At 70.7% G+C, this 56031-nt stretch carries 49 protein-coding genes, 7 pseudogenes and 4 riboswitches (1 of these 60 only partly in view); of the genes and pseudogenes, 30 read left to right on the forward strand and 26 right to left on the reverse strand.

The annotated features are described in order from the left end of the window. Positions 1 to 387 precede the first annotated feature (387 nt). Both ABZ883_RS38215 and ABZ883_RS38220 read left to right on the forward strand, forming a co-directional pair. Positions 388 to 711 (forward strand): annotated as a pseudogene (locus ABZ883_RS38215) (plasmid stabilization protein). 68 nt (positions 712 to 779) lie between these two features. Next, complete coding sequence (locus tag ABZ883_RS38220) at positions 780 to 935, forward strand: DUF6131 family protein (protein ID WP_360915145.1); 156 nt, start codon at positions 780 to 782, stop codon at positions 933 to 935. A 518-nt stretch (positions 936 to 1453) separates the two neighbouring features. Here ABZ883_RS38220 and ABZ883_RS38225 read toward each other — a convergent pair. From ABZ883_RS38225 to ABZ883_RS38235, 3 genes are all read right to left on the reverse strand, one after another. Next, positions 1454 to 2365, reverse strand: a complete 912-nt coding sequence (locus ABZ883_RS38225) for a cobalamin-binding protein (RefSeq protein WP_360915148.1) — start codon at positions 2363 to 2365, stop codon at positions 1454 to 1456. A 140-nt stretch (positions 2366 to 2505) separates the two neighbouring features. Then, positions 2506 to 4824, reverse strand: coding sequence for a 5-methyltetrahydropteroyltriglutamate--homocysteine S-methyltransferase (gene metE / locus ABZ883_RS38230; RefSeq protein WP_360915151.1), 2319 nt, complete (start codon positions 4822 to 4824; stop codon positions 2506 to 2508). Positions 4825 to 4994: 170 nt separating this feature from the next. Then, a riboswitch (cobalamin riboswitch) is annotated at positions 4995 to 5235 on the reverse strand. A 114-nt stretch (positions 5236 to 5349) separates the two neighbouring features. Further along, the gene (locus tag ABZ883_RS38235; protein ID WP_360915154.1) at positions 5350 to 6762 is read right to left on the reverse strand and encodes a hypothetical protein; all 1413 of its coding nucleotides are present in this window, start codon (positions 6760 to 6762) and stop codon (positions 5350 to 5352) included. Positions 6763 to 6891: 129 nt separating this feature from the next. Then, positions 6892 to 6967, reverse strand: a riboswitch (cobalamin riboswitch). 91 nt (positions 6968 to 7058) lie between these two features. Continuing rightward, positions 7059 to 7203, forward strand: a riboswitch (cobalamin riboswitch). Between the two features lie 219 nt (positions 7204 to 7422). On the opposite strand from ABZ883_RS38235, the gene ABZ883_RS38240 reads away from it, so the two are divergent. The 7 genes from ABZ883_RS38240 (at position 7423) to ABZ883_RS38270 (ending at position 16829) form a co-directional block, all read left to right on the forward strand. Continuing rightward, a complete protein-coding gene (locus ABZ883_RS38240) occupies positions 7423 to 10089 on the forward strand; it encodes a prenyltransferase/squalene oxidase repeat-containing protein (protein ID WP_360915157.1) in 2667 nt (888 codons plus the stop codon). Then, positions 10086 to 11060 (forward strand): hypothetical protein, encoded by a 975-nt coding sequence (locus tag ABZ883_RS38245; protein ID WP_360915160.1) that lies wholly within the window; start codon positions 10086 to 10088, stop codon positions 11058 to 11060. Before ABZ883_RS38240 ends, ABZ883_RS38245 begins: the two co-directional genes overlap by 4 nt. 5 nt (positions 11061 to 11065) lie before the next feature. Next, the gene (locus ABZ883_RS38250; protein WP_360915162.1) at positions 11066 to 12250 is read left to right on the forward strand and encodes a CbiQ family ECF transporter T component; all 1185 of its coding nucleotides are present in this window, start codon (positions 11066 to 11068) and stop codon (positions 12248 to 12250) included. Next, the gene (locus ABZ883_RS38255; protein ID WP_360915165.1) at positions 12247 to 13893 is read left to right on the forward strand and encodes an ATP-binding cassette domain-containing protein; all 1647 of its coding nucleotides are present in this window, start codon (positions 12247 to 12249) and stop codon (positions 13891 to 13893) included. The genes ABZ883_RS38250 and ABZ883_RS38255 overlap by 4 nt, the downstream gene beginning before the upstream one ends. After that, entirely contained in the window at positions 13890 to 14729 is an 840-nt protein-coding gene (locus ABZ883_RS38260; protein WP_360915168.1) for an ECF transporter S component, read from the forward strand. The genes ABZ883_RS38255 and ABZ883_RS38260 overlap by 4 nt, the downstream gene beginning before the upstream one ends. 433 nt (positions 14730 to 15162) lie before the next feature. Continuing rightward, on the forward strand, positions 15163 to 15903 hold the full coding sequence (locus ABZ883_RS38265; RefSeq protein ID WP_360915171.1) for a hypothetical protein: 741 nt from the start codon (positions 15163 to 15165) through the stop codon (positions 15901 to 15903). After that, positions 15900 to 16829, forward strand: coding sequence for a hypothetical protein (locus ABZ883_RS38270; RefSeq protein WP_360915174.1), 930 nt, complete (start codon positions 15900 to 15902; stop codon positions 16827 to 16829). Before ABZ883_RS38265 ends, ABZ883_RS38270 begins: the two co-directional genes overlap by 4 nt. Positions 16830 to 16987: 158 nt before the next feature. Here the strand turns inward: ABZ883_RS38270 and ABZ883_RS38275 are convergent, their stop codons facing one another. The 3 genes from ABZ883_RS38275 to ABZ883_RS38285 form a co-directional block, all read right to left on the reverse strand. Next, on the reverse strand, positions 16988 to 17560 hold the full coding sequence (locus ABZ883_RS38275) for a GNAT family N-acetyltransferase (protein ID WP_360915177.1): 573 nt from the start codon (positions 17558 to 17560) through the stop codon (positions 16988 to 16990). Further along, positions 17557 to 18585, reverse strand: a complete 1029-nt coding sequence (tsaD, locus tag ABZ883_RS38280; RefSeq protein ID WP_360915180.1) for a tRNA (adenosine(37)-N6)-threonylcarbamoyltransferase complex transferase subunit TsaD — start codon at positions 18583 to 18585, stop codon at positions 17557 to 17559. The genes ABZ883_RS38275 and tsaD overlap by 4 nt, the downstream gene beginning before the upstream one ends. Positions 18586 to 18718: 133 nt before the next feature. After that, positions 18719 to 19759, reverse strand: coding sequence for a HoxN/HupN/NixA family nickel/cobalt transporter (locus ABZ883_RS38285; protein WP_360915291.1), 1041 nt, complete (start codon positions 19757 to 19759; stop codon positions 18719 to 18721). Between the two features lie 340 nt (positions 19760 to 20099). Between ABZ883_RS38285 and ABZ883_RS38290 the strand changes: the two genes are divergently transcribed. Then, positions 20100 to 20585: a transcriptional repressor gene (locus ABZ883_RS38290; protein WP_360915183.1), complete on the forward strand. Its 486-nt coding sequence runs from the start codon at positions 20100 to 20102 to the stop codon at positions 20583 to 20585. Between the two features lie 80 nt (positions 20586 to 20665). After that, positions 20666 to 21283: a superoxide dismutase gene (locus tag ABZ883_RS38295; protein ID WP_360915186.1), complete on the forward strand. Its 618-nt coding sequence runs from the start codon at positions 20666 to 20668 to the stop codon at positions 21281 to 21283. A gap of 24 nt (positions 21284 to 21307) precedes the next feature. Here the strand turns inward: ABZ883_RS38295 and ABZ883_RS38300 are convergent, their stop codons facing one another. Beyond that, positions 21308 to 21475, reverse strand: a complete 168-nt coding sequence (locus ABZ883_RS38300) for a hypothetical protein (RefSeq protein WP_360915189.1) — start codon at positions 21473 to 21475, stop codon at positions 21308 to 21310. Between the two features lie 416 nt (positions 21476 to 21891). Here ABZ883_RS38300 and ABZ883_RS38305 point away from each other — a divergent pair, with 416 nt between their 5' ends. The 6 genes from ABZ883_RS38305 to ABZ883_RS38330 all read left to right on the forward strand — a co-directional run bounded on the left by ABZ883_RS38305 (position 21892) and on the right by ABZ883_RS38330 (position 27820). Then, a complete protein-coding gene (locus tag ABZ883_RS38305; protein WP_360915192.1) occupies positions 21892 to 23349 on the forward strand; it encodes a PepSY-associated TM helix domain-containing protein in 1458 nt (485 codons plus the stop codon). Continuing rightward, entirely contained in the window at positions 23346 to 23999 is a 654-nt protein-coding gene (locus ABZ883_RS38310; RefSeq protein ID WP_360915194.1) for a DUF5134 domain-containing protein, read from the forward strand. Before ABZ883_RS38305 ends, ABZ883_RS38310 begins: the two co-directional genes overlap by 4 nt. Positions 24000 to 24161: 162 nt before the next feature. Next, complete coding sequence (locus ABZ883_RS38315) at positions 24162 to 24488, forward strand: hypothetical protein (protein WP_360915197.1); 327 nt, start codon at positions 24162 to 24164, stop codon at positions 24486 to 24488. Between the two features lie 289 nt (positions 24489 to 24777). After that, positions 24778 to 25041, forward strand: coding sequence for a hypothetical protein (locus tag ABZ883_RS38320; RefSeq protein ID WP_360915200.1), 264 nt, complete (start codon positions 24778 to 24780; stop codon positions 25039 to 25041). Continuing rightward, positions 25038 to 27311, forward strand: a complete 2274-nt coding sequence (locus tag ABZ883_RS38325; protein WP_360915203.1) for a cation-translocating P-type ATPase — start codon at positions 25038 to 25040, stop codon at positions 27309 to 27311. Before ABZ883_RS38320 ends, ABZ883_RS38325 begins: the two co-directional genes overlap by 4 nt. 14 nt (positions 27312 to 27325) lie before the next feature. Continuing rightward, positions 27326 to 27820 carry a copper chaperone PCu(A)C gene (locus ABZ883_RS38330; protein WP_360915206.1) on the forward strand — a complete coding sequence of 165 codons (495 nt, stop codon included), beginning with the start codon at positions 27326 to 27328 and terminating at the stop codon, positions 27818 to 27820. 24 nt (positions 27821 to 27844) lie between these two features. On the opposite strand, the gene ABZ883_RS38335 is transcribed toward ABZ883_RS38330, so the two are convergent. The 3 genes from ABZ883_RS38335 to ABZ883_RS38345 form a co-directional block, all read right to left on the reverse strand. Beyond that, the gene (locus tag ABZ883_RS38335) at positions 27845 to 28063 is read right to left on the reverse strand and encodes a hypothetical protein (RefSeq protein WP_360915209.1); all 219 of its coding nucleotides are present in this window, start codon (positions 28061 to 28063) and stop codon (positions 27845 to 27847) included. A gap of 224 nt (positions 28064 to 28287) precedes the next feature. Continuing rightward, positions 28288 to 28887: a sigma-70 family RNA polymerase sigma factor gene (locus ABZ883_RS38340; RefSeq protein ID WP_360915212.1), complete on the reverse strand. Its 600-nt coding sequence runs from the start codon at positions 28885 to 28887 to the stop codon at positions 28288 to 28290. A gap of 114 nt (positions 28888 to 29001) precedes the next feature. Then, entirely contained in the window at positions 29002 to 29637 is a 636-nt protein-coding gene (locus ABZ883_RS38345) for a hypothetical protein (RefSeq protein WP_360915215.1), read from the reverse strand. A gap of 185 nt (positions 29638 to 29822) precedes the next feature. On the opposite strand from ABZ883_RS38345, the gene ABZ883_RS38350 reads away from it, so the two are divergent. Continuing rightward, complete coding sequence (locus tag ABZ883_RS38350) at positions 29823 to 30038, forward strand: heavy metal-associated domain-containing protein (RefSeq protein WP_360915218.1); 216 nt, start codon at positions 29823 to 29825, stop codon at positions 30036 to 30038. A gap of 116 nt (positions 30039 to 30154) precedes the next feature. Here ABZ883_RS38350 and ABZ883_RS38355 read toward each other — a convergent pair whose 3' ends face one another. Further along, a complete protein-coding gene (locus ABZ883_RS38355) occupies positions 30155 to 30532 on the reverse strand; it encodes a metalloregulator ArsR/SmtB family transcription factor (RefSeq protein ID WP_360915222.1) in 378 nt (125 codons plus the stop codon). Positions 30533 to 30628: 96 nt separating this feature from the next. Beyond that, positions 30629 to 30831: riboswitch (cobalamin riboswitch) on the forward strand. A 27-nt stretch (positions 30832 to 30858) separates the two neighbouring features. On the opposite strand from ABZ883_RS38355, the gene ABZ883_RS38360 reads away from it, so the two are divergent. Beyond that, complete coding sequence (locus tag ABZ883_RS38360; protein WP_360915225.1) at positions 30859 to 31959, forward strand: HoxN/HupN/NixA family nickel/cobalt transporter; 1101 nt, start codon at positions 30859 to 30861, stop codon at positions 31957 to 31959. 127 nt (positions 31960 to 32086) lie between these two features. Here the strand turns inward: ABZ883_RS38360 and ABZ883_RS38365 are convergent. Next, positions 32087 to 32647: pseudogene (locus tag ABZ883_RS38365) on the reverse strand (PepSY domain-containing protein); the annotation flags it as partial. Between the two features lie 335 nt (positions 32648 to 32982). Between ABZ883_RS38365 and ABZ883_RS38370 the strand changes: the two are divergent. After that, positions 32983 to 33998 (forward strand): annotated as a pseudogene (locus tag ABZ883_RS38370) (energy-coupling factor ABC transporter permease). Between the two features lie 51 nt (positions 33999 to 34049). After that, a pseudogene (locus tag ABZ883_RS38375) lies at positions 34050 to 34154 on the forward strand (cobalt ECF transporter T component CbiQ); the annotation flags it as partial. 25 nt (positions 34155 to 34179) lie between these two features. Here the strand turns inward: ABZ883_RS38375 and ABZ883_RS38380 are convergent. Next, complete coding sequence (locus tag ABZ883_RS38380) at positions 34180 to 34470, reverse strand: hypothetical protein (RefSeq protein WP_360915228.1); 291 nt, start codon at positions 34468 to 34470, stop codon at positions 34180 to 34182. A 5-nt stretch (positions 34471 to 34475) separates the two neighbouring features. Further along, positions 34476 to 34997: a hypothetical protein gene (locus tag ABZ883_RS38385; protein ID WP_360915298.1), complete on the reverse strand. Its 522-nt coding sequence runs from the start codon at positions 34995 to 34997 to the stop codon at positions 34476 to 34478. Between the two features lie 19 nt (positions 34998 to 35016). Between ABZ883_RS38385 and ABZ883_RS38390 the strand changes: the two are divergent. After that, positions 35017 to 35542 (forward strand): annotated as a pseudogene (locus ABZ883_RS38390) (ATP-binding cassette domain-containing protein); the annotation flags it as partial. 113 nt (positions 35543 to 35655) lie between these two features. Here the strand turns inward: ABZ883_RS38390 and ABZ883_RS38395 are convergent. The 4 genes and pseudogenes from ABZ883_RS38395 to phoU (ABZ883_RS38410) form a co-directional block, all read right to left on the reverse strand. Next, positions 35656 to 37142 (reverse strand): annotated as a pseudogene (locus ABZ883_RS38395) (PepSY domain-containing protein). A 187-nt stretch (positions 37143 to 37329) separates the two neighbouring features. Next, positions 37330 to 37593, reverse strand: a complete 264-nt coding sequence (locus ABZ883_RS38400) for a hypothetical protein (RefSeq protein WP_360915231.1) — start codon at positions 37591 to 37593, stop codon at positions 37330 to 37332. Positions 37594 to 38931: 1338 nt separating this feature from the next. Then, a complete protein-coding gene (locus ABZ883_RS38405; RefSeq protein ID WP_360915234.1) occupies positions 38932 to 39099 on the reverse strand; it encodes a hydrophobic protein in 168 nt (55 codons plus the stop codon). A 122-nt stretch (positions 39100 to 39221) separates the two neighbouring features. Then, positions 39222 to 39882 (reverse strand): annotated as a pseudogene (gene phoU, locus ABZ883_RS38410) (phosphate signaling complex protein PhoU). 301 nt (positions 39883 to 40183) lie between these two features. On the opposite strand from phoU (ABZ883_RS38410), the gene ABZ883_RS38415 reads away from it, so the two are divergent. Then, the gene (locus ABZ883_RS38415; RefSeq protein WP_360915237.1) at positions 40184 to 40411 is read left to right on the forward strand and encodes a hypothetical protein; all 228 of its coding nucleotides are present in this window, start codon (positions 40184 to 40186) and stop codon (positions 40409 to 40411) included. Positions 40412 to 40735: 324 nt separating this feature from the next. Here the strand turns inward: ABZ883_RS38415 and ABZ883_RS38420 are convergent, their stop codons facing one another. Continuing rightward, a complete protein-coding gene (locus ABZ883_RS38420) occupies positions 40736 to 40864 on the reverse strand; it encodes a hypothetical protein (RefSeq protein ID WP_360915240.1) in 129 nt (42 codons plus the stop codon). A 184-nt stretch (positions 40865 to 41048) separates the two neighbouring features. Between ABZ883_RS38420 and ABZ883_RS38425 the strand changes: the two genes are divergently transcribed. Then, positions 41049 to 41438 (forward strand): hypothetical protein, encoded by a 390-nt coding sequence (locus ABZ883_RS38425; protein ID WP_360915243.1) that lies wholly within the window; start codon positions 41049 to 41051, stop codon positions 41436 to 41438. 144 nt (positions 41439 to 41582) lie between these two features. Here the strand turns inward: ABZ883_RS38425 and ABZ883_RS38430 are convergent, their stop codons facing one another. Beyond that, entirely contained in the window at positions 41583 to 41816 is a 234-nt protein-coding gene (locus ABZ883_RS38430) for a hypothetical protein (protein ID WP_360915246.1), read from the reverse strand. 142 nt (positions 41817 to 41958) lie between these two features. After that, positions 41959 to 42645, reverse strand: coding sequence for a phosphate signaling complex protein PhoU (gene phoU, locus ABZ883_RS38435; protein WP_360915249.1), 687 nt, complete (start codon positions 42643 to 42645; stop codon positions 41959 to 41961). 245 nt (positions 42646 to 42890) lie between these two features. Here phoU (ABZ883_RS38435) and ABZ883_RS38440 point away from each other — a divergent pair, with 245 nt between their 5' ends. Further along, positions 42891 to 43676: an MgtC/SapB family protein gene (locus tag ABZ883_RS38440; RefSeq protein ID WP_360915250.1), complete on the forward strand. Its 786-nt coding sequence runs from the start codon at positions 42891 to 42893 to the stop codon at positions 43674 to 43676. A gap of 140 nt (positions 43677 to 43816) precedes the next feature. Here the strand turns inward: ABZ883_RS38440 and ABZ883_RS38445 are convergent, their stop codons facing one another. Continuing rightward, positions 43817 to 44635: a siderophore-interacting protein gene (locus ABZ883_RS38445; protein ID WP_360915253.1), complete on the reverse strand. Its 819-nt coding sequence runs from the start codon at positions 44633 to 44635 to the stop codon at positions 43817 to 43819. 98 nt (positions 44636 to 44733) lie between these two features. Here ABZ883_RS38445 and ABZ883_RS38450 point away from each other — a divergent pair, with 98 nt between their 5' ends. The 4 genes from ABZ883_RS38450 to ABZ883_RS38465 all read left to right on the forward strand — a co-directional run bounded on the left by ABZ883_RS38450 (position 44734) and on the right by ABZ883_RS38465 (position 49450). Further along, positions 44734 to 45525, forward strand: a complete 792-nt coding sequence (locus ABZ883_RS38450) for an AraC family transcriptional regulator (protein WP_360915256.1) — start codon at positions 44734 to 44736, stop codon at positions 45523 to 45525. 224 nt (positions 45526 to 45749) lie between these two features. Beyond that, a complete protein-coding gene (locus tag ABZ883_RS38455) occupies positions 45750 to 46928 on the forward strand; it encodes a 4-hydroxybenzoate 3-monooxygenase (protein ID WP_360915259.1) in 1179 nt (392 codons plus the stop codon). 797 nt (positions 46929 to 47725) lie between these two features. Next, entirely contained in the window at positions 47726 to 49015 is a 1290-nt protein-coding gene (gene nhaA, locus ABZ883_RS38460) for a Na+/H+ antiporter NhaA (protein WP_360915262.1), read from the forward strand. Between the two features lie 138 nt (positions 49016 to 49153). Continuing rightward, positions 49154 to 49450 (forward strand): hypothetical protein, encoded by a 297-nt coding sequence (locus ABZ883_RS38465; protein ID WP_360915265.1) that lies wholly within the window; start codon positions 49154 to 49156, stop codon positions 49448 to 49450. Positions 49451 to 49657: 207 nt separating this feature from the next. On the opposite strand, the gene ABZ883_RS38470 is transcribed toward ABZ883_RS38465, so the two are convergent. The 3 genes from ABZ883_RS38470 to ABZ883_RS38480 all read right to left on the reverse strand — a co-directional run bounded on the left by ABZ883_RS38470 (position 49658) and on the right by ABZ883_RS38480 (position 53018). Next, positions 49658 to 50755 (reverse strand): PP2C family protein-serine/threonine phosphatase, encoded by a 1098-nt coding sequence (locus ABZ883_RS38470; protein WP_360915268.1) that lies wholly within the window; start codon positions 50753 to 50755, stop codon positions 49658 to 49660. Positions 50756 to 51879: 1124 nt separating this feature from the next. Next, positions 51880 to 52338, reverse strand: a complete 459-nt coding sequence (locus ABZ883_RS38475; protein WP_360915271.1) for a hypothetical protein — start codon at positions 52336 to 52338, stop codon at positions 51880 to 51882. Between the two features lie 377 nt (positions 52339 to 52715). Next, positions 52716 to 53018, reverse strand: a complete 303-nt coding sequence (locus ABZ883_RS38480) for an EF-hand domain-containing protein (protein ID WP_360915274.1) — start codon at positions 53016 to 53018, stop codon at positions 52716 to 52718. 474 nt (positions 53019 to 53492) lie between these two features. Here ABZ883_RS38480 and ABZ883_RS38485 point away from each other — a divergent pair, with 474 nt between their 5' ends. Then, the gene (locus tag ABZ883_RS38485) at positions 53493 to 54896 is read left to right on the forward strand and encodes a hypothetical protein (RefSeq protein ID WP_360915277.1); all 1404 of its coding nucleotides are present in this window, start codon (positions 53493 to 53495) and stop codon (positions 54894 to 54896) included. A 29-nt stretch (positions 54897 to 54925) separates the two neighbouring features. Here the strand turns inward: ABZ883_RS38485 and ABZ883_RS38490 are convergent, their stop codons facing one another. Beyond that, positions 54926 to 56031, reverse strand: the 3' portion of a protein-coding gene (locus tag ABZ883_RS38490; RefSeq protein ID WP_360915280.1) for a hypothetical protein. Its footprint extends 85 nt past the window's final position; only the last 1106 of its 1191 coding nucleotides appear in the window; the start codon falls outside the window, past its right edge — the gene reads right to left on this strand; the stop codon is at positions 54926 to 54928.

Consider the following 56031-nt stretch of genomic DNA (forward strand, 5'->3'; position numbering starts at 1 on the left):
CGCCCCGGCCCACGAATCCCTCGCCCGGCTCATGAAGACCGGGACGGGAGCGCATATCCAGCGGGAACTGCTGGCAGAAGCAGGGGACCTTCGGAAAATGGTCGCCGCATGTACTCGCCGCACCCAGGACGGGTGACTACCGTTCCCTGCCTTCACTGCGCTGGACTCTCCTGAGCTGGCTGGAGGCGGCGCCGAAGCTCGTGGTCTCGTCGTCGCGGACGCCGCCTGGGTTGCGGTGGCCGCTCGTGGGGCGTGCATCCGTGAAACGCCGGGCTGAAGCCGAGGATGACCCAACGCTGGGCCGGCTGCCGGACGGAATGCGGGTGAGGATGCACCGCAGGGGTAGTCGCCCCTCGACGGACACACCCGACCAAGTGGAGTGAAGAGATGCCGGCAGGGTCGAACCGCAAACGCGAACGGCAATACGAGCACATCAAGGAGAGCGCGAAGGAGCGCGGTGAGAGCGAGAAGCGTGCCGAGGAGATCGCCGCGCGCACGGTCAACAAGGAACGTGCCCGCGCCGGCGAGTCCTCGACCGCCAGCCGCAGTTCCACCGAAGACGTGTCCTCAGGACGCCGTGGCGGGCAACGGTCGGGCAAGGGATCCCAGGGGCCGACCCGAGACTAGTTGTATGCGGAGGCCAAGCGCCGGAACATCGACGACCGGTCCCACATGAACAAGGCCGAACTTGAGCGTGCTCTCGACAAGTAGCCAATACGCCGGTCTAGCGGCTCCACAGGTGCACCATTGCCGCTGCATAGCAAGGTACGGAGGGCACCATGCTCACTCTGGGCATCCTTTTGCTGATCATAGGTTTCCTCGCCGGGATCTCGATTTTGTGGACCGTCGGGATCATCCTGGTGGTTATCGGCCTCGTGCTGTGGGTCATGGGAGCCCTGGGCCACGCCAGTGGCGGACGGCGCCATTACTGGTAGATATCCGAGTCCCCCGCGCGTCGCACGCCGTCGCCGCGGTGCTGGAAGAGTCAGGGGACCCGGCGGCCGCGAGCCGCTGACGCTCCGCCAACTGTGCGTGGTCTAACAGGTCGGCGTGATGGTCTCACTCGCATCGTCATCCAATGAGCGGGGGCGGTAATCAGAGCGCCCCGATCAGCACCCGCTACGCGGCGAGCAGGCCCAGGACGATCCGCCTCCAGGCGCGGCGCATCAAGGGGACCGGCGCTTCCACGGTGGCGGGCCTGGACGGCAACGGGCGGACCACGATCAGGGATGCGCGGGTCGCAGGATCACCTGCGCGCGGGTGGAGCGCGCCACCCAAAGAAGGTGCTGGGCTGGGCATGTGACAGGGTGCCGCTTCAGGTGCCGGGTGTGATGCGACGGGTTCGCCGTTGCCCAGGCAATTTGACGGCTGTGCGTCAGCCCGTCCCGACCCCGCTGCGGGCGCCGATTCGAGCTGAAGACCGGGGACAGGGCCGCCGGCGCCTGGACCACGTTCAGAACAGCCGCGCTTCCTCCGACGTCACCGCCTCCCCAGCCTCTACGCCGTGCAGGACGTGGGCGAGTACTTCCGCTCCGCGTACCACGCGGGGGCCGGGGCGGTTGAAGTAGGCCGGGCCGTCCAGGACCCACACCTGGCCCGCCTGGACGGCGGGCAGATCGGCCCAGCCCGGCAGCGCTGTCAGGACCTGTCGTTCGCGCAGCGTCCGCTCGGGCGGGAAGCCGCACGGCAGAACGAGGACGACATCGGGGCGTGCCGCGACGACCGCTTCCCAGGTCATGGGCTTGGTGTGCTCACCGGGCGCGGCCAGCAGGGCCTCGCCTCCGGCGTGGCTGATCTGCTCCGGTACCCAGTGGCCGGCCGGCCACAAGGGATCGAGCCATTCGATCGCCACGACACGGGGACGAGGCCGGCCGGCTGTCAGGCGGGACACCCGGTCCAGACGGTGGCGAAGTTCGGCGCGCCGTCGTTCGGCCCGGTCGCGGACGCCGAGCACGTCGCCGACCGTGACCATGCAGTCCAGCACGTCGTCCAGGGTCCGCGGTTCCAGGCTCAGAACCCGGGTGCCGGTGTCCATGACGCGTACGGCCCGACTCACCCGCTGGTAGGAGACGGCGCACACCTCGCAGAGGTCCTGGGTGAGCACGATGTCGGGATCGGCGGCCGCCAACGCCTCGGTGTCCAGGGTGTAGAGGGAGGAACCGGAGTGAGCGGCGCCTCCGACGGCGTCCGAGATCTCCCTGCTGCTCATGTCGTCCGGCGCGATGGAGGCACCGGTGACCACGGGTACGGAGGCAACTGCCCCGGCCGGCCAGTCGCACTCATGGGTACGCCCGGCCAGCTGTGCGGCCAGGCCGAGTTCGGCCACGATGTCGCTCGCGGCCGGGAGCAGAGAGACGATGCGCATCCTCAGACTGTAGGCGGCCCACGCGGTGGCGGGCGCCTCGCGGACTTGTCAGCAGGGGCCCTGCTCATCACATGGAGTCCCCACAGGAGCCGACGTGGCACGGCCGGGAGGGATGGCGGGTCCCTCCCGGCCCGGGTCGGTCAGGACGCGGAGAGTTCGGAACGGACCGTACGGGCCGCCGCGACCAGGTTCTCCAGGGAGGCCCGGGTCTCCGCCCAGCCGCGGGTCTTCAGCCCGCAGTCGGGGTTGACCCACAACCGCTCGGCGGGGATGGCCTCAAGGCCCTTCCTCAGCAGGGCGGCCGCCTCGTCCACGCCCGGCACGCGCGGCGAGTGGATGTCGTAGACGCCGGGCCCGGCCTCGCGCGGATACCCGTGCGCGGCGAGTTCGCGGGCTACCTGCATGTGGGAGCGGGCGGCCTCCAGGCTGATGACGTCGGCGTCGAGGTCGTCGATCGCCGCCACGATGTCACCGAACTCGGCGTAGCACATGTGGGTGTGGATCTGCGTGTCAGGACGTACGCCGCTGCTGGTCAGCCGGAACGCCTCGGTGGCCCAGGCGAGGTAGGCCGGGCGGTCGGCGGAGCGCAGCGGCAGGGTCTCCCGGAGTGCGGGTTCGTCGACCTGGATGACCGACGTCCCGGCCGCCTCCAGGTCGCCCACTTCGTCGCGCAGGGCGAGGGCGACCTGGCGGGCGGTGTCGCCGAGGGGCTGGTCGTCGCGGACGAAGGACCAGGCGAGCATGGTGACCGGGCCGGTGAGCATGCCCTTGACCGGACGGTCGCTCAGCGACTGGGCGTAGGCCGTCCACCGCACCGTCATCGGCTCGGCACGGGAGATGTCCCCAGCGAGGATCGGCGGCCGGACGTAGCGGGTGCCGTACGACTGCACCCAGCCGTGCTGCGTGGCCAGATAACCGGTCAGCTGCTCGGCGAAGTACTGCACCATGTCGTTGCGCTCGGCCTCGCCGTGTACCAGGACGTCCAGCCCGGTCTTCTCCTGGAAGAAGATGACTTCCTGGATCTCCGCTTTGATGCGTTCCTCGTATCCAGCCACGCCGATGCGGCCAGCCCTCAGATCGGCGCGTGCGGTGCGCAGTTCGGTGGTCTGCGGGAACGAGCCGACGGTCGTCGTGGGCAGCAGCGGCAGGCCGAGGTGAGCGCGCTGGGCGACCGCCCGTTCGGCGTACGGCTGGGAACGGCGGCCATCGGCGTCCGTCACGGCCCCGGAACGGGCTCGGACGGCAGGGTCATGAGTGATCGGTGAGCCGGCACGGGAGGCGAGGTCGGCGCGGTTGGCGGCGAGTTCGCCGGCGATGGCGCCGGTGCCCTGGGAGAGACCCTTGGCGAGGGCTACGATCTCGGCAGACTTCTGACGGGCGAAGGCCAGCCAGCGCAGGATCTGCGGCTCGATGTCCCGCTCGGCAGCGGCGTCCAGCGGCACGTGCAGCAGGGAGCAGGAGGCGGATACGTCGACGCGGTCGGCGAGCCCGAGAAGGGTGCCTAGCGTGGCCAGCGACTTCTGCAGATCGTTGATCCAGATGTTGCGGCCGTTGACGACACCTGCGACCAGGCGCTTGCCGGGCAGTCCGCCGACAGCGGCCAGGGCGTCCAGGTTGGCCGCGGCTGCCTCGGTGAAATCCAGCGCGAGGCCCTCGACCGGTGCCTTGGCCAGGACCGGGAGAGCGCCGCCGAGCCGGTCGAAGTAGGAGGCGACGAGCAGCTTGGGCCGGTCGGTGAGGGCGCCGAGGTCGCGGTAAGCGCGCTCGGCGGCATTGAGCTCGGCCGGGGTGCGGTCCTGTACGAGCGCGGGCTCGTCGAGCTGGACCCACTCGGCGCCGGCCGCACGCAGGTCGGCGAGGACTGACGCGTACACGGGCAGCAGCCGGTCCAGCAGCGTGAGAGGCTCGAAGTTGGCGGACACGCCTGGTGCGGGCTTCGCCAGCAGAAGGTAGGTGACCGGGCCGACCAGCACGGGCCGGGCGGCCAGGCCCTGGGCGAGGGCCTCCTTCAGCTCGGCGACCTGCTTGCCGGAATCAGCCGTGAAGACGGTGTCGGGGCCCAATTCCGGTACAAGGTAGTGATAGTTGGTGTCGAACCACTTGGTCATCTCCAGCGGAGCGACCTCCTGCGTGCCACGGGCCATCGCGAAGTAGCCGTCGGTGGCATCGGCTTCGACAGCGCGGCGGTGGCGCTCGGGGATCGCGCCCACCATCACGGTCGTGTCCAGGACGTGGTCGTAGTACGAGAAGTCACCGGTGGGCACCTCATGGATGCCCGCGTCGGCGAGCTGCCGCCAGTTGCTCCGTCGGAGCTGGGCTGCGGTCGCCTGGAAGGCGTCGGCGGTGACGCGACCCTTCCAGTAGCCCTCGACGGCCTTCTTCAGTTCCCGGTTCTGACCCTGGCGGGGGTAGCCATACACGGTGGCCCGTGCTGCCGCGGCTGCGGTCTTCGCTGTCACGGAGATCTCCTTCGCGAGATGGATCCCTGAGATCCCGGAGACGGGACGAGAGCGCGAAGGGAGTGACGGAACCGGACGGCCACGACCTCGCGCGGCAAAAGCGCGGTCGTTCCGTCCGGTATGTACGCCGACCCGCCCTCGAGGTCACCGGGATGTCCGCGCACGGAATGGTCCGCACGCGGGCAGTTGGCAGGTCTTCGGACTCGCGGGCACGCCCTCCTTCTCGCGGGCACGCCCTCCTTGCCGGAGGACACCTACTGGCCGTCGCTTCCCAGGCCCGGTCGGGCCCAGTGCGTATGACGGCGGTCGTTCCCACTCACCGCTGCGGGGCAGTCCCGGATTCCCACCGGGTTCCCTCTTACGACGCATCCCGCCTGGCGGACGGGGCGAACCAGCTGCGTCTCCCACCCTAGAGGGCCGCGACGGCGGAAGGGCGACGCAGCCCACATTCCGGACCGCGGGTCGTGGCTTTCGGGCGATGGACGGCGCCCGCGGACGCACGGTCCGCGGGCACCGCTTCGGATGTCAGACACCCCAGCGCAGGGCAATCGTGTCGCCGACGTTGATCACCTTGCCGCGGGTGGCGGCGGCGAAGGAGGACCCGTCGACGCTGACCTTCCACGTGCTGGAGCCGCTGTTGGCCTTGCCGTTGAGTGCGGTGATCGTGCCCGTGCCGGAGGCCGGGGTGACGGAGGTGACGCATCCGGACGGGGTGCCCGCGGTGCCCGCCGCGTCCAGGAGCGCGCCGAGCGTCGTGGTGGCGCCGGTCGGGGTGAGCGTCACGGAGCAGACCTTCAGGTTGCCCGCGCCGTCGTCGACAGTCAGCGCCAGCTTGGCGGCGGTGCCCGAGGCGAAGGAGGTCTGGCTCACCCACTGCGGCGCGCCGACCGTGGTCGGCACGGGCGGGGCCGAGGTGAAGCCGCCGCCCGCCACTGCGCGCAGTCCGTCGATTGACGCGTACGCCTGCGGGGTGGTGTCGCTGGGGAGGTACTTGAAGCCGCCGCCGGGGTTGAACTGCTGGGCGATGAGGAAGTCGACGGGGGTCTTGCCCATGGAGGTGAGGAAGTCGCCGGTCTGCGAGTTGATGCCGCAGGCGTTGAGGCCGGAGACGGCCCAGCCGTTGGAGTCGGTGTTGACGCCGAACATGGAGTTGAAGGCGCCCGAGCTGGCGACGAGCTTGCCCTTGAGGAACGCCTTGGCCTGCACGACGTCCATATCGGTGGCGGGCACGCCGGAGACGCACAGGGCGGCCATGGCCGCGCCGGTCATGTCGATGTCGCTGGTCGCGGCGAGCTGGCTGGCGTTGCCCTCGGCCTTGCTGTAGTTCCAGCCGCCGTCGTTGTGCTGGTTGGCGCGGAGGCGGGTGATGATCGAGTCCCGTAGGGCCTGGGGTATGCGCTGCGTGCCGGACTGGGTCTTGGCACCGTTCAGGGCGAGGGCGGCGAAGACGGTGCCGTTGAAGTTGGCGGACGGGCCGAAGTAGCCGGCTTCCGCGGTCTGCCAGTAGCCGTAGATGTCGGCGACCAGGTTGCGTGACGCGCTGACGCGGGCCGGGTCGATGCCGGCGGCGTAGGCGTTGAGCGTGGCGCGTTCGTAGTCGGTGACGACCGGGGACGTCGACGGCCAGGACGTGGTGGAGAGCAGGTTGCGGTAGACGGTTCTGGCGTTCTTGCTGGTGTCGCCGCCGGGGGTGACGTCGACGACGGCGGTGCCCGCGGCCGCGAACGCGCTGAACGCCCACTCGTTGGACAGCCCGGCGCCGGCGTACGAGCCGTCGGCGGCTTGCAGGGACTTGAGGTAGGCGACGCCGTTGGTCTTCGAGGTGGCGATCTGTGCCGGGGTGGACGTCGCCAGTGCCGGCTGCGCGGTGAGGACGAACGCGCCGAGCACGGCCGCCGCGGCGAGCGCCGGGCGACGGAGGGACGTGGCGAGGGACATGGCCTGCTCCTGGGGTGAGGGACGCCGGCCGGTCGCCGTGCCGGACCCTCGCGAGCTGCGCGTGGGGAGCGGCGGGCATGGCCGCCGTCCGGGACGCGTGGATCGGCTTCCGAGGGTGCATCGCCGTTTGGGCATTCGGGCTCGGGACGGCTCCTCGCCGTCCCACACCGCTGCGCGTCAGCCCCGGATTCTCACCGGATTCCCCCACTCGGCAGCCAGGGACGCTACCCGAACCCCCGTCCCTGCCGCCAGACCTGCCCAGGGCGTCCACCGCGGTCCCGGGAAGGCGGTCTTGACGCTGGATTCGGCGACGTGCTGCAATCCGGCTGATACGCAATGCTGTTCCAGGGGAAGCCGGTCGAATCCCGGCGCTGACCCGCAACCGTAGGCCCGGCATCGTCCGGGCGAGCCGGAATGCCTGGAGCGTGTTCAACAGCGACAGACGCCGTCGTGGACTGCGGCGTGGTTCGACCGGTCTCACCCGGCGGCGGCCTGTCCGCCGCGCGGTGGGGGCCCCTCAACCACACCCGGTTCGTGCCGGAACGATGACGAGGGGCCGTGGTGGGGACTGACAGGCGAAGAGATGGACGGACGGGGCTGCGGAGGACGCGGCGCCTGCCGGCGCTGATATCCACGCTGTTCCTGCTGGTTGGTGCGGGCGTGACGTTTCTCACCGTCCCCTCGGCGGCGGCCGGTCCGGTGGGCGAGTGCACCGCGGACAAGGGCGCGATCGTGGCCGTCGACTTCGCACCGTTCGGCGGCACCGTGGAGCGCGGCTGCGACACCACCCCGACCACCGGCTACGACCTCCTGCACGACGCCGGGTTCACCACCGAGGGCACCGAACACGACGGTCCGGCGTTCATCTGCCGGATCGGCCTCGGCTCGTTCAACTCCGGGACGCAGTACCCGACTCCCACTCAGGACACCTGCGTGCTGACGCCGCCCGCCACGGCGTACTGGTCGTACTGGGTCGCCTCGCCCGGTCAGGACGACTGGAGCTACAGCCAGTTCGGCGCCATGGACCGCAGGCTCCACGACGGCGACGTCGACGCCTGGGTCTACGGCGGAACCGACATCGGGGGCACCACCGGCAAGCCCTCCTTCAGCCCCGACGACGTCCGCGCGGGCGGCGGCGGAGGGCCGAGCGACCCGACGGGCGAGCCCACCGGCGACCCCGGCGACGTCGACCTGGACACCGCCGCAGCCTGGCTCAAGGGCAAGCTCACCGACGGTGAACGCATCGTCGACGACGGCGCCGAGACCCCCAACTACCTGCTGACCACCGAGACCGCCTACGCGCTGGCCGCCGCTGAAGGCAAGAGCCCGGCCGTCGACAAGATCACGGCGTTCCTTGTCACGCACACCGACGACTACGCCTACGCCGCGGGCAAGGAAGAGGCCCCCGACGCCACCGCCGCCGCCCGCCTGGCCCTGCTCGCCGAGATCACCGGCGCCGACCCGGGCGACTTCGGCGGCCACGACCTGACCGGCGACCTCGTCGGCAATGTCTGCCCGGCGGGCCCCGAGTCCGGCGAGCCCACCCCCGGCTGCACGGCCAAGGGCGACTTCCGGAACGCCACTTACACCGACGGTCAGGCGCTGTCGGTGCTGGCCCTGCTGCGCGCGGGCGTCACGCCGCCGGCCGGCACCCTGGACCGGCTGACCCAGGTCCAGTGCGAGGACGGCGGTGCCACCAGCATCCTGATCCGGCCGGGCGAATTCTGCGATGGCGACCCGGCCACCACCGGACTCGTCGCCCTGGTTCTGGAGAACGCCGGCGGCCACGATGAAGCCGTGGCCAAGGCCCACGCCTACCTGAAGAAGGCTCAGCGCGAGGACGGCTCGTTCCCCGGCTGGACCGGCGCGACCACCGGCAGCGTCTCCGCGACCGCCTGGGCGTCGCAGGCCCTGCGCGCACTGGACGACACGGGTCTTGCCGACACGGCGGTCGCCTGGCTGTCCCGGCAGCAGCTCACGGACGGCGGGTTCGGCTTCGAGGAGGGGGCCACCGACTCGTCGCTGTATCCGACGCCGCCCGCGGTCGTCGCCGGAGCCCGGACCAGTCTGGTCGACCTCACCGCGAAGCGCGACGAGCCCACGGACCCGCCGACCTCGCCCACGCCGACCGGCGACCCCAGCAGTCCCGCCGGTGACGGGCCCGATCTGGCCAAGGGCGTCGCGTACCTCACCAGCGCCGACAACCTGAAGCAGGGTCAGTACTACACCGCCGGACCCGGCACCGCGCGGGCCGACTTCGGGCTGACCATCGACGGCGCGTACGCGCTGGCGGCCACCGGCCTCAACGACGCCAAGCTGCGCGGCATCGTGGACTTCCTCGACCACGGTGGCGAGGACGGCGAGAACCGCACCCTCCAGGACTGGACCGGCGTCGGAACCCCGTACGCAGGGGGCGGATCGATCGGGAAGGCCGCGCTGCTGGCCGAGTCCGTCGGCCGTGACCCGCGCGACTTCGGCGGCCAGGACCTCATCGCCGCCCTGGGCAAGGCGGTCTGCACCAAGGCGAGCACCGCGCCCGACGTGTCCTGCCCCGCCAAGGGCGCCTACACCTACGCCCCCTCGGTGTTCTCGCAGACCCTCGCGATCATGGCGCAGCTTCGCGCGGGTGAGAAGACCGCGGCCGCGGCGCCGATCGCGTACCTGGAGAGCCTCCAGCTGGACAACGGTGCCTGGCCGAGCCTGATCCCTTCGACCGGTGACTCCGACGTGGACTCCACCGCGATCGCCGCGATGGCCCTGGACCTGGTCGGCGGCGAGGGCGCGGACCGGGCCGTCGACAAGGCCCTGGCCTGGATCGCCTCCAAGCAGTTGGACGACGGCGGTTTCCCGGGCGCCGCCGGGAACTCCGTCAACTCGGCCGCACTCGCGGTGCAGGGACTGTCCCTGAACGCGTCCGCCTATACCGACGAGATCGCGAAAGCACGGCGCTTCCTGGCCTCGCAGCAGAACGACGACGGCGGCTTCAACGTCGCCAAGGACGGCCAGCGCGGCTCCGATCTGCGGGCCTCCACCCAGGCCGTGGGCGGCGCGACCGGTATCTCCTTCGGTGTGCTGAACCGCGACCTCACGGACACCACACCGCAGCCCACCCCCAGCGGGAGCCCGAGCGCGCCCGTCATCATCACGCCCGACGGCAGCGGCGGTTCCGTCGGAACGGGCGGAGCCAACGGCGGCCAGGAAGGCGCCCTGGCGTCCACCGGCATGCAAGCAGGGGCACTGGCCGCTGCCGCGGCCGCACTGATCCTCGTCGGGTGGCGCGCCGTCGTCATCGCCCGCCGCCGCGCCGACGCCGGAGGCCGGCGATGACCCTCTCCACTGTCGCTCGCGCGCTCGTGCGCGGCACGGCAGCCCTCGGCCTTGCGGCCGCCGCGTTCGGGGCGACCACCGCACCGGCCGCGGCCGACCCGCAGGCGATGGGCCGCTGCACCACCACCTCGGGCGCTGTCCTGGCCGTCGACTTCAGCCACTGGGGCGGTCCGATCCTGCGTTCCTGCGGTACGACGCCGACCACCGGTTACGTGCTGCTCAACCAGGGCGGCTGGCGCACCACCGGCACCGGCCACGACGGCCCCGCCTTCATCTGCCGCATCGGATACAGCGGTTACAAGAACGGCGCCCAGTACCCGACCGCTCGGGAGGACTCCTGCGTCCTCACCCCGCCCGCGTCGGCGTACTGGTCGTACTGGCACGCCAACCCCGGGCAGAACGACTGGGAGTACAGCCAGCTCGGCGCCATGCTCTACAAGCCGAAGCCCGGAAGCGTCGACCTGTGGATCTTCGGCGGCACGAACATCCAGGGCACCGAGGGCCGCCCCACGATCAGCCCCGACCAGCTGCGCGCCCACAACACCAAGCCGCAGGGCGACGTGGGCAAGCCCGCCTCCACATCCAAGGCGCCCCAGCTGCCACCCGGAACCGACACCGGGCCCGCGCCGGAGAAAACGACGGCAGCACCGCCGAAGTCCACCTCCGCCGCACCGAAACCGAAGGCGAAGCCGACGCCCACGCGCTCGCCCAAGCCCTCCGCCTCCAGCAGCTCACCGACTGCGACGCCCTCGTCGTCGCCGTCCCCGTCGCTCTCAGCGTCTTCCAGCGCTACCTCGGCCGCTGGCCCGGCGAGCCCGAGCCCGAGCAAGCGTGTTGTCGACGCCGCGCCTGCGGCTGACGCCGGGTACGACGCGGGTTCGGTCGTGCCGCTGCTCGCGGGCGGCGCGCTGGCCGCGGTCATCGTCGGTGCCGCCGTGGTTTCCGGGCGACGCCGCCGCCGTTCCGAGTGACCGTCATGGCCCGCACCACCACCGCGGCCGCCCCGCTCGTGCCCGGCACCCGGCCGGACACGGGCGGCCGTCGCCTGCCCCGCATCCTGCACCCCGTCGCCTGGTGGATCTGGGCACTCGCCCTGGCCACCGCCGTCAGCCGCACCAACAATCCGCTGCTGCTCGTCCTCGTCCTCGCCGTCCTCGGCTACGTCGTCACCGCGCGGCGCACCGAAGCCCCCTGGGCGCGCGGCTTCGTCTACTACCTCTACCTGGCCCTGACCGTCGTCACGATCCGTGTCGTGTTCCGGGCCGTCTTCGCCACCGGCATCACCCCGCACGACCACTTCCTCTTCTCGCTGCCGCACATCCCCACCCCCGACTGGTACGCGGGCATCCAGATCGGCGGCCCGGTGTCGCTGGAGGCGGTGCTGTCCGCCGCGACCGACGGGCTGCGGCTGGCGTGCATGCTGTGCTGCATCGGCGCCGCGAACACCCTGGCCAACCCCAAACGCGCATTGCGTGTCCTGCCGGGCGCTCTCCACGAACTGGGTGTCGCCGTCACCGTTGCGATCAGCGTGGCCCCGCAGCTCGTGCAGAGTGTGCAGCGCGTCGCGCGCGCTCGCCGCCTGCGGGCCGGCCGCGGCAAGGGTCTGCGGGCCCTGCGGGGCATCGTCGTCCCTGTGCTGGAGGACGCGCTCGAACGCTCCCTGCGTTTGGCCGCTGCCATGGACTCCCGCGGCTACGGCCGGGTCGGTACGGCCACCGCGCGCTCGCGCCGCCTGACCGGGGCGCTGATGCTGCTCGGCATGTGCGGCCTGTGTGCCGGCGCCTACGGGCTCCTCGATGCGACGGCGCCCCGTCTCCTCGGCCTGCCTGCGATGGTGGCCGGGGCCGTGTTGTGTGTCGCGGGGCTGCGGCTGGGCGGCCGGCGGGTCACCCGCACCACGTACCGGCCCGACCCGTGGAGGTCGGCGGAATGGGCGGTCGCCGGCAGCGGCGTGCTGTCCGCGGTGCTGCTGTTCGCGGGCCTGGGCTACGACCCTGCACAGCTCAACCCCACGTTCTACCCGCTGACCTGGCCCACTCTGCCGCTGGTGCCGACCGCCGCGATCCTGCTCGCCGGCACCGCCGGGTTCCTCGCCCCGCCCCCGAGCCCGCCCCCGCACGCGTCCGTCGCTCCCCGCACCGAGAAGGCCCCCGCCACGTGATCATCTTCGACCAGGTCACCGTCCAGTACGACGACGCGGCCGGACCCGCCCTGCGCGACGTCGACCTGACTGTGGAAGAGGGCGAGCTGTGCCTCGTCGTCGGCCACACCGGCGTCGGCAAGTCCACCCTCCTCGGCGCCGTCAACGGACTCGTGCCCCACTTCACCGGCGGCACCCTCCAGGGCCGCGTCACCGTCGACGGCCGCGACACCGCACACCACCCGCCCCGCGAACTCGCCGACGTCGTCGGCGTCGTCGGCCAGGACCCCCTGGACGGCTTCGTCACCGACACCGTCGAGGAAGAACTCGCCTACGCCATGGAACAGCTGGCGATCCCGCCCGCGACCATGCGCAAACGCGTCGAGGAGACCCTGGACCTGCTCGGCCTCGCCGACCTGCGCCACCGCGCCCTGTACGAACTCTCCGGAGGCCAGCAGCAGCGCGTCGCGATCGGCTCGGTCCTCACCGCCCATCCGCGGGTGCTCGTGCTGGACGAACCCACCTCCGCGCTCGACCCCACAGCAGCGGAGGAGGTTCTGGCCGCGGTCACCCGTCTCGTCCACGACCTCGGCGTGACCGTCCTGATGGCCGAGCACCGCCTGGAACGGGTCGTGCAGTACGCCGACCGCGTCATCCACCTGCCCGGCGACGGACGCGCGGTGATCGGCGAACCCGCCGCCGTCCTCCGCGACGCCGGCATCGCGCCCCCGATCGTGGAACTCGGGCGCGCCGGCGGCTGGGATCCGTTGCCGCTGTCCGTACGCGACGCCCGGCGCCGCGCGGCGCCGCTGCGCACCAGCCTGGCCGGGCACGACCCGGGCCCCGTCCGCCCCGCCCCCGCCGCCGTCCCGCCGAAGCTGCTCACCGCCCGGGGCGTCACCGTCAGCTACCGCGGCGTGCCCGCCGTCCGCGAGGTCGGCCTCGACCTGCACGAAGGCGAGATCACGGCCCTCATGGGCCGCAACGGCTCCGGCAAGTCGTCCCTGCTCTGGGCCCTCCAGGGCTCCGGAGCACGCAGGGCCGGAACCGTCGAGGTGACGGGGGAGCACGGACCGGCACGCGATCCCCACACGATGTCCGCCGCCGACGCACGGCGCCTTGTCGGCCTGGTCCCGCAGACCCCCGCCGACCTCCTCTACCTCGAAAGCGTCAAGCAGGAACTCGACCAGGCCGACCACGAGTCCGGCCCCGGCGAAGGCGCCCGTGCGATCCTCGACCGCCTGGCACCCGGCATCGACGACGCCACCCACCCGCGCGACCTGTCCGAAGGCCAGAAACTCGCCCTCGTCCTCGCCGTCCAACTGGCTGCCGCACCCCGCGTCCTGCTCCTGGACGAGCCGACCCGCGGCCTGGACTACCGGGCCAAGACCGCACTCATCGGCATCGTCGACGCCCTCGCCGCGGAGGGCCGGGCCGTCGTCATCTCCACCCACGACGTCGAGTTCGCCGCCCGCGCCGCCGACCGCGTCGTGGTGATGGCCGAGGGCGACATCGTCGCCGACGGACCCACCGCGGACGTCATCGTCGCCTCACCCGTCTTCGCCCCGCAGACTGCCAAGATCCTCGCCCCGCTGCCGTTCCTCACCGTGGAGCAGGTCACGTCGGCACTCGGCATCCACGCGGACGGCGAGGCCCGCCCATGACACGGCTCTCCGCACCGGCCATCCGGCTCACCCCCCGGGCCGGCATCGTCATCGCCCTGGCCGCGTTCCTCGGACTGGTCGCCTTCTTCTGGCCGTTCGTCGTCGCACCCGGCACATTCGGCGCCTCCTACACCCCGCCGCTGATCTTCGGCGTCCTGCTCGTCCTCGTCCTCAGCGTCGTCCTCTCCGAGATCGCCGAAGGCGGCATCAACTCCAAAGCACTCGCCATGCTCGGCGTCCTGTCCGCCGTCAACGCCGCCCTGCGCCCGCTCGGCGCCGGCACCGCCGGCATCGAGACCGTCTTCTTCGTCCTCGTCCTCGCCGGACGCGTCTACGGCCCCGGCTTCGGCTTCACCCTCGGCTGCACCTCCCTGTTCGCCTCCGCCCTCATCACCGGCGGCGTCGGCCCCTGGATGCCCTACCAGATGTTCGGCTGCGCCTTCGTCGGCATGCTCGCCGGATTCCTGCCCCGCGCCACCGGCCGCCGCGAAGTGCTGATGCTGGCCGTCTACGGATCATTGTCCGGCTACCTCTTCGGCTTCCTCCTCAACCTGTCCTTCTGGCCCTTCTCCCTCGACCCCAACAGCTCCATCGCCTACCTGCCCGGCCTGCCCTTCACCGAGCAGTGGCACCGCTACGTCGCCTTCGACCTCGCCACCTCACTCGGCTGGGACACCGGCCGCGCCGTCACCAACTTCGTCTGCATCCTCCTGGCCGGCCCCGCCGTCCTCACCACCTTCCGCCGCGCCGCACGCCGCGCCCGCTTCCAGGCACCCGTCCGCTTCGCCCCGCACCGAAGCGAGGGGGCTCGTCTCCACAAGCCGCACGAAGGCTGAGGGCGGTCTGGAGCCACCCACCGGGACTTTGGCCAATGTGGAGCGCGCCGTGTGGTGAAGGCGGATCCGCTGATCGACAGGGGCGAGGCCCGACTCGGGGGAACGAGTGCGGGCGTCACAGGTGAAGTCGTTCTCCCGGGCAAGAACAAGCAGCCCTGCACGAGCGGTAGGCCGCAGGGTGGCGCCGTACGGGTGTGCCTTGCGACGCTCGTGTGCGGGCCGGTGAGTTCATCCGTTCTCCATGTGATCGTCGGGAAATGGTCCGACTGGTTGTACAGAGTGCGGTTTCGGCACGTGTCATCGCGCCGTTGATGTCCGCTCCCACAGGCCGCACGAAAGATCCGCGCTCTTGTCCCTTCAGTTCCCAGCCCGTTTGAGGCGTTCGGTACGGCCGGCGCCGGGCACTGCACTGGCGGGGGCCGCGCTGGCGATCGTGACCGCCCTGGCCGGTCCCGCCCCTTCCGCCTCGGCCCACCCGTTCGGCCCGCCGTCCACCGCCGGGGCCGGCGTCCAGGGCTCCCGCCTGCTGATCGCGTGGAACACCGACAAGCTCGACTGGGTGGCACTCGGCCAGTCGCTCGGGGTGTTCGGCGGCCAGGGCGGCGGAGCGAACTCCTCGAACCTGTCGTTCACGCAGCGTTTGCAGGAGTCGCCGACCATCCGCAGCTACCTGCTCAAACACATCACCGTCGCGCAGGGCGGACACCCCTGCCACGGCGCTGTGGTGGGGGAGATGCGGGACTTCCTGGCGCGCGGAGCCCAAGTGGCCTTCGACTGCCCGGCTCCGGTGACCGCGGTGGACGTCACGATCACCTCGCTCACCGACCTCCACCCGGCGTATCGGACCATGCTCACCTCCACTGGTCCCGCTCAGACGCAGCCGACGCTCTTCACCTCCGCTCAGCCGACTGCGCACGTCACGTTCACGGCCTCCGGGGGCAGCGTCCGCAGGACGGTCGTGGTCTTCGCCGGCGGGACCGTGGCCGCCGCCCTGGCCATCGGCGGGTTCGTCCTCTGGCGGTCGCGCCGCCGCAAGGCCGCCCAAGCGGTGGGCCCTTCCGCTGTGGCGGCACACGCCCCGACCGGATCCCCGCTCCCGCCGGGTTCGGACTCCACCGCGCACGACACAGCACCCGCCGAAGCCGGCACCGCCGGTACCAGGAGCAACGCATGACAGGGATAGGCAGTCTCGACAACCACCTGATCGCCCTCTTCGACGGGCGATCCCTGTTCTGGGTGGTCCTGGTCGTCGCACTCGGCGTCGGCGCCGCTCACGCGGTTGCCCCGGGCCACGGAAAGAGCATCACGGCCGCTTACCTGGTGGGAACGCGCGGTCGCGCCAAGGACGCGGTGCGCCTCGGCGTCATCGTGGCGACGATGCACACGTTCTCGGTCCTCGTCCTCGCTCTGCTGTGGGTGGGGGTCAGCAGCACCGCGGTCAGCACCAGGACCGCCACCGCTTGGATGCAGGCCGCGGCAGGAGCAGTCGTCGCGATCGTGGGTGTGGGCCTGGTGTACCGGCACTTCCGCGACCGCCGCCGTTCCCATGGGCACGGACACGAACACGGTCACGCGCACGGACACGGTCACTCGCACGGGCCTGACCACGGCCACTCGCACGGTCACGCGCACGGCCATGACCACACGCACGACCACCACAGCCACGACACGGCAGTGCAGGACGAGACCGCTCACGCGCACCACCACGTCGAGCAGTTGACCAACCCGTGGTCCCGCCAGGGCCTGACGGCGCTGGCCCTCTCCGGTGGTCTACTGCCGTCGCCGTCGGCGTTCCTGATCTTCGTCAGCGGGCTGCTGACAGGCCGCGCACTCGGTGCCCTGGCCATCGTGATCACCTTCGGCGTCGGGATGGCGGTGACTCTCACGGGCGTCGGTGTCGCCACCATCCGGGGATTCTCGTTCGTGGAAGGACACTTTCGCGGCCGGTCGGCCACTGCCAAGCTGAGGTCGTGGACTCCCGTTCTGGCCGGTGTGGCGGTGGTGACGGCGGGGTGCTTCTACATCTTCAGCGCGGTCTCCACCTTGCAGGACGAAGGGGACGACCTGGTCCCGACGTCCAGCACGGCGAGGCTTCCGTAGCACGCGGCAACTCCTTCTCATGCGCGCGTGAGGACATCACGGAGCGGGCTCAGGACCGCAGGGAGCTGCTCTGCGGCGATCCCTTCGGTCGAGGAAGCGGCGGCGGATCTCGGCGGTGCGCAAGGCGAGCTCCGGGGCGGGGAACGGGTTCGGGGAATTCACAGGGGCCGCGCGGCGGCAGCGCGGTCGGGATGGCGCGGGCCGAGGAGGACGGTGATCCCGGTGCTGTCGTCGGCCGGGTGGGTGGCCTGGGTCCAGCCACGGCGGCGATAGAAGCGCAGGGCCTGGGTGGCCTGGACGGAGGTGAGGAGCCATGCCCGATTGCCCGGGGCACCTGAGGTGACGGCGTCCAGCAGGCCCGTCGCGACGCCGGTGCCCTGCGCGGTGGGCCGGACGGCCAACTCGTCGACCTCGCGGGCACCGCACAGCCAGGCGTCCGTGCGGCCGGGGCCGAGGGCGGCTTGGACCAGGCCGTAACAGCGGCCCGAGGGGAACGGGGCGGGAGTCGTCCAGGCCGTGGCGAAGCCGAGGACTTCCCTGCCGTCATGAGCGAGTGCGGCGGTGAAGCCCGGCCGCGCGATGTCCCGGGCGAGGCGGTCGAGGAAGCCGTCCGCCTCCTCCTCGCCCTCGTTCCACGGCGGTGAGGAGAACGCCTCCCGGTAGGCGGTACGCAGCGCCGGCGCGTGACCCAGGAGCTCGTCGGCGGAGACCACGCGGACGTTGGTGCTCATGCTGCGGGGGCCAGGATGGCACGTTCGAGCGGCGCGGAGGGGTCGATCGACACGTCCAGTGGTGCGGGCCGGGCGCCAGCACGGACCAGGAGGTCGCCGACGGCGGCGATCATGGCGCCGTTGTCGGTGCACAGGCGCAGTGGCGGTACGCGCAGCCGGATTCCGGCGGCCGCGCACCGTTCCTCGGCCAGCGCCCGTACCCGGGAGTTGGCGGCGACGCCGCCGACCACGACCAGGTCGCGCACGCCGTGCTCGCGGCAGGCCGCCAGTGCCTTGCGGGTCAGGACGTCGGCGATGGCTTCCTGGAGCGAGGCCGCGGCGTCCGGGACGTGGCCGCCGGGGTGGTGTTCGGCCCAGCGGGCGGCCGCGGTCTTCAGTCCGGAGAAGGAGAAGGCGTACGGGTCGTCGCGCGGCCCGGTCATCGGGCGGGGGAAGGGAATGGCGCGGGGGTCGCCGTCGCGGGCGGCGCGGTCGATGGCGGGTCCGCCGGGGTAGGGCAGGCCGAGTACGCGGGCTGCCTTGTCGAAGCACTCGCCCGCGGCGTCGTCGAGCGTGTCACCCAGATGGATGATCGGGTCCCGGGCCAGGTCGCGGACGAGGAGCAGCGAGGTGTGGCCGCCGGAGACGATCAGCACCACGCACGGGTTGGGCAGCGGGCCGTGTTCCAGGGTGTCGGCCGCGACGTGTCCGGCCAGGTGGTGCACGCCGTAGAGCGGCACGCCAAGGCTGTACGCATAGCTCTTCGCGGCCGCCACGCCGACGTGCAGTGCCCCCGACAGTCCCGGGCCGGTGGTCACGGCGACGGCGCTGACGTCGCGCAGGCCGAGCCCCGCGTCGGACAGGGCGGCACGCACCACCGGGCCAACGGCGTGGACATGGGCGCGGGCGGCGATCTCGGGCACGACACCGCCGAAGCGGGCGTGCTCGTCCATGCTCGACGCCACGGCGTGGCCGAGCAGTCGGCCGTTCTCCACCAGCCCCGCACCGGTCTCGTCGCAGGACGACTCGATGCCCAGGACCACCATGTTCGCCTCCCGGAACCCCTTATTGCGTAGTTATTGCAATTGCATAGTAAGGGCATCTGTGGGCACGCGAACGCCCCGGACCGGTCGGCGTGGTTCAGGGGCGTTCGGAGCGGGTGGAACCCGAGGCGGTGGCTCAGTCGGCGGGCTGGTCCGCCGGGCGCAGGTTCGCCGTCCACTTCTCCTCGATGCGGCCGAACTTCCACACCAGCAGGGCCACGAGCCAGGTGGCGAAGAAGAGCCCGACGATGACGAACCCGATGATGTTGAGGTCGAGGCCGGAGACCCAGTCCCAGAACGCGCCGTGCAGGCCCGCCTTGTCGGCGATCAGGCCCAGCAGTTCGACGGTGCCGATGATGAGCGCGACGGCGACCGACAGGCCCGTGATGGTGAGGTTGTAGTAGACCTTCCGGACCGGCTTGGAGAAGGCCCACTCGTAGGCGAAGTTCATGAACGAGCCGTCGATGGTGTCCAGCAGCGACATGCCGGCCGCGAACAGCACGGGCAGGCACAGGATCGCGTACCACGGCAGTCCGGAGGCGGCGCCGGAACCGGCGAGGACGAGCAGGGCGATCTCGGTGGCGGTGTCGAAGCCGAGTCCGAAGAGCAGGCCGAGCGGGTACATCTGCCAGGGCTTGGTGATGGACTTCATCACACGGCCCAGGATCCGGTTCATGAAGCCGCGATTGTTCAGCTGCTCCTCCAGGGCGGCCTCGTCGAAGTGGCCGGACCGCATCTGCCGGAACACCTTCCAGATACCGGCGAGGATCAGCAGGTTGATGAAGGCGATGACGTAGAGGAACGTGCCGGAGACCGTCGTGCCAATCCAGCCGGTGACGTTGTGCAGCTGCGAGTCGTCGTTCTCCACGGGGTTGGCCAGCGCCTTGACGCCCAGCGACAGCAGGAAGGCCAGCCCGAAGACGATCGAGGAGTGCCCCAGGGAGAACCAGAAGCCGACGGACAGCGGCCGCTGACCCTCTCCCATCAGTTTGCGGGTGGTGTTGTCGATCGCGGCGATGTGGTCCGCGTCGAAGGCGTGCCGCATGCCCAGGGTGTAGGCGGTCACGCCGATGCCGACCCCGAAGCTCTTCGCGCCGAGGCTGTAGTGCTCCGGCGCGACGATCGCCACGAGCGTGAACCAGCCGATCACGTGCAGGCCGACGACGAAGGCCGCCATGCCTCCGACGCTGGCCCACTCCCGCGGACTGAGCACGTGCCGGACGCGGTGGATCAGAGACGGGGTTCCCGGCTCGGCGGGCGGCGGAGCGGTGGACATGGGGGCCTCTTTCTGGACATGCCTGATGACATGCCAAATTAGGCGCGAGCGAAAATTACCTGCAACCTCTTTGCAGTTAACAGTGGATGCTCATAGGGCAATGAAGTGGTCAAGGGGGCAGGCCGGCATGAAGCCGACGGCAGCTACCAAGGAGGCCTGGAACGCGAACCGCCCCAGCGGACGCGAGGCCGACACGTTACGAGCGTGCGGCCTGCGCTGCACCCGGCCCCGGCTGAGCCTCTTGGCCCTGCTGCGCGACCACCACGGCCACCTGACCGCGAACCAGATCCGGCGCCGCCTCGCTGATCAAGGGGTGAGCGTCAACATCACGACGGTCTACCGGACCCTGGAAGTCCTCACCGAGCGGGGCGTGGTGAGCATGACACACGGCCCTTCCACGACCGTCTACTGCCTCACCCGCGACCCGCACCACCACGCCGTCTGCAGCGGCTGCGGATCGGTCACCAGGATGGGCGCCGAGCGGCTGGCGGCCGCGGTGCGCGCGGCCGAGAAGGCCACCGGCTTCCGGCTCGACGCGGAGGACGGTCTCTTGCTGCGCGGCATGTGCCCCGAATGCTGTCAGGGCGAGGTCGGCCGGGACCGGCAGGTTGCCGGTTGGAAAGACGATCACCCCGCAGGAAGGGCCGCACCCGGGACCGCGGGCGCGACGACTCCGAAGGCTGACGGGCCGACCCCGCCTGAAGGACATGCTGATGCACTTGGTTAGCTGTTGCAAGTTCTTCGCAACAGTGAGCGTAAGGTGACAGTGCTTCAACCGATCACATCGCTTGAAAGGGGCTGTGCCTGATGGGCACGTACTCGCTTCCGGACATGCCGTACGACTACGCCGCGCTCGAGCCGGCGATCACCGGACAGATCCTGGAGCTCCACCACGCCAAGCACCACGCCGCCTACGTCAAGGGCGCCAACGACACCTTGGAGCAGATCGCCGAGGCCCGCGACAAGGACGCCATCACCCCCACCGGCCTGGTCGGACTGGAGAAGACCTTCGCCTTCAACCTCTCCGGCCACGTCCTGCACTCGATCTTCTGGCAGAACCTCTCCCCGGACGGCGGCGACCGCCCCGACGGCGCCCTGGCCGACGCCATCGACGAGCACCTCGGCGGCTTCGAGGCCTTCAAGAAGCAGCTCACCGTCGCCACCGCCTCCGTCCAGGGCTCCGGATGGGGCGTCCTGGCATGGGAACCCCTCGGCAAGCGCCTGATCGTCGAGCAGGTCTACGACCACCACGGCAACGTCGGCCAGGGCGCCACCCCGCTCCTGGTCTTCGACGCCTGGGAGCACGCCTACTACCTGCAGTACAAGAACGTCCGCCCCGACTACGTCACCAAGCTCTGGGACCTCGTCAACTGGAACGACGTCACCGCACGCTTCACCGCCGCGAAGGCCGCCTCAGGCGCCTGACGGCTACCGCACATCCGGCCCAGCTCACATGTTGAGCGCGGCCGGATGTGCTTGCCGCCCCATGCGTCCTTCCCGATCCGGCCCGCCATCTCGCGGCAGGCTCCCGCCGGCCCCCGGCTGACCCTTCGCGAACTGATCGCCGAGCCACCGGGCGCGACGGGCAAGGAAGGCATCGCCGAGCTGGTCGGCCACCTCGCCACCACCGGCCTCACCCAGGACCTGTTGGGACGACGCCTTCACGAGGCCAGCGGCGGCCTACTCCAGCGCGCTCGCCCACGCCCTTGTACTCGGCCCCCGGTTGGCTGACCTGCGACGACATGACTGCGACGCGGGACGCTTCCGGCTGTCGGTGTCGTGGTCCTCGGCCACGTCCTCACGTCGGTTCCCCCGTGCTCTGACCGGCGCAGTCCATGGCCGGGAGCCGGCCGCGAGCGGTCCCGGTGCTCGCGCGCGGTCGGCTCCGCCCCCGATCGGGTTCCCCGCATCCCTGCCCCGTTGCAGTGGCACTGTTCACACCGAAGCTGCGGGAACTCCCATGCCCACGGCCCCGACTCTTCCTGCGGACCGGCGAATCGCGGTCCACGCCGTCCCCGGGAAGAGAGACAGCCATGTCCGCAAGCCGAACATCGCCAGCCGCGCCAGAGGGCCCGGACACGCAGCCCGAGGGTGTTGATCGGCCCGCAGCGAAGGACACGCCGTCCTCGGCCGGGGACGCCGCGCCGAGCGGTGCGGGCACCTGGAGCAACATGCGCCCCATGCTGCTGCGCCTGCACTTCTACGCAGGCGTCCTGATAGGTCCGTTCCTCCTGATCGCCGCGGTGACCGGACTTGCCTACACGACCACGCCACAACTGGAGTCCGCCCTCTACAAGCACGAGCTCAAGGTCACTCCACGGGGCGACGCGGACTCTCTCGCCAGTCAGGTGGCCGCCGCCCAGCAGGCGGTCCCTGACGGCACCCTGGTGTCGGTGAGCACGGGACCGGGCGCCGGAGACAGCACCCGCGTCGTCTTCAGCAAGCCTGGGCTGCCCGCCGACTATTCGTTCACCGCGTTCGTCGACCCGTACGACCACAAGGTGCTGGGAACGCTCAGGACCTACGGCCAGTGGCTTCCCGTCCGCGCGTGGCTCGACAGCCTGCACCGCACCCTGCACCTGGGTGAGTTCGGCCGCAACTACAGTGAACTCGCGGCGAGCTGGTTGTGGGTAGAGGTGCTCGGCGGGCTCGCGCTGTGGATCGGCGCCCCGCGTACCCGGCAGCGGCTCCGGCGGATCGTGCTTCCTCAAGGTGGAGCCGCCGGTCGGCGCCGCACGATGTCCTGGCACGGGGCGGTCGGGCTGTGGGCGTCGGTGGGTCTGCTCGGCTTGTCGGCGACCGGTCTGACGTGGTCCGCACACGCCGGCGCCAGCATCGGAGAAATCCAGGACGCGCTCGGTGGCAGCAGCCCGTCGATCAGCAAGACCCTTCCCTCCCGTGAGGACGGCGGTGCGGGCGGCAGAACGACAGGGGACGTCGGCATCGACGCGGTGGCCGCCGCGGCGCACGACGCCGGGTTGCGCGGCGTGGTCGTCATCACCCCGCCGACTGAGGCCGGATCGGCGTACGTGGTGAAGGAGAACACCCGTTCCTGGCCCGAGCGGCAGGATTCGGTGGCCGTCGACCCCGCGACGGGCAAGGTGACGGCCACACTGAAGTTCGCCGACTACCCGATCCTCGCCAAGCTGACTCGTTGGGGCATCGACGCGCACATGGGCCTGTTGTTCGGCCTGTTCAACCAGATCGCCCTGGCCTTGCTGGCCCTCGCGCTGATCGGGATGGTCCTGTGGGGCTACCGGATGTGGTGGCTGCGCAGGCCCACGAGAACCGAGGGCTTCGCGCTCGGACGGCCGCCCGCACGCGGCGCGTGGCGTCGGGTCCCGGGCCGGGTCATGGCGCCCGCTGTGGTGGTGACCGCCGTCATCGGCTACTACGTGCCGTTCTTCGGCGTACCGCTGCTGCTGTTCCTCGTCGTCGACCTGGCAGTCGGTGCCGTGCGCCGGCGCCGTGCCGCCCAGGTGCCCGCATGATCGCCGCGAGCGGACTGCGCTGGCTCCTCAGCGCGATGTTCGCCCTGCCGACGCTCTACAGCCTCTGGTTGATGGTCGCCCCCGTCACTTCCTTGAACGAACGCGTGAGCCACGTGCTGCACAGCGCGATGGGCGTGGCCATGATCGCGATGGTCTGGCCGTGGGGCATGGACCTGTCGAGCGGGCCACAGGTCGTCCTTTTCACGGCGGGTGCGCTGTGGTTTGCCGGAGCCGCGCTGATCCGCGTCGCCCCGGGCGCCCGCGCCGGTGCGCTGGTCGTGGCGCTTCCCCATGTCGTGATGATGGGGGCGATGGCGTGGATGGTGCGGGCGATGGGCTCGTCCCATCAGTCCGCGGGTCACGCGGGCGGCGTGCACGACATGGCGGGGATGCACATGTCGGGCGGGTCCGCGACCGTCACGATGAGCCTCGTTGGCGGCGGGCCGAGGCTGACCGCGGGGGTGCTGGCCGTCGTGCTGCTGGCGATCGCGATGCGTTGGCTCGCCGGTGCCTTCGACCGAGGTCGTGTCGTCGCGTCGGCCGGCTCCGGGGCGGGCGACGGCATCGGCAACGGCAACGGTGCTCTCGACCTCGCGTGCCACGCGGCCATGGCCCTCGGCATGGCCGTGATGTTCGTACTGCTGGTCTGAACCGGCCCCGGTCAACCCCAGAGGCGAGGACGGGTGTTCTTCGGGGCGCCCGTCCCCCTGCCGCCGCGGCGGATTCCGGCTTCATGGGGAGGGGAAGGAACACCCGTGCATGGCCACGGGCGGGGGCACCAGCGGGCGGCAGGGCGAGGGGCGCGGGTCACGATGAGCAGTGTCAAAAGGACGCGCAGGGACGGGGCCCACTTCGCCGCACCGTGGGACGAGCCAGAACGGGACCGCTCTCCGCGGCTGTTCGGGCTCCCGCCGTGGGCCTGGTCCCGGCGGGACAGCGGCGGCTCCTGGCCGCTCTCCCTCGCCACGCTTGCGGTCGTCGCCGCAGGCTGCGCATGGCTCGGGGCCGCCGTGGGACACACCGTGGGCGCCCTGGTCGGCGCCGTCGCCGGGACGGTCTGCGCGGGACTGCTCCACCTGCTGGTGGACTCCGCCGTGTCCGGAAAGCCCAGGCGCCGCCGCCTGAGGCCTCCCTCGTAGGTGCGCCCTCGGGCGCAGGCCGCCGAGGGCAGGTCTGGCGCCACTTCACCAGGTGGTCGGATCGCGGCTGCCCCCGGTTCCCGGGAAGCGGCAAGAGAATCCTCACGTGCGTCAAGGTCGCGTGGAACGCCGTGCCGGCACCACGTGCGTGGCAGCATGAGCGCACCGGACCACGAGGGTGCCTTCCCGACGTGGCCCGCCCCCGTTCGTCCGCCGGCCGCATGTGTCGCCACGTAGCCCGTCCCCCGCGCGGGCCGCGGCCGGCGGGCCTCCACGGTCAGGAGCAGCGATGGCAGACGATTCATTGACGCACGTCCCTCCGGGCGGCCACGCCGCCTGGCGCCGTTTCCTGCCACCACCGGTCCTCGTGGGCTTCGTGGTGCTTCTGGCGCTGCTGTTCTGCGCGGCCTACACGGCCGGCTCGACCGTGGGCCCGGTTGCCCCGGGCATGCACCGGGGCGGCACCGGCTCGGGCGACGGCCCGGTCCCGCCCACCGGCGGCATGGGTGATATGGGCGGCATGGGTGACATGCAGTCGGGCGGTGCCGGATGACATCGGCCACGACGACGACCACCGACCTCATCGTCGGCGGCATGACCTGCGCGGCCTGCGTCTCCCGTGTGGAGAAACGGCTCGCCAAGTTGGAGGGAGTGACCGCCACGGTCAACCTCGCCACCGGCCGGGCTCGCGTGAGCCACCCCGCAGAGGTGAGCACCGGCGACCTTCTCGCGGCCGTCGAACGTGCCGGGTACAGCGCCGAACTCCCCGCACCGCCGTCGGCGGACAGCGAGGACGGCCACGACGAGGACGACGCGGACACGGCTCGCGCGGAACGCCATCGCCTGATCGTCGTGGCGCTGCTGTCGCTGCCCGTGCTGGTGCTGTCGATGATTCCGGCTCTGCAGTTCCGCAACTGGCAATGGCTGTGTTTCGTTCTGGCGGCGCCTGTCGCCACCTGGGGCGCCTGGCCGTTCCACCGCCGGGCGCTGCGTGGGATGCGGCATGCGGCCGCGACGATGGACAGCCTGGTGTCCCTCGGTGTCACGGCGTCCTTCGCCTGGTCCAGTTACGCCCTCTTCGCCGGCGGCGCCGGCGTGCCGGGCATGCGGATGCCCTTCAGTCTCCTGCCCTCGGCCGGCGGCGGCGGTCCGGCGCATGTCTATCTCGAAGCGGCGGTCGGGGTCCCGCTGTTCGTCCTGGCCGGCCGCCTGCTGGAGACGCGGGCCCGGCAGGGCACCGGATCGGCCCTGCGGGCCCTGGCCCAACTCGCCGCAAAGGACGTCTCCGTCCGCGCGAACGGGACGGAGACCCGCATCCCCATCGAGCAACTGCGTGTGGGACAGGTCTTCCTGGTGCGGCCCGGAGAACGCGCGGCCACCGACGGTGTGGTCGCCGAGGGGGGGTCCGCGCTGGACCTGTCGCTGGTCACCGGGGAGAGCGAACCCGTCGAGGTCTCGCCCGGGTCCGCCGTCGTGGGCGGCGCGGTCAACGCCGGCGGCCTGCTCCTGGTGCGCGCGACCGCCGTCGGCGCCGACACCCAGCTCGCCCGTATCACCCGGCTGGTCACCGAGGCGCAGGCGGAGAAGGCGAGCGTGCAACGACTGGCCGACACCATCGCCGGTGTCTTCGTCCCGGCGGTACTCGCGGTCGCCGTCGTCGTGCTCGGTTTCTGGCTGGGCGCCGACGCCGATCCGCAGGCCGCGGTCACCGCGGCGGTCGCCGTGCTCGTCGTCGCCTGCCCCTGCGCCCTGGGTCTGGCCACTCCGACCGCCCTGCTCGCGGCGACCGGTCGCGGCGCGCAGCTCGGCGTCCTGGTGAGCGGTCCCCGGGCGCTGGAGGCCATGCGGGCCCTGGACATCGTCGTCCTGGACAAGACCGGCACCCTCACCAGTGGCCACATGAGCGTCACCGAGGTGACCGCCCTGCCCGGAGGTATCGGACGTGAAGCCGTCCTGCGCCTGGCCGGAGCGGTGGAGCAGGGCTCGGAACACCCGCTGGGCCGTGCCGTTGTCGCCCACGCCCGCCGCGCGGTTCCCGAGCGGCCGCTGCCTGAGCCGCACGGGTTCGCCGCCGCCGCGGGGCACGGCGTCGCGGGACACGTCGAGGGCCACCGGGTCGAGGTGTGCGCCCCCGCCGACGACCTGCCCGGACGGCTGGCCGAGGCGGTGTCCGCGGCCGAGGCGGCCGCCCACACCCCGGTGGCCGTCCGTGTCGACGGAACCTGGGAAGCCGTCATCGCCCTCGGCGACCCTCTCCGTCCCGGCAGTTACCGTGCCGTGGAGCACCTGCGCCGGCTCGGCCTGCATCCGGTGCTCGCCACCGGCGACCGCGATGCCACGGCCCGCGCTGTCGCGGGACACTTGGGCATCACCGAGGTGCATGCCCGCCTCACCCCGCAGGGCAAGGCGGACTTGGTACGTCACCTGCGCGAACAGGGGCACCGCGTCGCCGTGGTCGGCGACGGCGTCAATGACGCGGCCGCGCTGGCCGCGGCGGACCTCGGCATCGCGATGGGCAGCGGCACCGACGTCGCCATTGGCGCCGCCGACATCACCCTTGTGCGCGAGGACGTCCAGGCCGTCGCCGACGCTGTCCGCCTGGCGCGCCGCACCCTGGCCACCATCCGCGCCAACCTCGCCTGGGCGTTCGGCTACAACCTCGTCACCGTCCCGTTGGCGGCGACCGCCTGGCTCAACCCGATGGTGGCCGCCGCCGCGATGTCGGCGAGTTCGCTGCTGGTGGTCGGCAACAGCCTGCGGCTGCGCGCCTGGCAGCCGGTTCCTGTCAAGCGTCCCGGACGAGCGAAGGGCGGCCCCCGATGAGCGTGCTCACATCCGTGTCCGCAGGGAATGCGCGCCGGCTGCTCGCGGCGGCCCGGGGCGCCCTCGCACCCGTCGCGGCAGGTCTCGTCGCGCTGTTCGCCCTCATGGCCTGGGCGGGCAGCGGAGCCGCAGGGACGCCTCCCCGCCTGCAGGTGACGGACGCCCGCATGCTGCTGCCGTTCAGTGAGGACGGCGTGACCGTCGCGGTGTTCACGGTCCGCAACAGCGGTAACTCCGACGACCAGTTGATCTCGGTGTCCTCGCCCGACGCCGTCCGGACGGCTGTCACCGCGACGGCACCACGAGGCCAGGGCGCCGCCGCCATGGCGCCGGCCGGCGTGCAGACGGTGCCGGCCCGCGGCACCCTGACCATGTCCCCCTACGGAACGGACGTGATGGTCCAGCTCCGCACCGCGGTCCGTCTCGGGGACCGTATCCGGTTCGAGCTGCGTTTCCGACACAGCGACCCGGTGGAGACGTACGCGGTGGTCGTCAGGCCCGGCGGCTGACCGAACCCGTCCGATGCGTCCGGGTCAGGCGGTTGCCAAACCGTCCAGCTTCCCCGCCTTGGCCTCCTCGATCAGCGAGCCGAACTGGTCGGCGCTCATCTGCACCCGCTGACCGAAGTCGTCGGTCAGCACGATCCGCTGCTCGGCCGGGGCGGCGGGGTCGACGAACAACTGCGGGCAGCCGCAGTTGCAGTTGCCGCAGAATGTCGCCACCGGTTCCAGTGCTCCGAAATCCGTTGCCATCTCGCGAATCCTTTCCCCGCGCTCCGGCAGCCGCTGAGGAGAGCGGGCCGCCCCTGGTGCCATGGAGGTACCCGGCCCTTCCGGTCAGGAACCGAACACCTGGACACCGGAAGGAGCGCCGGTGGCGCGCACACAAGAGCGCGTGTGCCCCCGCCGCTTCTGGTTCCAGCAGACGCCGGGAACCAGAAGCGGCCGTGGTACGACCTCCTAAGGGGACTCGTCGGTCATCCCAAGCACGCCAGCTGGGCCGTCATGTCCAGGCGGGCTCTCGCCACCCGGGAACGGACCGTGCCGACGGGACAGCCGGCCGCCGACGCGGCGTCGGCGTAGGGCAGCCCGAGCAGCTGGGTGAGGACGAAGGCTTCGCGGCGAGCCCCGTCCAGCCGGTCGAGCAGGTCGAGCAGGGCGATCCCTTCCTCGAAGCCGGGCAGGTTTCGGGGCTGTCTGCGTTCGGCCGCCGCCTGCCAGTCGCGGGCATAGGCGATCCGCGGGCGCGCTGCCGCCATGCGGATGCGGTCGACCACCACGTGACGGGCGATCGACAACAGCCAGGTGCGGGCACTGGACCGTCCCTCGTACCGAGGAAGGCCGGTCAGCGCACGCAAATAGGTCTCCTGGGCGAGATCATCGGCATTGTGCGCCTCACCGCTCAGGCGTGCCACGAACCGCACCACGTCCTGACGGGTGGCGCGGACGAACCGCTCGACCGCATCCGGGTCTCCGTCACGGGCAGCCAACGCCCACAACGTGACCTGGTCGCGCGCGGATTCGCCGTCGGGCGGCGGCGGGGAGCCGTGCGCCGACGGAGCAAGGGCATGGGTCATCGCAAGAGGTCCTTCACACAGATGGTGAGCGGTGCTTAGACACCGCGGGGTCACGCCCCGGCGTGCGGGAACGCCAGGGCTCCGCCCGTCAGCACCTGGTGAGGAGACGGGCGGTCAGCAACAGCTCGGTGACCGTGGAGGCCCTCTGCGGGAGACGGCGTACCGCAACGGCGCCCAGTGCAGCGGCGGTACGAACGCGAGGAATGACGCCGAACGTGAGGGAAGCGGCTTCGCGGTGACCGCGTATGCGCGTGCCGCGCGACGTAGCGGCGCGAAGACGAACGCGGCCAGGGACCGGCCGAGCCGGAAGAGGGCGGCCTCGCCGCGCCACAGCCACACGCCGCACAGCAGGGCTGCACACGCGTGCGCCAGCGTCATCCCGCCAGGCCATCTGCCCCCGGACGACGCCGCCATGGACGCCATGCCGATGGCCGGGTGGTGGGCGGCGGGACCTCCCGTGACGCCGATGACGGCCGGGGCGTCGGCGAAGTGCTGCGCGAAACCGAACCACAGGTGCAGCGCCCCCTGTGTGGCCATGGTGGACACGGTCACCGTGACGGGCCCGCGTTCCTTGCGGCCGGCCAGCCACCACGCACTCGCGGTGGTCGCGGCAAGCGCGTAGCCCACCGCCCACCCAGGGATGGCCTCGGACATCAGAGCGTGGCCGAGACCCGTCACCGTGACGCACACCGCGGCGAAGACCGCGGCGCGCGCGAGGCGGAAGGCAGGGCCGCTCATCATGGCAGCCATCGTGTCATCCCTCCCTCGTGTGAGGGAGGGAAGGGCGTTCACCGGCTGACGCTCTCGGCGCCGTGATATTTGCGCGTGGGCCGTATGGGGCCGGGGCGCGAGGCCCCGATCCGTCCGTGGTGAACACTTTTGGCCGGTGGTGCGTATGAGGAGGGAACGAGCGACACCGATCGGGAGAGAGCCTCATGACCGAGAAGCGTTATGCCGTCACCGGGATGAGTTGCGAGCACTGCGTCCAAAGCATCACTCAAGAGGTGTCGAAGGTGCCGGGCGTGGGCGAGGTCGTCGTCGACCTTGCCGCACACGCCGTGACCGTCAAGGGACCAGCCGTTGACGACGCGGCAGTGCAGGCGGCCATCACCGAGGCAGGCTTCGGCGTCACTGACTCCCGAGCCGCCTGACGCCCGCGACACGGCCTACCAGGTCTCCATGGCGACCTGCTGGGGACACCTGGCAGGTCGCCCGACCTCGGCAGCACGGCCCGATCCCCCTTACCGAACCCCTGGCGCTCCGGACGTCATGCGTCCGCCACCACGTGTCCCTGAGGTGCCGCGCAGTGCCGCAGCAGCTGTGCGGTCATGTCGTCCACGATGCGGTAGCGGACGATCCGGCCCTGTCTGTCACCGCTGACGACGCCGGCGGCCCGCAGCAGCCGCAGCGCCTGGGAGACCGCCGTGTCCGTCATGCCCGTGGCCACCGCCAGGTCGGTGACCGCTATCGGCCCCGCGGTTCGGAGAGCCAGCAGCAGGGCGAGGCGGCCCGGATCGGCGAGCAGCGAGAAGCGATCCGCCCAGGCGCGCACATGCTCAGGTTCTCCGATGCCGGCGACAGCGTCGCAGACACGGTGGTCGTCGATGGTTCGGTGGCCCGCCCGCTCGGCGGGAACAAGGTGCACGGGCGCCATCCTGGCAGCCCGGGATGTGATCTTGAATACCTGTGCGTCTGTGCACCTGTGCACCTGTGCAGCCTTGCAGGCGGAGTGCCCACGCTCCTAGGGTGATGGCGCCGTGGTGCTCGGGAAGACCGGTGACAGCCGATACAAGGCTCAGTCCGGAGCGGCCCTCGCCACTGTGATCGGGTAGTTCCCGCCCCCTTCCGCCTCGGCGGTGCCACTGGTCCTCACAGGCCGGGAAGGCAGGGGCGGGCGCGCTTCGCCCGTAAGCCAGGAGACCGGCCGCGGCATCTCACGAGTTGATCCACGAGGTGCTGGAGCGTGACCGCATGACCCTGCCCCCATCCGTCCCGACCGCCGGCCCGTTCCACTGGCGGCGCGAGGACACGCTCCGCACCGCGGCCCTGATGGCCGTGATCGCCGCGCTGCACGTCGTCGCCTTCGGTGTCCTGTTCCTGCTGGTGATACCGAACGACTACCGGGTCGGTTCCCAGGCTTTCGGCCTCGGCCTCGGTATCACCGCCTACACCCTGGGAATGCGGCACGCCTTCGACGCCGACCACATCGCCGCCATCGACAACACCACGCGCAAGCTCATGGCGGACGGCAAACGCCCGGTGTCGGTGGGCTTCTGGTTCGCCCTGGGGCACTCCAGCGTCGTGGTGGCCTTGGCGGCGCTCGTCGCCGGCGGCGCCCGCCTGGCAGGCACCCTGGCGGACGAGGACTCCGGAACGCACCAGGCCCTGGGCGTGGTCGGAACCACCGTCTCCGGCACGTTCCTCTACCTCATCGCCGTGCTGAACCTCGTCGCCCTGCTGGGCATACTGCGGGTCTTCAAGAAGATGCGCACGGGTTTCTTCGACGAACGGGAGCTCGAAACCCACCTGGAATCGAGGGGGTTCATGAATCGCGTCCTCGGCAGGCTCACCCGCTCCATCACGCGTCCCGGGCAGATGTACCCACTCGGCTTCCTCTTCGGGCTCGGGTTCGACACCGCCACCGAGGTCGCGCTGATGGTGATGGCGGGCAGCGGGGCCGCCGCCGGTCTGCCCTGGTACGCGATCCTGTGCCTGCCGCTGCTGTTCGCCGCCGGGATGAGCCTGTTCGACACCCTCGACGGGACCTTCATGAACTTCGCCTACCAGTGGGCGTTCTCCAACCCCGTGCGCAAGGTCTACTACAACCTCACCATCACCGGTCTGTCCATCGCCGTCGCTTTCGTCATCGGCACCATCGAGCTTGTCGGGGTCCTGCACGACAAGCTCGACATGACGGACGGGGTCACGGGCTGGGTTGCCGGCCTCGATCTCGACAACGTCGGCTACGTGATCGTCGGCCTCTTCGTCGTCGTGTGGGCCATCGCGATCGCGTACTGGCGCGTCGCCAAGGTCGAGGATCGCTGGGCTGCGCGAACCGCGAAGAGCGTCTGACACTCTCCCGGTTGTCGATGACGGGGCACGAGACCGAGCCCCGCCCTCCGGCGAGCAACTGCCTCCGGTCCGGCACAGTCGGCGTGCCCGGCCGGAGGCAGTTCCTGTTTGTTCTTCGGGTGCGACGTCAGGCGGCGGGGGGCCGCAGGTAGAGCCCGAACGCTATGTCGTAGAAGAGGAATGCGAGCAGCGTGAGGCCCAGCAGGGGCAGGGCCCAACCGAGCGCGGCGACGGCCGGGACGCCGATGACCAGCACCGGCAGCGGGAGCTGTCGCCACGTCCCACGTGCGGGGGCCTTCCCGAGGGCCGCCGTGCGGTCGCCACGCGTGGGGCGGCGCTGCCACCACATGCGGTAGCCCCACACGATGACGGAGATCAGGCCGACCGCGACCAGCGCCAGCAGGATCTGGTTGACGATGCCGAACCGCAGGCCCATGTGGCCCTGGACGCCGAGTTTGCTGAGCTTGGCCGTCAGTGGGTAGTCGGCCCAGCGGCTCTCCGAGGTGACCTCGCCCTGGGCCGCGTCGACGGCGACCTGGTCGTAGTGGACCGGCCACAGGTCGTCGTCCTGCGCCACGGTCCACGCGCTCGTGGCATCGGCAGGCGGGGTCAACTCCACCCGGCCACCGAGCCCGGCGTCCCGGGCTACCCCGAGGACCACGTCGAAGTCGGCCGGGTCCGCACTCGCCACCACGCCGGGCCGGGTGCTCGCCATCGTCGAACCAGAGATCGTCCGCGCCTTCGCGGCACGGGCCCTGAGCGCGCCCGAGCGTCCTCCTGACAGATCGACGTGCCCCCGCTGACAGCGACGGCATTCAGCGGTGGTCCGGACGCTGGAACCTGCGGGCGGGGCGCCCGCAGGGCTGATCGCGAACCGGAAAGCGCAGATGAAGCCGGGATGAAGAGCGAACGGACACACGCGGGAGATGCGCTCCAGCACCATGCAGGCTCTTGCAAATATGTCGCAATAAGACTCTATGATTGAGCGTTCGACTTCCTATGTGACCCCGGAGCGGAGCTCCCATGCATGTACCCGACGGATTCATCGACGCCCCGGTGTCGGTGGCGACCGGAGCCGTCGCTGCCGCAGCCGTAGCGGTGAGCCTGCGCGGCGCGCGACGCGAACTGGACGAGCGCACCGCGCCGCTGGCCGGACTCGTCTCGGCGTTCATCTTCGCCGTCCAGATGCTCAACTTCCCCGTGGCAGCCGGCACCAGCGGCCATCTCCTCGGCGGCGCGCTAGCGGCGATACTCGTCGGCCCCTATACAGGGGTGTTGTGCGTCTCCGTCGTCCTGCTCATCCAGGGCGTGCTCTTCGCCGACGGCGGACTCACCGCGCTCGGCGTGAACATCACCGACATGGCGATCGTGACGGTCGTCGTCGCCTACGCCGTCTTCCGCGGCCTGGTGAAGGTGCTGCCGCGCACACGCGGGGCGGTGACGGGCGCGGCCTTCGTGGCCGCCCTGCTCTCCGTACCGGCGGCCTCCGTCGCCTTCACCGCGATCTACGCGCTCGGCGGCACGACCGACGTCCCCCTCGGCAAGGTCTTCACCGCCATGGTCGGGGTGCACGTACTCATCGGCATCGGCGAGGCGTTCATCACCGCCGCCACCGTCGGTGCCGTGCTCGCCGTCCGTCCCGATCTCGTCCACGGCGCCCGTGACCTGCGCCGTCCGCTGGAGCTGAAGGAGGCGACCGTCTGATGGCGGCCGTAACACCCACCCCCAGGCACGGCGGCGTGCGGCCGCTGTGGATCGCCGGGCTGATCGCGGCCCTGGTGCTCGCCGGATTCGTGAGCTACTACGCGTCGTCCAGCCCCGACGGACTGGAGAAGGTCGCCGCCGACCACGGCATCGACAAGAAGGTAGAGGACCACGCCGCCAAGGACTCCCCGCTGGCGGACTACCAGACCAAGGACGTCGGCAACGCCCGGCTGTCCGGCGGCCTCGCCGGGATCCTCGGCGTCGGCGCCACCCTCGCCCTCGGCAGCGGCGTCTTCTGGGTCGTCCGCCGCCGGCCGCGCACGGACGAGGCCTGAGCGACGGGCGCGGGGCACGCACACCGGCTTCACCGACACGGGCACTCGCCGGTGCACGTGCTGCCCCCGCAGTGCAAGATCGCCGCGGTCTTCTGCTTCGTCCTGGTCGTCGTGTCCACACCGCGCTCCGCGGTGTGGACCTTCGGCCTGTACGCCGGTGCGAAACACCGCCCTTGAAGACCTACGCCTCAGCCGCGTGGTCAGGGCGGGGCCCGAAGGCTCTGGTGCATCGCGGGTGGGAGATGGGGCAGGCGGCGGCCTCCTCGACCGTCCGTACGGTGCCGGTGGCCTTGTCGGCGTCCTTGTGGCTGGTCCAGCCGCATCCGGCGCCGTCGAAGACCACCATCCACCGCACGCCTGCTTCCCGGGCTCGGTGGAGTGTGCCCGCGTTGTAGGCCACCGCGCTCTTGGCGAGCGTCGCCGCCTCCGCCCAGGCCTGCATCGGCATCCGCGCCCCGTTGCGATAGATCACCGTCGTTAGCTGGTGCTCAGCGGCCAAGCGATCCGCCAGCGCCTTCGCGGCCTACAGGGCGTCGTGTGGCCGGCAGCCAGCACCGGCACCTCCCGACGTGCGGCATCCCGCACAGCTCGGTAGAACGCGCCGGCCATGCGCTGCTCCTCCTGTGAGCGGCACAAGAAGTCGGCGTAGGAGTCCGAGGCCAGCGAGTGCAGGGCCTCGCGGTGGATGAGCGTCCACGAGAAGTGCCCGCCGACCACGCGGGCCGCGGGCCGTGCCCCCTCCTCGTACAGGTGCGGCAGCTGCACGGACACGAACGCCCTCGCTTCGCTGTCCGGGCGCTGCTGGAAGTCGGCCATGGCTGCCTGGAACTGGGCGAGACGGGCGGCGACCTCCTGGGACCGGGCGTTGTCGCCGACCGCTGCGATGACGGCGGCCTGCTCGTCGGCCATGCGCTGCCAGGCGTCCTCCAGCACCGCGGCAACCCTGGCCGCCGCGGTCTCGGCGTCGCCGGGCGTCAGCGGAGGGAACTCGTGGGCCACTACCAGCACTAGGGGTCACTCCGGAACGCTGCTGCTCGACGGTGTGCCCGTGCAGCGCTGGCGCCGCCGGGCCCACGCGCACAGCGCACGGTCATTGGTGTCGTCTTTCAGCAACCCTGGCTGTCCGCCGACCCCAGGTTGACGCTCCGCGACCTGATCGCCGAGCCGCTGCGTGCGACGGGGACGGGGGACGGCGTGACCGAGCGGGTCGACCAACTCGCCTCCACCACCGGCCTCACCAAGGACCTCCTCGGGCGGCGCCCTCACGAGGTCAGCGACGGCCAGCTCCAGCGCGCCTACCTCGCTCGCCCCCTCGTACTCCGCCCCGCTGGCTGATCTGCGACGAGATGACCACAGTGCTGGACGCCTCCACCACGGCCGCGCTGGTCTCCGTAGTCGAGGACTATCGCGCCGCCACCGGCGCGGGCCTGCTCGCTGTGGGCCGCGACGCCGCACTTCTGCAGCGCTGGTGCGACCGGGTGGTGGACTGGGCATCTCTGCGTACCGCGCCCGCTGTCGCCGGCCCTGACGGGCCGAAGAGATAGGGCGCCGCGCACGCGAGCCACCGTCTGGCCTGGACTGCTCACAGGCAGCTACCTCCGGTTCGACGCGGCGCGTGCTCCGAACCGGAAATAGCTGCCTGATCGCCCCGATTCGACTATGCGGTGGGGGTTCGCAGGTAGAGCCCGAACGCTATGTCGTAGAAGAGGAAGGCGATCAGCGTGATGCCCAGCAGGGGCAGGGCCCAGCCGATCGCGGCGACAGCCGGGACGCCGATGATCAGTACCGGCAAGGGGAGTTGTCGCCACGTCCCTCGTGCGGGGGCCTTGCCGAGGGCCGCCGTGCGGTCGTCACGCATCGGGCGCCGTTGCCACCACATGCGGTAGCCCCACACGATGACGGAGATCAGGCCGACCGCGATCAGTGCCAGCAGGATCTGGTTGACGATGCCGAACAGCAGGCCATGTGGCCCTGGACGCCGAGTTTGCTGAGCTTGGCCGGCAGTGGGTAGTCGGCCCAGCGGCTCTCCGAGGTGACCTCGCTCTTGGCGGCGTCGACGGCGACCTGGTCGTAGTGGACCGGCCAGAGGTCGTCGTCCTGGGCGACGGTCCACGCGCTCGTGGCATCAACGGGCGGCGTCAGCTCCACCCGGCCGCCGAGCCCCGCCTCGCGGGCCACCCCGAGGACCGCGTCGAAGGCCGCGGGGTCGGCCGACGCCGCGCCGGAGGCCGTGCCGTGTCCGGCGTGCCCCGCAGGCTCGCCCTCGGCCGCGCTGGCTTCGCCGGGCAGGGAGGTGACCAGCTCGGGTGCGTGCCCCTTGGTCGCGTCCAGCAGTGCTCCGAACCGGGCGCCGGCGTAGTGGGACCAGGTCAGGCCGGTGGCGCTGAGACCGAGCAGGCCGACGGCGAGCCATACGCCGGTGGCAGCGTGCCGGCTGCGGGTACGCCGCACTCCCCGCGCGGAGCGGTCCGGCAGCAGTACGCCGCGCGCCGACCTGGCGCGCTGCCCGCGGGCGCGTCCCAGCCACAGAACAAGCCCCCCGGCGACGATCACCCACAGCCAGCTGGCGGCGGTCTCCGAGTACAAGCGGCCGGTCTCGCCAAGGTGCAGATTGCGGTGCAGGTCGTCCAGCCACGTCGTCAGCGGCGTGGAGCCGTACCACGTGGTCAGCGCCCCCTTGACCTCGGCGGTGTAGGGGTCGACGAACACCGTGCGCTGGTTCTCGCCCAGCTCCGGCAGTGACAGGACCACCCGCGTGGTGTCCTCCGGCCCCGGCGGGGTGATCACCGAGGACAGCGTGCCCTCCGGGTGGGCCTTTCGCGCCGCGGCGATCTGTTCCGCGAGCGGGCGCGGTTCGTCCCCGACCTTCGCCACGCTGAGCTGATCGCCGTAGACGAGCTGGTCGAGCTGGGGCGTGAAGGTGTAGGCCAGCCCCGTCAGCGCGGCCACCAGCAGGAAGGGGGCGGCGAACACACCCGCGTAGAAGTGCAGCCGCACGAGCAGCGCCCGCACCCCCTTCCACGAACGACCGCGCCCTTCAGGCCCGCCCTCCGGGGCGATCGAGGCCACCGCGGGCGTATCAGCCTCCGCGACGGCCACGGCCTCGCGGTCGTCTCTCGGTGTTTGTTCCTGTGTTGATGACATGGGTGCATCCCCAATCGGCGCCCGGCGCGATGGGCGCGGGCGCTCACGAAGTCGACGATTCGGTCCCCCTCAACGGCGGTACGGCCTGGCCCGCCTGCCGCAGCCGGAGCGCAGAAAAGCGCCGGGCGAGCAGTGCATGCGGGCATGCCGCACTGCGCCCGTCATCGCAAAGCAGCGAGACGGGGGGTCAGAAGCACATCGCCGACTGGGGTGGGCCCCGCCGCGTGACGCCGTGCCACAGGGCGGCCTGCTGAGACAGCCGTGCGGGGGCGTGAAAGGACACCGGTGTCGTCGGAGCCGGAGCGCTGACGACGACTTGGACGCGGAAGGCCCAGCAGAAGGGAGCGAAGACGAACGCCGCCAACGAGCGCCCAAGTTGAAAGGCAGCGGCCTCGCCGCGCCACAGCCACAGCTCGCACAGCACCGCCGCCAGGACGTGAGCGGAGAACATGCCAGCGGACCAGCCACTCATCGCAGCACTGCTCATGGGCATCGCTTCCGCGGCGCCCAAGGCTTGATGGCCGACAGTAATCCGGCCGGCGCCCGATGGAGCGGCGACGAAGGCCTGGGCGAGACTGAACCAGCCATGCAGGACAAACTGCGGTGGCGACCATCACCACGGGAGCACCGCGCTCACGGCGACCGGCAAGCCACCACGCTCCGGCGGTCGTTGCGGCGAATGCGTAGCCCACCGCCCAGCCCGGAACCTCCCGCGACATCAGCGCGTGTCCGAGACCTGTCACCACGACACACACGGCCGCAAACACCGCGGCACGCGCGAGCCGGAAGGCGGGCCCGGATGTCATGAGCAGCAATGATGCCATCCATCACCCGGATGGGGGATGGGGCGCACAGAAGCGCCAACGGCGCACCTTTAGTCGTGCTAAGGCCCGGCGTGGGCGAGAGCCATCCGGTCTGATGTGGTGTGTCCATCAGGTTAAATGCTGCCTACACGCCGGGAGCGGCCTGAGCCAGGCGGCCGACTGTACCTAGTAAAAATGATCCTGCGCATGCCAATACGGGAGGTGATCTTGGTGATCGCGGGAAGGGCACTCTGTAAGGCGGACATGGATGCAGGTCAGCCCGACTCGTGCCCGGCCCGGACAGGGTCACGCATCGTCCCGCAGCGCTGGGGCCCCTGCCGATGGGCGGGCGTGGTGCCGTCGTCGAGCTGTCCGTCCTCGGGCGCGCCGTCGTCCGCGAAGCACACTCTTCGCAGGGCCCCCGGGAAGCACGGATCCGGGGCCCGTGCTGCGCGGCAGACCGGCCGCCACCCGTGCGTCGACAGTGCTCAACGACCGGGCGCCGGCAACGGTCGCGTCTCATTGCGCGGTGTAAGGGAGCGAGGTGCGGGTAACTGGTCCAGGCGTGGCGTTGCCGTGCGTCCGTCGCGGTGGTGAATCCCCGGCTCCACGTGGACGCGGCCCCATCCGCTCTTGAGATGGACGGGACCGCGCCCTCATTACGCTTCCCGCCCTGCCGCCAGCGCCGCACCCCTGACACCCCATCGGGGCAGCGCCGTCTCCCTTGGCGGACGAAAGGCGACGAATGTTCTGATTTGGTGCCGTGCGGACGGAGCGGGGCGTCGGTCCGCACGAGTGCGGTGCTGGCGGTGTCCATGGGGGCGGCTCGCCGGGGAGGTTCGCGCTGGTTCCAAGGGCGCGACGCCGGCGAGCCGCCAGGGGTTCGTCTACCCCGACTCGTCGTCGCCGTGCAGTGCAAAGGGCGGGGTTCGCGGCCCTGTCGGCAGCGCGAACCCCGCCCTTGAATGGGGGGTGGTGGGGTCAGGTCACCATCGGTACCACCGGCGGCGGCTGCCGCTCTCGGCGCCCCGGAAGACGAAACCGAGCACCCAGACCACCAGCACGATGATGGCGATCCACCACAGTGCCTTGAGGGCGAACCCGGCGCCGAACAGGACCAGGGCGAGTAGCAGGACAAGCAGCAAAGGAACCATGTCGTCAACCTCCTGACGTTGCGTCTGCCCCGCGATCCGGTCACTACGCACCGGCCGCGCGCCAGTACCCGAACAGGAAGACGAACAGGCCGCTGTGGCCGACCCGTCCGGCGGCGTGGGTGTCAGGGCAGGTTGCCTGACGGGGTCACGGGCGGCGGGGTGAGGGTGTCGGCGTGTTCGCCGGTGACGAGGTAGACGACGCGGTTGGCGACGGCGACGGCGTGGTCGGCGAAGCGTTCGTAGTAGCGGCCGGCCAGGGTGACGTCGACGGCCGTTTCCACGCCGTGCTTCCAGTGGTTGTCGAGCAGGTGCTGAAAGAGGGTGCGGTGCAGGGTGTCCATGCGGTCGTCGTCCTGGTCCATGGCCAGGCTCGGTCGGCGTCCCGGGCCATCAGACGCTGCGCGAGGTCGCCCATCTCCGCGATGGTGTCGTGCAGGTCCTCGGGCACCGCTCGCTGCGGAAAGCGGAGCCTGGCCAGTTTGGCCGGGTGTGCCGCCAGGTCGCCGGAGCGCTCGAGGTCGGCGCTCATGCGCAGCGAGGTGACGACGATCCGCAGGTCGGTGGCGACGGGCTGCTGCCCGGCGAGCAGAGCGATCGCCCGGTCCTCCAGCTCCGCTGCAGGGCATCGACCCGCTCATCTCCTGCGATCACGGCTTCGGCCAGCGATAAGTGGCCGGTCAGCACAGCAGTGGTGGCTCGTCCCATGGCGGATCCGACCTGGTGGGCCATGCCGACCAGGCTCGCACCAATGGCTTCCAGTTCCTCGTGATACGCCTCGCGCAGCGCGTCCCCTCCCGTACCTGCGGTCCGTCGTCTTCCCCCGCGGGCGGTCAGCCTTCCACACGCCCGGGAAACTGGTAGGCGCGCCGCCCCGGGCCGGCCGGGCATCTTCGCTTGCCCGGCGCCCCAGCCGACTACCGCAGTCGAGGCCAGTTCCCCCTCTTTCCGCCCGTCACCGAGAGACGCCGGCGGTCCTTGCTCGTGACGGCGATCGGCACCTCGGGCGAAGTAGCCCTTGGGTGGTGCTGCGCGCCGGTTGGGGGGCTGGTGCGCACAGTGGCTGCTGGTGGGGCAGGCTGGGGTGATGGAGGAGGCGCGGTTTGTGGTGCACGGCCTGTCGGTGAGCGGCGGCAGGCTGGTGACGATACATCGCCAGGGTCGGGCGGACGCGTATCTGGGGGTGGCGTTCTCCGAGCGTGATTTGGTGCTGATCCTGCGGTCGGCTGGGATGCCGGCCCCGGATCTGCTGGTGGATGATCCGCGCTGGGTGGAGTGGCGGGGTTCGGGTGCGCACCGGTGGGGCAGTGGCTGACCGCCATTCGGGTCGCGGGATTTGCCAAAAGCCCTTGTCATGGGGGCGCAAGATGGTGGCCTCGCCGGGATTTGTGGTGGCCGCTCTTCGAGTGCCGCGGTGACCCGCCAGGTGGCGTATCGGCGGCGCGCACGGAATCTGCCGCGGGTGGCCGACCCGGACAACTTTCTCTGACCGGTTACCTCTTCGAGTGCCGCGCTGTCCCGGCCCGGCGGGGACCCAGTGCCCGGCCGTAGTCTGGGGGCGCCTGTCCGGCCGGTGGCGGCCCGGTGCCGTATGACGGCACTGGCCGGGCGGGCAGTCACCGACCCGAGGTCTTGTTGCTCAGAGGACGCCTACCAGCACGATGACCAGGGCGGGCAGTGTGATGAAGACGGTGCCGAGGTAGACGGCGAGGATCCACCGGTGTTGGGGGGCGATGCGGGCGAGGTTCTCGGTGCAGAACAGTGGCACGGGGCGCAGGAGTGGTATCACGTAGATCGCGGTGATCGCGAAGAGGTTGTAGACCAGGTGTACCGCGCCCTGCGCACTCCGGGGACGTGGTGGTCGGCCGTGGCCGGTCCCGGCGCCGCACTCGGACGAACCTGCGGGGGCACGGCCCGGCCGGAGCCGTCTTCCAGCGTTTCGGCCGGACCACGTGCAGACCCTCACCGATGCCATCGGCAATCCCCGCAAAGATGCCGCCCACGCCCGCGCCCGCGCGGCAGACAAGGCCCGCCAGGCCGCGTACGAGGCCGAACAACAGCGCAAGGCCGAGCAGAAGGCGGCCGAACGCGAAGCCGAGCGCCCGGCCTGCGTCAACTGCGAGGCGAAGTTCCCCGGCACCCGCTGGGAAGCTGCCCGCAGATCTCCCGAGGCCAACACCCACTGGCACCCGACCCTGTGCGAGGAATGCGAGAGCCACGCCAGGGTCGCCGCGCTCCGGGCCGAACAGGAAGAGCGCGAACGCCGCGAGCAGGAAGAGGCGGCAGCTGCCGCCGAAGCCGCACGCAGGGCCAGCGGCTGGCTCGCCCGTTTCCGTAGCTGACAACCTGCGGGCAAGCCGAGTGGGCACGTGGGCAAGCCTGCTGGCACTGCAGGCTTGCCCACGTGGCATGACCTGCTGCCGGTCAGGTGGTCACGCCGTTCTCCGAGCGGGCCACGGGTCCGCGCTACCGCGGCCCGTCGCTTTTCAAGGGCGTGTGGGGAGGGTGGTGATGAGGTGGGCTGCGGCTTGGTCGGTGGCGTGTCCTTCCAGGGCGGCCCATTCGGCGATGTCCAGGGGCCACAGGGCGCTGCGGTAGCCGATGAGGACGACGGGCCCCCGGTGGTCGATGGTGTACTCGAAGTCGGCGGGCTGTTGTCCCATGGCGACGACGGCGGCCGCCGACTTCTCGCTGCGGCATAGCAGGCGGGTTGTGGGCATGCTGCGGGCTCTTTCAGACCGAGGGCTGATGCTGCGGACGATCCAATGAGCGTAGGCACGCAGTCTTCCCGTGCCCACTGCTGCCGGTCCGAACGGGGTACGCCCGGTCACCACGGGGGCATGATGCCGTCCGGCGCCGTGGCTAGGGCAGGTTGCCTGCCGGGATCACGGGGGGCGGGGTGAGGGTGTCGGCGTGTTCGCCGGTGACGAGGTAGACGACGCGGTTGGCGACGGCGACGGCGTGGTCGGCGAAGCGTTCGTAGTAGCGGCCGGCCAGGGTGACGTCGACGGCGGTCTCCACGCCGTGCTTCCAGTGCTTGTCGAGCAGGTGCTGGAACAGGGTGCGGTGCAGGGTGTCCATGTGGTCGTCGTCGCGTTCCATGGCCAGGGCGCGGTCGACGTCCCGGCTGACCAGGACGTCGGCGGCCTGGTTCATCAGACGCTGCGCGAGCTCGCCCATTTCGCCGATGGTGTCGTTCAGGTCGTCCGGGATGGCCCGGCCGGGCGCGCGGAGCTGGGCGAGTTTGGCCACGTGTTTGGCCAGGTCGCCAGACCGCTCGAGATCCGCGCTCATCCGCAGTGACGTCACCACGATCCGCAGGTCGGTGGCGACGGGCTGCTGCCGGGCCAGCAGGTCTATGGCCCGGTTCTCCAGCGCGTGCTGGAGGGCGTTGACCTGTTCATCACCCTCGATCACGCCCTGGGCGAGCGCCAGATCGGCATCCAGCAGTGCCGTGGTGGCACGTCGCATGGCGGAACTGACCAGCTGGGCCATGTCGACCAGGTCTGTCCCAATAGAATTCAGTTCCTCGTGGTACGCGTCGCGCATCGTGTCCCCTCCCGTGGTGGCGGTCCGTCGCTTCCCCTCGTGGGCGGACAGCCTTCCACACACCGGCGGACCTGTGCGCCCGCCGCCCCGGGCCGGCCAGGCATGTTCGATCATCGACGGACGACAGCATCCCTTGCCCGGCTGCATGCGCGTTGATCTGCTGGTCAGTGGGCACGATGTGGGGATTGATCGGTGGGAGGCGGCGGCCCAGGGGTCCGGGTTCGCCGCGGTCGGTGGAGGTGGGCGTGGACACTGTGGGTGCGCCGCTGTGGGATGTGGCGAACGGGCAGGGCCTGCGGCAGCTGGCCGAGCTGGGGCTGGCGTTGGTGTTGTCCAGTCTGATCGGCTGGGAGCGGGCCGCGCACCAAAAGAGCGCGGGGCTGCGCACGCACACGCTGGTCGGTGTCGCCAGCGCGCTGATGATGGAAGTCTCCCAGCACGGCTTCACCGCCGTGCTCGGCCTGGAGAACGTGTCCTTCGACCCGTCCCGGGTGGCCGCGCAGATCGTCTCCGGGATCGGCTTCATCGGCGGTGGTCTGATCTTCGTGCGGCGCGACGCGGTACGCGGGCTGACGACCGCTGCGACGGTGTGGCTGACGTGCGCGATCGGTATGGCGTGCGGGGGCGGTCTGCCGATTCTCGCTCTGGCGGCCACCGTGCTGCACTTCCTGGTGGTTCGCGGTTACCCCCGGGTCGCCCCGCATCTGCGGCCCGGCGGAGCGGCAACGATTACGGAGCTGTCCCTGACGTACCGGACGGGGACGGCGTTGCTGCCGCAGTTGATGGAGCTCTGCACACGGCTGGGGTTTGGCATCCTGCAGGTGAAGGTGGACCGGCTGCCTGCCGGCGCCGAGGCGGCTGGAGGTACCCGGGTCCTCCTCGAAGACGATCGGGTCCTCGATCCCGGCCTCGGCCAGGACAAGGTCCTGACGGCCGGTGGACTGCTGGTCGGTCGACACCCGCTTGTAGACGAGATTGGCCACGCTGTTTCCCCGCTTCTGCAGCCGCGTCGGATCTTGGGTGTCGTCTAAACCTGTCGTCAGCCGTCATCGGATCGGAGCCGCCGTCGGGCCCCGGAATCACCGGGTTCATTGGACGCCTGCCGCGCCTGTCGTCATTCGATCGTTTGACGACAGGCGAGGCGCATGAGGGGTGGTTGCGTGGCGGGGTGTTAGAGGCTGGCGCGCCCGTAACTGAAGTAGCCGCGGAAAGAGATATCGGACTTCGGTACGTAGCGCTCGCTGACGAGGTGGCGGCGGATGCCGGTGGCCATCGAGGACTCGCCAGCTGTCCAGGCATAGAAGGGGCCGTCGGGAAGCCGTGCCTGCTTCACCGCGTCCAGGGCGAGGGCACCGGGTTTCGCGCCCGCATCGGTGCGGGGCAGCCAGCGGACGATGCTGCCCGGCGGTGCCGTGACGTCGCTGCGGATGTCCTCGGATGACGGGACTTCCAGGAAGACCTCGGCGGGCAGGTTTGCCGCGGACTGTTCCAGGATGGCGAGGATCGCCGGAAGGGCGCTCTCGTCACCGACCAAGAGCTGCCAGGCGGCCCCGGGGGCGGGCGCGTAGCTGTGTCCCTCGTCGAGGAACGCGACCGTGGTGCCGGGCTCGGCGGCCCGCGCCCATCGGGTACCCGGGCCGGCCGCGCAGGGGCTGTCGACAGCGTGGAGCGAGATCTCGATGTCGAACTCCGACGCCTCGGGCCGGAAGCGCCGGATCGAGTAGGTCCTCACCCGCGGACGCTGCTTGCCGCCCTGGAGCGTGAGCTGGAGAATCCACCGCTCGCTGCTGGGCAGGAACACCTCTGCGGCGTCGTCGTCGGGGTCGGCGAAGAACAGACGTCCCGACTGGTCGAAGCCTGACCGCTGAAGGTGCTGGACGTCCTCGCCGCCCAGCGTGACGGTCATGAAGTGCGGACTGGGCTGCTCGCTTCCCTGCACGGTCAGCGACATCATCCGTCGTCTGCGCGGGCGCTGGATCCGGGAGGCCACTGCTACCTCCCTCGAGGACGGGACTTGAGCTTCATCGTTGTCATGCGACCACTGTCGGCGGGGCACTTCGTACGACACCACCGGTAAACTGACGCCTGATGCCGACAACCCGCCAACCTTCACCGCCACCCGCCGACGCAGACGCAGACGAGGAGATCCTGCATGGCGGTGCCTGGCTGCCGCACGGCTTCCAGCTCGACCCTCACAGCCACGTTCAGGGCCAACTGGTCTACGCCGCCGCCGGCGCCCTGGCCACGGCGACGGAGCGCGGCACCTGGGTCGCCCCGGCGGACCGGATCACCTGGACGCCACCCCGCTTCGCCCACTCGCACCGCTTCTACGGCCAGACCGACGTACGGCTGGTGTCCGTACCGCTCGACCTGTGCGCCGAGCTCATCGGCCACCCCAGCGTCTTCGCGGTGAGCCCGCTGCTGCGCGAGGCCCTCCTGGCGCTCACCGACGAACCGGAACGGCGGGCCGGCGCCCACCGGCGCCTGCTCGGCGTCATCGTGGACGAGCTGGCCGACGCCGCCGAAACCTCCCTCCACCTTCCCGAAGCCAGCGACGACCGGCTGCGCGCCGCCACCGACCTGCTGCGCGCGGACCCCGCCCGGCCTTCCACCCTCGCCGAGCTCGGCCGGGCAGTGGGGGCCAGCGAACGCACGCTCAGCCGCCTGTTCCACACCGAGCTGAGCATCAGCTTCCACCGCTGGCGAACCACTCTGCGCATCCACCACGCCCTGGCGCACCTGACCGACGGGCTGACGGTGACGGAGACCGCCATCGCCTGCGGCTGGTCCAACCCCTCCACCTTCATCGACGCCTTCACCGAGGTCGTCGGCCAGACCCCCGGCCGCTACCAGGCCGGCCTGCGCATCCACGCGCGCTAGCCTCCACCCGGGCTGTTCGCCCTGTTTGCACTGGTCGTGCGCATGGTGATCGCGCTTCCCGTCACCTTGGCGGCTTTCCGGCATCAAGCGTCTACTTACCAGTGGTCTGCGACCTGCCGGGCCTTCCACAGTGGGCAGCGAGCGCGCGCCAGCCGTGATGGCTGGCGCCGCGATGTACGCCTCGGCGTACCGACCACTGCACGGATCACGAAAGGCCCGCACGCATGACTGAGACACGCGACGACACGGCCGTCGTCATCATCGGGGCCGGCGTCGCCGGTCTGGCCCTCGGCAACTTCCTGCTGCGCAACGGCGTCGACTGCGTCGTGCTGGAGAAGCACCCCCGCGCCTACGTCGAGAAGCGCCAGCGCGCCGGAACGATCGACACCTTCGGGGTGCGCCTGTTCCGCGAATGGGGCCTGGCGGAAGTCCTGGCGGGCGACCCGATCCCGCACAGCGAGGGCGGCTTCTACATCGACGGCGCCGCGATGCCGATCGACGTGGACGAGGACGAGGACGACAACGAAAGCCTGTACTGCCCGCAGCAGGTCCTGGTGCGCAACCTCACCGACGTCTTTCTCCGCGAAGGAGGTGACCTGCGCTACGAGGCCGCGGACGTCTCTCCAGAGAACCTCACCGAGGGCGGCCCGGTGGTGCGCTACCGAGACGCCAAGGGCGCGGCGCGGGCCATCGAGTGCGACTTCGTAGCCGGCTGCGACGGCTTCCACGGCGTCTCCCGCCGGTCCATCCCCGCCTCCGCGCTGACCGAGTACTCGCACGAGTACGGCTACTCCTGGCTCAGCGTCCTGGCCGCCACCGAAACCCGGCCCTCGGGCATGGCGATCCACGAACGGGGCCTGGCCGGGATGATACCCCGCGGCGCCGAAGCCAGCCGCATCTACCTGCAGTGCGCGGTCGACGACACCCCCGAACGGTGGCCGGACGAGCGCATCTGGAGCGAGCTGGAAGCCCGCTTCGGCACGCCGCCCTCGCGTGGGCAGATCCTGTCCAAGCAGATCGTTCCGCTGCGCAGCGTGGTGTTCGACCCGATGAGCTACGGCAACCTCTACCTCCTGGGCGACGCCGCGCACATCGTGCCGCCGATGAGCGCCAAGGGCATCCACCTCGCTCTGCACGACACCGAGGTCTTCGCCCGCGCAGTGATCCGCCACGCCACCGAGGGTGACCCCAGCCTCCTCGACAGCTACTCGCAGACCTGCCTGCCGCACATCTGGAACTACCAGGCGTTCGCCACATGGATCACCGACACCATGCACAACGCCGGATTCACCAACTTCGAGGGCGAGTTCAAGAAGCAGATCGCCCGCGCCGAGCTCCAGCGCCAGTTCGCCTCGGAGTCGGCGAACAAGCTGTTCAGTGAACTCACAGCCGGAACCAACTAGGCCCCACCTCCTCCGGAATATGCCGCGTCGTCGTCCGAGCGACCACGGAACGGCCGGCTGGGGCGGGGGAGGTGCGTTTTGTGGTGCACAGGCCGTCGCGGTCCGGCGGTGACGGGCTTTTCGCGATGTCGGTGGGGCTGCGCTGGGTGTTGTCACCCGGTTGGTGGCGGTCGGCTGGTGTGGGCTGGTGGGGCTGGGCAGGGTGGCAGTGGCAGGCACAGGTCCGCTCCGGTCGCCGGCCCATGGCAGAGCCTTTGTCGCCGACGCAGCGGCAGGGGCTCTGCCGCATCTTTCCTGTGTCTCGCCGTCCTGGGCTGCCGCATTCAGATGGTGCGGTCCCGCTCTGCGGAACCATAGCCCTTCAGGGCGGGGTCGCCCTTGCGGTCTTGGACCGCCTGCGACGTATCGGCTTCGTGTCAGTGAGCTCATGGTACTGACGGTTGATCAAAATGGATGTTCTCGCAGGTCTTTGGCTTATGACGATGTCTGGCTACTGACACGGAGCGGTACATCCCCAGGTGCTCACTGTCATGAGGGCGGTACATCGCATGATGTGGCGGGATCGCTGGTTCCTGTCGCGTGTGGTCGCATCAGCCAGCGGGGCAGGGCTGTGGCCCGGTTGCTTTCCGCGGCTGGCCCTGGTCGAGGCCGGGGTAGGGTGTAAAGAACGCGTCAAGAAATGGGCGCGGGGTGTGCCGGGAAGTCTGGTCGGCGTCAGGGGCCGTGTGCCCATTTTCTGGCGTTTGGAGTTCCCCCGTCATGCCTGCTGACCGCCCGCGTCCCCTCTTCCTGGGCTTTTGCCGCTGCCCGAGCGGCAGGCCATCACCGGGGCCCTGCGTACCGAGACGACCGGCGGCCTGGTCCTGCTCGCGGCGGCCGTGACCGCGCTGGTCTGGGCGAACAGCCCATGGAGCGGAACCTACGAGCACGTCCGCGATGTCCACTTCGGAATCAGCGAGCTGGGCCTGGATCTCTCAGTGGGGCACTGGACCGCCGACGGGCTGCTGGCCGTTTTCTTCCTCGTCGCCGGGATCGAGCTCAAGCGCGAACTGATCACCGGCGAACTGCGGACCCCTGCCACCGCCGCCCTGCCGATCATCGCCGCCGTGTGCGGCATGGCCGCACCCGCAGCCCTGTACGCCGTCACCGTCACCGCAGGCGGCGGCGGCCTGGACGGCTGGGCAGTACCGATGGCAACCGACATCGCCTTCGCCCTGGCAGTCCTGGCCGTGCTGTCCACACACCTGCCGGCCGCACTGCGTGCGTTCCTGCTCACCCTGGCCGTCGTCGACGACCTGGGCGCGATTTTGATCATCGCGGTGTTCTTCACCTCCGGCATCAACTTCTGGGCGCTGACCGGGGCGTTCGCCGGGCTCGTGGTCTTCTACCTGCTCCAGCGGCTTCGGGTACGCGGCTGGTGGTGGTACGTGCCGCTCGGGACAGCGATCTGGGCGCTGATGTACAACAGTGGCGTCCACGCCACGGTCGCCGGCGTCGCCATGGGCCTGATCCTGCGTACTACCCGCGACCAGGGCGAGGCGGCTTCCCCCGCCTCGCGGGTCGCGCACCTGGTGCACCCCCTGTCTGCCGGGATCGCGGTACCGCTGTTCGCGCTGTTCGCAGCCGGCGTGAGCATCTCCGGCGCCGCGCTGGGCGAGGTGTTCACCAGCCCCGAACCGCTCGGCGTCGTGATCGGCCTGGTCCTCGGCAAGGCCCTCGGCATCTTCGCCGGAACGTACCTGGCCGCGCGTTTCACCCGGGCCCGCCTCAACCCGGACCTGGAATGGGCCGACGTCCTCGGCCTGTCCGTGCTGGCCGGCATCGGCTTCACCGTCGCCCTGCTCATCAACGAACTCGCCTTCCCCGGCACTGTTGTCGGCGAGCACGTCAAAGCCGCCGTCCTCATCGCCTCCCTCATCGCCGCCACGCTCGCAGCCGTCCTGCTCCGGCGGCGCAACGCGATCTACCGAAGGCTGTGCGAAGAAGAAAACCTCGACCAGGACGCCGACGGCATTCCCGACATCTACCAGCGCACCGGTCTGCCCGGCGCCGCCCCCGTCAGCCGCCAGAACGGGCAAGGCGGCTGATGAACGCCCCGAAGCATCGGCGCCCGCACGCGTGATCGTCCTCACCGCCCCGATCGCTCACCCGAACAGCGAGCGCTGACATCCGACAGCCGCGAAGCGCCCTCACACCTGTCCAACCAACAATGGAGCCATACGACGATGACCTGGCAGTGGATCGGTCCGACGGTCTTCTCCCTTACCCTGCTACCCGCAGGAACAGCCATGGCGGCCGACTGGGTACCGGGACGACTGCGCAGCCGATTGACACCCGTCCGCCCCCGCGGCTGGGCGCTCCTGGCCATCTACGCACCCGCTCCCCTCAACGCGATTCCCCGCTTGGCCGGAGCCACCCCGGAGGTGACGCTGGCCGGCGTGCTCGCCGGCGGAGTCCTGGCAGTGGGCGGATGCGTACTGATAGCCATCGCCGCACGTCGAACCACGCACGCCGCACGGTGACGGCGAAGCCGCGCTGGTGGCCTTCGACCTGGTCGGTCATCGCCTGGTGGATGGTGGGCACCCTTATTTTGTGGCTGGTGGGCAAGGGGCTGCATCGGCCTGTGCGCGTCGCGGGGTGCGCCGCGTCTGCCGCGCTGTTGGCGGGGGTGGGGGAGGCCGGTGACTGGGTGCGGCGGCAGTGGGGCACGCGTGTGCGCAACAGGCGGTTCATGGGTCGTAGGTGAAAGCGAGCAGTGCCGTGTCGTCGCTACGGGGAGCGGCAGTGTGCCGGTCGATGTCGTCGATGAGCTTTCGCAGCAGCTCGTTAGGCGTGCTGAAGCGTACCGTCGCCAGCCGAGCCTGCGGGTCGTAGAAGGCCCCGTGCCGGTTGCGTGCCTCGTGGATGCCGTCGGTGCACAACAGCACGGTGCATCCGGGCAGCATCGCCACCGTGTCCGGCAGGTCCGGTTCGTCACCCAGGCCCAGGCCCAGCGGCACGGCGCGCCGGGTGGGCTCGATGGCGCGCACCGCGGCTTTGTGGAGCAGGAAGGGGGCGGCGTGGCCGCGGTTGATCAGGCGCATTTCCTGGGTGCCGGGCGGGAATTCGGCGATCAGGGCAGTGGCGAACCATTCGCCCCGGCCCCACGGCCGGTCCGCCCGCTGGGCGCCCAGGTGCAGGGCCCGGTCCAGGCGGGCGACGACGCCGGCCAGCGTGGGCTCTTCGTCGGCGGCCATGCGGAAGGTTCCCACGACGGCGATGGCGGCCTCGACGGAGTCCATGCCTTTGCCGCAGACGTCGCCGATGATGCAGCGCAGCCCGTAGGGCGTGGTCTGTACCGCGTACAGGTCTCCGCCGATGTCGGCCTCCTGTTCGGCGGCCTCGTAGCGTGCGGCGATCCGCAGCGCTCCGACGCGAGCCGGTGGCGCCGGCAGTACTGCCCGCTGCACTGTTGCGGTGATGCTCTGGGCCGAACGCAGCCGGGCGTCACGCACGAGCAGAAGGCGGTTGATCACTACGGAGCCCAAGGCGACTGCCGTGATCGACATCAGCTCGCTCATCCCACTTCCGGTGGCGAGCAGACCGAAGTGCCCGAGGGTGACCGCATCGGCCACGATCGCGCACAGGCCGGTCAGGATCGTCCCGTCCGCTGACAGCAGCGCCGCGGCAATCATCGGGGCCACGGAGTAGAACGCCGCCCCGCTGAACTGCACCGGTGCAAAGTAGTCCACCAGGAAGCCGCAGACCAGCAGCACGGCAGGCAACCACCGAACGGAGCGCGCGACCTCACCCGGCCTGTCCGGGATGATGCCACCGACATTGGCCATGTGGCCCCTCCCTCTGTCCCGGTCACCCGTCGTCCGTCCCAGACTCCCTGTACCTGCCTGGCCCGGCCAACGGTGGGCATTCCAGAGAGTGATGCACGATGGCGGGCATCTGGCCGGGATGCCGCTGCCGGGTCGAGGGGACACCAGGAGGAGCGACTCCGTTTGCGACCCGGTACCTGCGTGCTGCTCTCGGGGCGGAGCTGCCCGGGAACCAGGAGGCCCCCGTCGCTCGGAATCCGCCCGGGCGGGGCAGGGGCCGGAGCCGTCACCGGTGGACCTTCAGGTCCAGACTGCCGGGCCCGCTCTACGCCACTCGCAGCGTTCGGGGTCGCTCAGATCGACCGCCGTGGGTGTCACGCCTATCCGATGCTGGCAGCGCATGCCGGGCCGGGGGCCGATCACGCCCGGCCGCAGAGACCGGCTGCAGTCGTCTCGGGGCAGGCGGCTACTGTTGCACGTAGAGGACTCTGCTCGTCCCCATCGGGCAGAGCCCTCGCTGCTGGACGGCAGGAGGCCCCCGCTGGCCCGACACGGTGGGGGCCGTCGCCGGTCGCCCTCTACCATCGGGCAATCGGCAGCTGACGGTCTCAGGCCAACGCCTTGCGCTGCGTAGCGATGTGGGGCGGTGCGGACCGGGTGGGCGGGCAGTGTATGCGCCGCGCAAAGCCGACCTGTACTGGTGGGACTGGCAGCACGACGCCCGCTGACCGGGCGGGGCACCGGCGTGTAGCCCGGGGGAGCCGGCGGTTACGGCCGGTCCTGTACCGGCGCGTTGCCGGGCCTGGTGGGTTTGTTCCGGGCGATGGCAGCCTGGTGTGGGTGTTCTGTCAGGATGGCGCGGTGACGGTGAGTGCCGCTCCGGGTGGTCTGGAGGATGCGGCGGCTGCAGTGCGGGAGTCCGAGGCGCGGTGGTGGCGGCCCGTCGTCGGCTCAGGGAGGCGGTGGTCGCCGCGGTGCAGGCGGGGGAGAGCACGGCGGGGGTTGCCGAGGGGACCGGCCGGAGCATCACCGAGATCCGGAATCCGCTGGCCGCGGCATTGAGACAGGGGAACTGACGGACTGTGGGTGCCAGTATCCGACGGCGTGGTGCCACCACCTCTCACCGATGCTTCTTCGCGTGATGTTCAGGCTGTTTTCTGCGTTGGCACGCTGTCGTGCCGACGCTGGTGGTGGGAGAGCGTGCGGGCGGTGGCGGCGGGTGGGATGCCGGCCGCGCCGGGGGTGGTGGTGGCGAGTTTCGGGTAGAGGTGGCGGATGCGCTGATCGAGGTGGATGCGCAGGCGTGTACGGCGTTGGTCGCGGATGGCGGTGATGGTCTGGGTGCTGATGCCCAGGCGGGTTGCGAGGTAGGTGGCGGGCCATCCGGCGGCGGCGAGGGAGTTGAGTATCGCAGCGGCGTGTGCGGCGTCGGTCAGGCCCTGCCCGCCGTCGGCGCTGATGCGCGTGGTGGGGGTGTTGATGCCGAGGATGGCGTCGGCGGTGGTGCGGGCGATCCGGCCAGGCCTGGCGGCCGGCGGCCGTAGCAGGCGACGAATCAGCGTGACGGAGATTCCGGAAGCGTCCGCGATGTCCTGAGCCGCCATGCCCCGTCGCCGCAGGAGAGCGGCGTAATCGGCAGCTTGGCCGGGATCGACGCGGGCCGGCCGACCGGCAGCGTGGTCCCGCGCGCGTTGACGCCGGGCCCTTCGCTGGGCCTGCCGACAGACCGGCTCAGCGCAGCCGTAGTCGGCGCAGGATGCTTGACCGTGCCGGACCCGGCTGCGCACGGGCCGGCGGGGTGCGGGGACGGCCACAGACGCCGGCAAAGATACGGAAGCGGGCATGGCCAGGAATTCTACGGCCCCCGCCAGCACGTGACCCCTGGGTCCATGCTTCCTGGGGGTCACCTGCTGGCAGCATCTGATGATCGGGGGTGAAGGCTGCCCGTCAAGGCGCTGTTGCCGGCCCCGAGGGTGGTGGGTCAGACGCGTCCGAACGGGATGCTGCCAGGTGCCTCAGGGTCGTTGGACAGGAAGTGCTCGCGTACGGCGCGGATGAATTCGTGGCGGGAGATCGCTCCGTCACCGTCGGTGTCGAGCTGGATGAAGGTGTCCATGGAACCATCGGTCGGCCACACATCGCGCAGGAAGCGGGCGAACTCGTCCTTGCTGATCTCGTTGTCGCCGTCGATGTCGATGACGTCGAACATCACGTGTCCGGTGCCGTACGGCGCGGTCGGCCGCCGCTGCCTCCACGAGGCCATCAGCTCACTGAACGCTGTCACAGTCCTCCTCGGGTTCCCTGCCACCGCTACCGCCCAGTCAGGGCGACGTGGTGCATGCCCAACACTTCGTGCCGGTATGCGCCTTGACCAACCCGTTCCGGTCACCGCCGGAGCGGCCCGCCCCCGGCCGCACCCGGACTCGTCCACAGCACCGGCGGCGCCAGTCGTCATCGTGGCCCGCACCCGAGACGACAGGCACCCGTAATGACGCGGCAAGCCCGCCTGGTGGACCGCACATAAAACTGAGCCCCTCCTCCGGCCCGTGGCGCGGGAAACCGGGACAGGCCGCTCTCCTCGTGCCGTGCTCCGGCGGGGGCATCGGCCGCCTGCGGCCCGCCCAGCTGCTCAGCGAGAGGTGCATGGCCGAGTGCTGGGCTGACGGTGCCCGGATCCCGGGCGAAGGCAGCACCCAGCGCCACAGCGGCCAGCACGACCAGATATCGGTAGCCACTCGTTGCACTAGCTTCGTGCGGTGTGGAAGACCATTCGGAACTTCGGCAGGCGGTCCATACGTGGCTGCATCACGCGCACGGTTTGCCCTCGATACCCCAGGCCATCACCGACGTGGCACTTGCGACACTCCCGCAGTGGGAGGACCTCAGCAATGCGGTGTCGCTGGGGGCCGATCGTCGTGACCTGTTCGCCAAGATCGACGGTGACTGGCAGCCCAGTTACTGGGTCGTGCTTGGCCGGTCGGGCCTGGGTGATGCGACCCGATTGATCGCCCAGGGCGCGTCCGTCCGGGAAGCCGAGGTCGCGGACAGCTTCGTCGCCTTCTGCACGGCCCCGGCCCCTGTCACAGAGGAGTGGCTCCTGCTCGACGGCGCCTTCCCCGAGGACACACGGATCCCGCTGGGCCGCCACACCTTGCAGACGTTCACCCCCGACGAGCTCCGGCAGCTTGGCCCCATTCCTTCGATCCATGACCGCAGGCCCGGCACAGTGGATCTCGGTCTCCTCACCGGCGCACCGTTCATCCACATCCCTGCCCCGGACCGCACACCCACCCGGAGCACGCACGAGCCCGTGCACGGGCCACGGCCCGAAGCCGGGCACTGGCGGTCCCTGCTCCCGCTGATCTTGTGGAGCCCCGAACCCCTGCGGGTAGAGGCGGTGTTCGACGTCGAACGCGGCCGCCGGTTCGGCATGAACCCCAGCGACGTGCCGTCCAGGACCAGGATCGTCGCGGACGAGTACGGGATGGACGCCATGGTCGACGTCCGCGCAACGGGCACCTATCGTGTCACCGCCGAAGACCGCCCGGGCCTGGAGGCCTTCTGCGCCGCCATCACGGCCAAGATCGACGCGGTCATGGCCGGAGCCGACAGCGGCCGCAGACTGCCGAGGAAGCGCGCCCGCCGGCTCGAGCGCGCCGCCCGGCACCTGCTACGCGCCTACCAGCGCACCTTCAGCGGCGACTGGGTGTGGGAGGAAGAAGCCGACGAGGTTCATCTCGACTACGTCATCGCCCTGGAAGCACTCATGGCCAGCCCTGATGGCACGCATGAGGGCATCAGCAAGACCATCCACACCCGAGCGTCTGCTCTGTTCCTCACCCCCGACCACCGGGAACGGGCGAAGACCGTCGTGCAGAAGGCCTACAGCGCCCGGTCCACGTATGTCCACGGCGACCTGATCACCGAACGGGGTGCGTCGGAAAAGCTGCGGACGCTGCATGAGCTGAGACTGATCACCCGGCAGGTCATCCTGCGCTGGCTCGTCATCACCCCCGTCGGCACGGACGATCTGGGGCCGCTGCTTGACGATGCCGCCGCCGGTACCGGCCGCGAAGACCTGGTCGACAAGCCCTTGGGTGCCTTCCTTGCCGGATCGCCTCCCCATGACTTTCCCGAGGACGTACTGCAGACCGGAGAGTGAGGCCGTCCGCCAGGGCCGCAGCGTCCGGGTCAGGTGGGTTCGGGGTAGCCGGGCAGACCGAGGGGGACAGGCACCAGGGGCCGGTGCGGGTCGACGCTTTGCAGGCACAGCCGGTAGTTCTCACCACCGACCGGCCGGAGAACAACACGGGCGCCTTCGCCCCGCCCGGCATCCAGCGCTGCGAGGGCCTGGTGACGTCCCTCGTCGTCGGCAACGACCTGGGTGTGGAAGCCCAGGATGGGACCGAGGTCCAGGCGGCGTCCCGCGACGGTGACGTGGAAGTACGGATGGGTGAGGCCGAAAGCGCCGGTGTCCCCGTTCAGGACGGACCGCACGACCTCGTCGTCACGGCCAGTGAGCGTGACCGGGACGGTGCTGTGAAACGGTGAGATGACGCAGTGCCCTTCGACCAGGAGCCGGGCGGCACGCAGCATGACCCGCTCGGCATGGGAGATGTCACGGGGGAGCGGGAACTCCTGCTCGCAGTGGCGCTGCAGGATCTCGAAGTCCTCGACATACAGACGAAACTGGTCGAGCTCGTCGCGCTGGGCGGCGCCGCCGGCCGCTATGTCGCCGTGGCCCGCGGTCTTGCCGTCGACCCTCAGAACGAAGGAGCCTCCAGCCATGACCCGGCGCCGCAGCCCCAGGCGCCTGAGAGCCTGGGCGGGCGTGGCACCTTCGAAATCGAAGGTGAACCGGACGGTCCCGGCCTGCTCCTCGTTGTGGGGGAGGAGCATGAGCAGGCGGCCGCCGTGCAGGTCGACGTCGACCGAGCGGCCCGCGCTGCCGCTGCGCAGAGCGTTGACCCGCCCGGTGTAGGAGGCGAGCGTGGCGCCGGTCTCGTCGTGGAAGGCCACTTCTGCCGGCGCTCCGGCGCCGGGAAGGGAGCCTGCGGGACGCCAGATCACTTCGACGTCGGTCAGGGTCTTCGCCAGCCACGGCGGCCCGTCGATAGTGAGCGACTCCACCACGGCGGACGGAAAGACCACCTCCTCGGCGATCCCGAAGCCAAGGATCCTGTGCACCGCGGCGGACAGGTCCGCATCCATGGAGCCGGGCCGGCCGGCCAGCCGCAGCGTGATGGGACTGACCTCATGCGCCCGCGGATGCTTGGCCCGCAGCGTCCGGACGACCG

Source organism: Streptomyces sp. NPDC046977 (assembly GCF_040644455.1).
Classification (GTDB): domain Bacteria; phylum Actinomycetota; class Actinomycetes; order Streptomycetales; family Streptomycetaceae; genus Actinacidiphila.

Bases quoted from the DNA above. Each gene is read 5' to 3' on its own strand.
- ABZ883_RS38220 (WP_360915145.1), top strand. From the start codon at position 780: ATGCTCACTCTGGGCATCCTTTTGCTGATCATAGGTTTCCTCGCCGGG.
- ABZ883_RS38225 (WP_360915148.1), bottom strand. From the start codon at position 2,365: ATGCGCATCGTCTCTCTGCTCCCGGCCGCGAGCGACATCGTGGCCGAA.
- ABZ883_RS38235 (WP_360915154.1), bottom strand. From the start codon at position 6,762: ATGTCCCTCGCCACGTCCCTCCGTCGCCCGGCGCTCGCCGCGGCGGCC.
- ABZ883_RS38245 (WP_360915160.1), top strand. From the start codon at position 10,086: ATGACCCTCTCCACTGTCGCTCGCGCGCTCGTGCGCGGCACGGCAGCC.
- ABZ883_RS38250 (WP_360915162.1), top strand. From the start codon at position 11,066: ATGGCCCGCACCACCACCGCGGCCGCCCCGCTCGTGCCCGGCACCCGG.
- ABZ883_RS38260 (WP_360915168.1), top strand. From the start codon at position 13,890: ATGACACGGCTCTCCGCACCGGCCATCCGGCTCACCCCCCGGGCCGGC.
- ABZ883_RS38270 (WP_360915174.1), top strand. From the start codon at position 15,900: ATGACAGGGATAGGCAGTCTCGACAACCACCTGATCGCCCTCTTCGAC.
- ABZ883_RS38275 (WP_360915177.1), bottom strand. From the start codon at position 17,560: ATGAGCACCAACGTCCGCGTGGTCTCCGCCGACGAGCTCCTGGGTCAC.
- tsaD (WP_360915180.1), bottom strand. From the start codon at position 18,585: ATGGTGGTCCTGGGCATCGAGTCGTCCTGCGACGAGACCGGTGCGGGG.
- ABZ883_RS38285 (WP_360915291.1), bottom strand. From the start codon at position 19,759: ATGGCGGCCTTCGTCGTCGGCCTGCACGTGATCGGCTGGTTCACGCTC.
- ABZ883_RS38295 (WP_360915186.1), top strand. From the start codon at position 20,666: ATGGGCACGTACTCGCTTCCGGACATGCCGTACGACTACGCCGCGCTC.
- ABZ883_RS38305 (WP_360915192.1), top strand. From the start codon at position 21,892: ATGTCCGCAAGCCGAACATCGCCAGCCGCGCCAGAGGGCCCGGACACG.
- ABZ883_RS38310 (WP_360915194.1), top strand. From the start codon at position 23,346: ATGATCGCCGCGAGCGGACTGCGCTGGCTCCTCAGCGCGATGTTCGCC.
- ABZ883_RS38315 (WP_360915197.1), top strand. From the start codon at position 24,162: ATGAGCAGTGTCAAAAGGACGCGCAGGGACGGGGCCCACTTCGCCGCA.
- ABZ883_RS38320 (WP_360915200.1), top strand. From the start codon at position 24,778: ATGGCAGACGATTCATTGACGCACGTCCCTCCGGGCGGCCACGCCGCC.
- ABZ883_RS38325 (WP_360915203.1), top strand. From the start codon at position 25,038: ATGACATCGGCCACGACGACGACCACCGACCTCATCGTCGGCGGCATG.
- ABZ883_RS38335 (WP_360915209.1), bottom strand. From the start codon at position 28,063: ATGGCAACGGATTTCGGAGCACTGGAACCGGTGGCGACATTCTGCGGC.
- ABZ883_RS38340 (WP_360915212.1), bottom strand. From the start codon at position 28,887: ATGACCCATGCCCTTGCTCCGTCGGCGCACGGCTCCCCGCCGCCGCCC.
- ABZ883_RS38345 (WP_360915215.1), bottom strand. From the start codon at position 29,637: ATGGCTGCCATGATGAGCGGCCCTGCCTTCCGCCTCGCGCGCGCCGCG.
- ABZ883_RS38350 (WP_360915218.1), top strand. From the start codon at position 29,823: ATGACCGAGAAGCGTTATGCCGTCACCGGGATGAGTTGCGAGCACTGC.
- ABZ883_RS38360 (WP_360915225.1), top strand. From the start codon at position 30,859: ATGACCCTGCCCCCATCCGTCCCGACCGCCGGCCCGTTCCACTGGCGG.
- ABZ883_RS38400 (WP_360915231.1), bottom strand. From the start codon at position 37,593: ATGTTCTCCGCTCACGTCCTGGCGGCGGTGCTGTGCGAGCTGTGGCTG.
- ABZ883_RS38405 (WP_360915234.1), bottom strand. From the start codon at position 39,099: ATGGTTCCTTTGCTGCTTGTCCTGCTACTCGCCCTGGTCCTGTTCGGC.
- ABZ883_RS38415 (WP_360915237.1), top strand. From the start codon at position 40,184: ATGGAGGAGGCGCGGTTTGTGGTGCACGGCCTGTCGGTGAGCGGCGGC.
- ABZ883_RS38430 (WP_360915246.1), bottom strand. From the start codon at position 41,816: ATGCCCACAACCCGCCTGCTATGCCGCAGCGAGAAGTCGGCGGCCGCC.
- phoU (WP_360915249.1), bottom strand. From the start codon at position 42,645: ATGCGCGACGCGTACCACGAGGAACTGAATTCTATTGGGACAGACCTG.
- ABZ883_RS38450 (WP_360915256.1), top strand. From the start codon at position 44,734: ATGCCGACAACCCGCCAACCTTCACCGCCACCCGCCGACGCAGACGCA.
- ABZ883_RS38455 (WP_360915259.1), top strand. From the start codon at position 45,750: ATGACTGAGACACGCGACGACACGGCCGTCGTCATCATCGGGGCCGGC.
- ABZ883_RS38465 (WP_360915265.1), top strand. From the start codon at position 49,154: ATGACCTGGCAGTGGATCGGTCCGACGGTCTTCTCCCTTACCCTGCTA.
- ABZ883_RS38470 (WP_360915268.1), bottom strand. From the start codon at position 50,755: ATGGCCAATGTCGGTGGCATCATCCCGGACAGGCCGGGTGAGGTCGCG.
- ABZ883_RS38475 (WP_360915271.1), bottom strand. From the start codon at position 52,338: ATGGCGGCTCAGGACATCGCGGACGCTTCCGGAATCTCCGTCACGCTG.